Here is a 57671-nt window from a genome sequence, read left to right on the forward strand (position 1 = left end):
ATGAAGCAATAAGTAGTATAGATGAGCTAACACGCGCTAATGTAGTAGTAGCTGATAATACTAATAAAATATCAGATGAAGTAGATTTAATGGCTAGCATTGCTGTTGAAGCTGTTATGAAGAATAAATTCTAATACTAATTATTCTTAAGAACTTTTATTTATTAAGTTCTTAAGAACTTATCTAAAGCTAGAAAGTAAAACTTTTTAGCTTTATTGTTTTTATGAGTTTTTGTCTTTTTACTTAGAGATTGTTTTTTAAAGCTTATTATTTTTTACCTTAAATCTAAAAGTTTTTAATATTTTTAATTTTTATAATTTTTCTTAGTGATTATTATCCTAAAGCTTTTATGTTTTTATAATCTTTACCTATCACTCAAAAAACTTGTAATTTTAATAATCATTACTTATGACCCAAAAAGCTTTTTATATTTTTAATTTTCTTTTATATTTTTTATCTATTCACTCTCATTATTATTTATAACTAGCAATTCATTTGCTAGTTATAAATAATAGTCTCAAGAGTGGCTAAAACCAAAGAATTTGAAACAGGAATTTTAATTTTAAAACTAAAACTACAAGCAAAATTTTTAATTTAAATTCCATAATTTTTAATGTTAAACACTCAAAATCTTACTAATTTTTACTAACTTAACTAGCGTTGGTTTTTTTTGGAGTTAAAATCAAATTCTTAGTTTAAATTCTTTATTTTTAAAATTATTACAAATACACCTAAAAATACAATGAGTTATCTTAAAACTTTTTCAATTCATAAATATTACAAATTCTAATTTCACTCTTATTATTATTTATAACTAGCAATTCATTTGCTAGTTATAAATAATAGTCTCAAGAGTGGCTAAAACACACTGAAAAAAAGAATTTGAAAAAAGAATTTTAATTTTTTAAATCCAAAAACCAAAGTAAATTCCTAATCTAAATTCTTTTCTCTTTTTATTTTTTTGTTTTATTTTTTAAGATTTTTTATAATAAAAATATTTCTTTAAATTTAAAATCTTTCAAGGGGAAGGGAAGAAGACTTAAATTGTAAAGTCAAACCTTGCCTTCCCCTTAAACCCCTTCCCATCACAGACCACGCTCTGTAGGGAAAAACTGCCTAAAATCCATAACCTGCTTTGATAACGCTTCGTAGCTTGATGGATTTTTAACGGCAGTTTTCCGTAATTTAATTGTAATTTTGTTCATTTCACTCATAAAATTACTTGTGATTCCACTAATATTGATTTATTTTGAGCATAAAGAATTTGGATTAAAAATTTAGCTTTTAAAAATCTAAAATTTGTATTTTAATTCCATATTTTAATGTTAAATTTTTTATTTTTATCTAATTTGTAACTAATTTAAATTTTAAAAAGACTTAGAATTTAGCGTAATTTTATGAGCGTTAACAAATAAAATTACTTGTAGCTCAAGTTATTTGCTTTATTTTAAGAATATTGAAGTTTTATGGTTTTAAAATTTAAATTAGAAATTTCATTTTTCAAATCCACAGCAAACTTGCAAATGATTTAACACCAATTTTCACTATCTTTTAATTATAAATTTTTAAAAACTAAATTAAAATTAAATCTTTTTCTTTATATTAATAATTAATCAAAAAATCTAATTTATCAATAATTTTAGTTCTTTTTAGTAGCCTTAGATTTCATATAAAAATAAATTAAAATCGTAGATATTAAAGCAATAGCAAGAGTTAAAGTGCTATTGTGAATATCTCCTAATTTTAAAAAGCAAAATTTAAAAAACGCATTTAGAATACTAAATAAGGTAAAATAAAATAAAAAGCCTAAATCTTTCTTATCTTTATAAAAATTAATAATATTTTTACAATAGATTTTAGTCGCAGATATACTAAAATAACTCCATATCATAAGCAACAAAAAACCTAACAAAAAACCTCGAGCATAAGCATCATCGTCATCTATAAAAAACCATGGCAATAAGTATCTTAATGGTATTAAAGTAAGTATAAAAGTATCCATATATAACATTAAAAAAGACCAAGATATTACATATAATAAAACAATAAATATTAAAACTTTAAAGCAAGTTGCAACAAAAACTTTTATTAATTTATTATATATCCATTCTATCACATTAGCCCTTATAAAATATGCAAATTAATATAGTGAAATTATAAGAATTTTAATCTTAAAACTCAAAATATAAAGCACAAAATTACTAGATACTTTTAATTATTTTAGATTAATTTAAAAAATTGATAAATCTAAAGCTTTAGATAAACCCTCTAATATCCTAACACCACCTATTGAATTACCCTTGCTATCAAGTGCTGGTCCATAAACCCCTATCCCAAATTCTCTAGGGACAAGCGATACCATACCACCGCCCACACCACTTTTACATGGAAGTCCTACCCTTACAGCTATTTCTCCTGATAAATCGTAAGTTCCACAAGTTAGCATTAAACTCTTAATCGTTCTAGCTATTTTTTTACTAACTACTTGCTTACCATCTTTAAGCCCATCATTAGCTAAAAATAATCCTAATTTAGCTAGGCTTTTTGTGTTAGCTAGTATTGAGCATTGTTTAAAATAAACTTCTAAAGCCACCTCAACATCATCACTAATAATCCCATCATTTTTCATAAAATATGCTAAGGCTCTATTTTTATTGCCTGTTTTATTTTCGCTTTCGTATATTTTAGTGCTTAATGACGCTTCATTATCATCAGTAATCAAACGAAAAAACTCAAGCACTCTATTAAATCTCTCTTCAGCATTTTTACCTTTAATCATAGAAGCAACAGCAATAGCACCTGCGTTTATCATTGGATTAAATGGCTTTTTATTGTTTGATGTTTCAAGTTTCATAATTGAATTAAAAGCATCTCCTGTAGGCTCAACACCTACTTTTGAGAATACATACTCATAGTCATTATCTAATAAAGCTAACATTAAAGTAACTATTTTAGAAACACTTTGAATACTAAACCTTAGCTCACTATCACCCGAGCAAAAAACATTATAATCCTTATCAATCACGCAAACTCCCAAAGCGTCTAATTTAGCCTTGCTAAGCTCTGGGATATAATTTGCCAATCTTCCTAATTTTGTATATTTAATATTATCTTTTACTAATCTATCTAACAACTCTTGCATATTTAAATCCTATAATTAAAATATAATTTTATAATTATTATAATATATCAAATTAAGGGGCAAAATTGCTTGATAGCATAAAATCATTTTTTATAAATCCTGATTTATTTATTAGACATTTAGCACTTAGCATTACTTTATTTGTAATTATTGTAATATATGGTTGCTTTATAATGTTTTTAAGAATTTTAGCAAATGATAAAGAGTATATAAATCAAGAAGCAAATGAAAAAATCAATCAAATAAAATCAACAAGCAAAATCAGTATAAATGCGACTTTTATGAAAAATAATTTTACAATATATTATGAATATTCAAAGATTTTTTGTAATTTCATCAAATTTTTATTTTTAATATTACTCACCTATATAGGTTTAGATTATTTTTATTATGCAAAATATGTTTATTCATATACTAGATATTGGAATTTACACGGGAGTTTTTTGGCATATTTTTTACCATTTTTAGCTTATTGCTTTACTATTTTATTAACTTCAAATATAAGAAAAAAACTTAAATTTATTAAAGAAAATAATTTTTTTATAATAGAAGATGAGAATAAATTTTTTATAGATGTGTTAGTTGTTATCAAACAAAATATAGCACAAGATAATAATTTTTATAAAGCTAGAATTGAAATTGATAAAAATGATATTTTGTTTAAATACAAAAGCTTTCAGCCTATTTTTAGCACTAGTGTAGCATTTTATACAGATAAAGTCATACAAGCTAACGAGCAAAATAAAGATATGTTAATAGAATTCATCTTAGGAATTTTAAAAAATACTTTTAGAGTAGCTACAAATCTAATAATCTATATTATGCAAGATTTTAAAATATATACTATTTATCAAACCAAAAATATGGTATTTTCAGTTCCATATAATGATCAAAAAGCAAAATTTAGCTTAAAAGTATTTTTTAGAAAAAACATTAACGAAACTTTAGAATACATTGTAGATAAAAATAAGCATTATGAATTAGATAAAGACTATATAAAAAAGCAACAAAACAAATAGTTTTACCACGCAATCAACTCTAATGCTTTTAAATCCTTTGAAATATACTTCCTTTATTTTTATTTTCATTTTTATTGATTAATTTTTCTAAATCGCTTTTATTAAATTTATTAAAGGAAAGCTCATAAGATTTATAAAAAATCTTAAATCTTTTTTGCTTTAAAAAAATTCTTATAGTATTTTTAAAATTTGTTTTAAAAAAATAATATTCCTTAATATCATCATATTTTATTTTGCTAACTCCTAAGCCTTTTACAAACACCAAGCAATCTTCATAGCAAATCACTCTTTTAACACCACAAAATATAATTAAAGTGCATAATATAATTACTACGCCGATTATTTTATAAATAATTAATTCATCTTTTAAAAAGCTTACAATACTAATAAATGAAAGCAGCATTAAAAATCCAAAAGTTATATGAACTAAATCAAATCTTTTTGGATTAATCACATAAATCGCATTACTTGTATCAACTTCTCTTAATATATAAATTACAAGGATATAAATAGCGATAAAAATCATAAAATATAGCCAATTTTCTACTACAAAAATAAGTGAAATTAAACTAAATAAAACAATGGCAAAAAGTTTTGATTTATCATAAAAATACTTCATTGATAAAACAAAATAATGAACAAACATATAAACAAACATTAAAAACAAATAATTTTCAACAAAACAAGATTTAATTGCAAGATATATAAAAACAGCATTTATAGGAGTTAAAGCAAATATAATTATGAATTTTAAAATTTCTTTAATCATTTAATATTTTTTATCTAATAATGTGTATTTTATTTGTTTATCTTGATTATAAATATCTAAGATTTCTTTTAATAAATAAACCACTTCTTCTTCGCTAAGTAAATTATTACCCGCAATATCTATGATTACAAATATAGCAGTATCAGTTGATAAACGCTTTTTATGCACAAGAAGTATTTTAATAATATCTGTTTTATATTTTAAAATCCAAAATATTCTATTTGAATTTAAATCACAATCAATAAAAAAGCAATCAAGCTCTTTATTAAGTAGTATGGTTTTTGTGTTGAATATGGTATCTTGTGTATTATATTTAGCAAGTGCTTCATTTATTTTATATTTTTCATAAATTTCGTTATCAATTTGTATAGTTTTAAAATCTAATTTAAACTGCGTATTGCCTATAAAACTTGATTTACTTTTAAAGAATTTCTTATATAACATTACTAATAAATAATAATACATAAATGGCAAAATCAAAGCTATTATTCCGCCTATTGATAAGGTCAAAACAGGAATAAAAGAAAGACAAAATACAATAGATAAAAACGCTTTACATAATTCTTTTGATACAACGCTATATATTATATGAGTTAAAAAACATAAAGGTATAATAAATATTGAGCCTAATAAACTTCCATAAGGTGCTTGTAAAATTGATAAATTATACATATCATTAGCAGAATATCCAAAAATAACCATCATAAATAAAAAATAATAAAAAGGCAATATTGCTATTAAAATTAAAATTTTTATAACAATTTTTTCCATTATAAAATCTCCTTTTGTTTATATGTATTCTCCTAGCACTTCATCTATTATATATGCTTTAAATTCTTTATCATTATTTAAGCTTCCATTCCATTTATAAACAGCTAATATTTCTCTTAATAAGGCTATTATTTCTTTTTCACTTAATGTTTTATTATCTCTTATAGAAAGGATTTTATAAACTCTATTATAAACTACATTATCAATCTCTTGTTTGATATAATAATCTAAAATTATCCTTATATGCTCGCCTTTATAATATAAAATCCACAAAGATTTATTAAGTTTTGCATGGTCTAGTTCTGGGTCATCAAAATACATACAATTCATAAACCAGCAGTCTAATTCTTCATCTATTACAATGCGTTCTTCATAAGGAAATTTATGATGTTGTCTGAGATACCAATCATTAGTATGCTTAATACAAATATCTACAAAAGAATATTTCTTCTCTAATCTATCATCAATAATTGCGTTTTTAAAAGCCATTTGCTTACCTTTTTTTAAACCAAATTCCTACTTAAAATTCCACAATTTTTAAAGAATTTGAATTAGGATTTAAAATATTTATTCTTTTATTATTTCATCTCTTACATATACTTTATAGCCGTCAATTGTTTCCCAAGCACCAGAAAGATTATAAACATCTAATATTTCTTTAAGAAGATTTATAACTTCTTTTTCACTTAATAATTCATTGTTTTTAATATCAAAAATACTCCAAACTTTATCGTATAAAACACCATCTATTGTTATATCAAAATCATAATCAAGTATAACTTCAATCAAATTACCTTTATAATATAAAACCCACAAGCCTTTACTAAGTCTTGCATGCTCTAATTCAGGATCTAAAAAATTATAACCTAGCATTATAAAACAATCTAATTCTTCATCTATTACTATTCTTTTCTCATCAGGCATCATACGATTTTGTTTATAGTATAAGCTATCTGTATAATTGCAAAAAATATCTGTCATTTTGTATTTTTCATCAAGTTCTTTTGTAACTACTGCGTTCTTAAAAGCCATTATTTCTCCTTAATTTTAACTATTAAGTAAATATTATAAAAATTATTTTTTATAAAGTAAAGAAGGTTTGAAGATATTCAAATTCCAAAATCGGAATTTGAAATTAAAATTATTTTATTCTTGAGCGTCACGCCATTCGTTTAGAACTTTTACTTCTTCATCGCTTAAAAATCCACTAAATGCAGAAAATCCACTAAGCGAATAAGCAGGGCAATCAATACTCTCATAATTTTTCTTAGCTTGATTTAATTCATAGCTAAATATTGAAAACACACCTTTTACATCTAATCCGTGAGACCTAGCAGCACCAACAGCAGCAATACTTGAACCGCCACTTGAGATTAAATCTTCTAGCACAACGCAAGTGCTTCCGTGCTTAAAGCTTCCTTCAATCATCTTTGCTCTTCCATGGGTTTTGTTTTTTGATAATATATATACTAATGGTTTGTTTAATATATCAGCCACCCAAGCTCCGTGAGCAATAGCTCCAGTAGCAGTTGCTGCTATGTAATCAACATCTCCTGCTTTTTCTTTAATCAAATTCGCTAAATGATTTGCTATGATTTTACGCTCTTTTGGATAGCTAATTAACACTCGATTATCACAATATATAGGGCTTTTAATACCACTTGAATATGTGAAAAATTCTTTAGTATTAATAAATATTGCTTCACAATCTTTTAATATTTTTACAACTTCACTTGCAACTTCTTTATTCATTTTCTTCTCCTTTTATACATTGAAAATAAGCTCTAATAGGATTAGAACTCTTTGTAATCATTCTACCAGCTACAATATAATCAATATTGTTTTCTATAGCAAATTTTGGCGTAGCAACCCTTGCTTGGTCATTTGCATCATTGCCTAAAAATCTAATGCCAGGCGTAAGAGCCTTAAGTCCTAAATCTTTAGCAAATTTTGCTTCATAAGCACTACTTACTATGCCATCAAGACCTGCTTTTTTGCTGATTAAACAGCGTTGTTTTACGCAATCATTAATGCTTCCATTAAAGCCTAAATCATTTTTAAATTCTTCTTCTTCAAACGAAGTTAATACAGAAATTCCAAATAATTCACACTTGCTACCTAATTCATTTTTAGCATTAACAGCAGCCTTTAAAGCTTGCTCGCCTGCAAAAGAATGAAGGCTTAAAATATCAATATCATTTTTTAAAAGTGTCTTAGTAGCATTATAAATAGTATTTGGGATATCAATTAATTTTAAATCTAAAAATATATTAAAACCTAAGTCTTTTAGCTCTTTTAAAAAGTCATTTCCAGCTGTGTAGTATTGCCACATACCGACTTTTAAATAAGGCATAATTAATTTTAAATTATGCTCTTTTGCATAGTTTTCAAGATTTTTTGCTGATAGTTTTGATACAAATTCACGGCTTTGCTCTAAGGTGTCAAAATCTAATGCGATTATGGTTTTCAAATTCTCTCCTTTGATTTAATAAAATTATCTCTTTTTAACTCTTTACGACTTAGCATTATGCAAAAATTTATTAAATAAAACATATTGAATTTATATTTTTAAAAGTTATTTATTACATTATTTAAATAATATAATACAAAAATCAAAAGGAGAAAAAATGGACTTTTTAGACTCATTAAAACAAATCAAAACAGATATAAAAGAAAATGAAAAGAAAAAAGAGCAAGAATTAGAACTAGCAAAAATCAAACAAAAAGAAGAAGAATTAAGACAAGATTTCATAAATTATATGAATGAAAGCGGAGTTAAAAAAATCTAATTAAGATTTAGAAAATCTAAATCTTAATTAATTAATTGAATTAAGTTTGTCTAATTCAAAAGGTGTAGTTTGATATACATAATAATTTAGCCAGTTGATATAAACGCAATTTGCGTGAGCTCTCCAAGTAAGTTTTGGAGGATTGTTTGGATTATCATCTTTATAATAGTTATAAGGAATATCAACATCTAAGCCGTTTTTAATATCTCTTTTATACTCATTATCTAAAGTAGTGCGAGAGTATTCAGGATGACCTAGGACAAAAACTTGTCTTCTATCAGCACTTCTTATCAAATAGCTTCCTGCTAAATCGCTTTTAGCTAAAATCACTAAAGATTTATGATTTGCTAAGGCTAATTCATCAATTCCTGAATGCCTTGAATGTGGAGCTAAAAACACATCATCAATTCCCCTTAAAATCTCATCTTTACTATCAATTACATCGTGATAAAACACTCCGCTTAATTTCTTTTTTAAAGGAATTTTTGCAATATTGTAATGATAATTTAGCCCAAACATCGCACCATAGCATATATGAAGAGTGCTAAAAACATTGCTTTTGCTCCATTCTAAAATACTAACTAATTCATCATAATAAGTTATTTCGCTAAATTCATATTGTTCTAGCGGAGCTCCTGTTATTATCATTCCATCAAATTTTTTATGCTTTATCTCATCAAATACCAAATAATGCTCGTTTAAGTGGCTTTGACAAGTGTTTTTGCTCTCGTGACTTGCTATTCTTAAAAGCGTGATTTTTACTTGTAAAGGCGTATTAGAAAGCATTCTAAGTAATTCTAATTCAGTTTCTTCTTTTATTGGCATAAGGTTTAAAATCACAAGCTCTAATGGACGAATATCTTGAGAATTTGCTCTTGCTTCATCCATTACGAAAATATTTTCATTTTCTAGTAAAACTTTTGCTGGAAGGTTAGTTTTTATATTAACGGGCATTTTTTCTCCTTTTTTAACTAATTTTGCCATTTTTTACTTGCTAAATACTTAAAATAAAGTTAAACTAATATTTTTTTAAAGGAGAGAAAATGTTAAAACAAGATACTTTATGTATTCACGCAGGTTATGAGCCAAAAAATGGCGAAAGTAGGCAAGTGCCAATCATTCAATCAACTACTTACAAATACGATTCTTGTGAATTTATGGGAAAATTATTTGACTTAGAAGAAAGTGGATATTTTTACTCAAGAGTAGCAAATCCTACAAATGATTATGTAGCTAGTAAAATTGCTAAATTAGAAGGAGCAATTGCTGGGGTGCTAACTTCTAGCGGACAAGCAGCTATATTTTTTGCAATTACAAATATTTGTAAAGCAGGAGATCATTTAGTTTGCGTAAATGAGATTTATGGTGGAAGTATAAATCTAATAGGCGTAACGCTTAAAAAATTTGGAATTGATTGCACCTTTATTAGTGCAAATAGCACAGATGATGAAATAAGAGCAGCTATTAAAGAAAACACAAAATTAATTTACGCTGAAAGCGTATCAAATCCTGCTTTAGTAGTGCTTGATATTAAAAGATTTGCAAATATTGCTCACGAAAATGAAATTCCATTAGTAATTGATAATACTTTTGCAACTCCTATTAATTGCCAGCCTATAAAACACGGAGCTGATATTGTTATTCATTCAGCTACTAAATATCTTGATGGGCATTCAAGTGTGATTGCTGGGGTTGTGCTTGATAGTGGTAATTTTGATTGGAGTAAGTATCCTAAAAAATTTGCAGATTTTAATACCCCTGATGAGTCATATCACGGATTAATCTATACGCAAAAATTTGGCAAATTAGCGTATATTGTAAAAATGATTGTTCAATTAATGAGAGATATAGGTGCTTGCTTACCTGCAACTAGTGCATATATGCTATCAACTCATATTGAAAGCCTACCTTTAAGAATGGCAAAACACTGCGAAAATGCGAAAAAAATTGCAGAATTTTTAGAAAATAATGAATATATTGAAAGCGTAAATTGCCCTATGCTAAAAAGCAGTCCTTATTATAATCTAGCTTTAGAATATATGCCTAATGGGGTTTGTGGGGTTATTAGCTTTACATTAAAAGCAAATAAAGCTAAGGCAGTTAAGTTTTTAGATAGCTTAAAATTAATAATGATAGCAACTCATGTAGCTGATGCAAGAAGCTGTATTTTACACCCTGCAAGTCATACTCATAGACAATTAAATGAAGCTGAATTAATAAAAGCTGGAGTTAGCGAAGGTCTTGTAAGGCTTTCTGTTGGTATTGAAAATGCTGATGATTTAATAGCTGATATTAAACAAGCATTAGAAGTTACTTTTAAGTAATTCGTATTTGAAATTCTTATAAAATTATAAGAATTTCAATCTATATTATTTATCTTTTAAGTCCATTTACGATTGATAGCATTTCATCACTTGTAGTGATTGCTTTAGAGTTTGCTTCATAAGCTCTTTGACCTGTGATTAAATCAGTCATTTCTTCTACTAATTGCACGTTACTCATCTCTACGAAGTTTTGCTTAATTTGACCAAAACCATTAGTCCCGCCAGTGCCAACTACAACTGCTCCACTAGCACTAGTTTCAAGGAAATTATTATCCCCTAATGCGTGTAAGCCACTAGGATTTATGAAGTTTGCTAATTCAATTTGACCTAGTTGCACTGCTTCAGGATTACCCGCTTGAATTACACTTACAACCCCATCAGTTCCTATCCCAATAGCAACTGCATCTTCAGGAATTGTAATTTCAGGGATTAATCTATATCCATCACTATTTACGATAGTTCCTTCGCTATCTAGCTTAAAAGCACCATTTCTTGTATATGCCGTAGTGCCATCAGGTAGCTGAACTTGGAAAAAACCATTACCTGCTATTACCATATCTAATTGATTGCCTGTTTCTTTAAAATAACCTTGTGTAAATTGTTTTGTAATTGCTGTTGGGCGAACTCCAAGACCTACTTCAATACCTGTTGGACTTTGAGTTGTTGTGCTTGTGCTAGTGCCTGCGTATTCCATTACTTGATACATTAAATCAGCAAATTCTGCTCTATTTTTTTTGTACCCCATAGTATTTACATTGGCAATATTATGAGATGTTGTATCAATTTGTGTTTGCTGTGCTATCATTCCTGTTGCTGCTGTATATAAAGACCTAAGCATTTTTACTCCTATTTAACATTTGCTAATTTATTTATTGCGTCGCTATTTAGCTCATCCATATGGCTAGTCATTACTTTTTGATACATTTCAACTAAACGATGAGTTTCTATAAGACCTACCATTTCATTAACGGCATTTACATTACTCATTTCTAAAAACCCACTCGCAAGTGCATTTGAGCCCTCAAAATCTTGCATTTTAGTTAAATCATCTAATTTATAAAGATTATCTCCTATCTTTTCTAAATCCCTTGTATCATCCATCCTAGCTACAAAAATCCTATTTGCTACTTCACCATCTAAATAAACATTTCCATCTGAATCAATAGTTAATCTTTGATTATCTCCTACTTGAATGCCATCATTTGCTGGGTCTTCAAAATAATTTGAGCTTAATAATCTATCTCCATTTTTTGTAACTATAAAGCCATCTTCATCTAGGCTAAATGCTCCATTTTTGCTAAATTTCACACTACCATCTGATGAGCGAACCATAAAAAAACAATCACTTCTTTTGATTGCAATATCTAAAGGATTGTTGGTCGGACGGATTGCACCTACGCTAAAATCTGTGTATTCTATATCAATATTAGGAACTCTATTTATGGTTTGATTTATGTATTTTGCAGCTTGTTTTGTATGATTATCAATTGGCATATTTTGCATTTCTTCATCATAAAGCCTTTTAAAATCAGCAATTACTACATTATCTCTTTTATAACCTGCTGTATTTACATTAGCTAAATTATTAGAGATAACATTTAAGCGATTTAGTTGAGTAACCATTGCTCCTGTAGCTTGATAAAATCCGTTTTGCATAACTTTCCTTAAATATTTTATATTTTGATAAAAGCAAAACTTATTCCAAAATAAGATAAACTTCTAAAAATTTTTAGAGTTTATCTTAAAATCAAATTCTTTATTTTTTATTTTTCATAATTTTGTCAAAAAATACAGAATTTAAAAAAGCCATTAAGCATATGAAAATAATGTAATATCCACTACCAATATCAAATTTTCCGTGTGATTGAACTACGATAATTGGAGTTAAAAATCCTGCTATTGCATAAGCTAAATTATAAGAAAATCCTATGCCTGTATATCTAATACTAGCCTTATAAAGCCTACACATAAATAATGATGTAAAATTAACAATACCACCAAAAAACGCCGAAGCAAAATAAAATATACAAGTTGAAGCAAAATCCTTTAAAACATATAAAGAATAAAAATACATAGTGCTAGTAAAAACTAATAAAATAGCAAAAAATTTGCAAATTAAACTAGCTTTAAATCTATCAGCCAATGCCCCGCAAACAACAAGTCCAATCATCATACTAACACTAGCAATAATTTGCAAGCTAGTATTTAAAGCAGGATTGATATTTAAAATACCTTTCATAAAATTAGGCATCATTATTAAAAATACTAAAACACAAGCAGTAAGAACAATAGTTAAAAACATTGATAAAATTATTTCCATTTTATAATCTTTAATGACTGATTTTATAGGAAAATCGCTTAATTGCTTTTCAGCTTGAAGTTGCTTAAAAATAGGAGTTTCTTGCAAAAATCTTCTAAGATAAATGCTAATTAGACCAAAAATACCACCGATTAAGAAAGGAATTCTATACGCATAATCTTTTATTTCATCTTCTGTGAAATTTAGTTGAAGCAATAACGCACTTAAAGCTCCTAAAGTAATACCACCACAAACCCCACTAGTTAAAACTCCTAAAAATAATGCCTTTTTATTATCAGGACTATGCTCATATATAAAAGCCCAAGCACCAGGTAACTCTCCACCAATCGCAACGCCTTGAACTAATCTAATAGCTAATAAAATAGCAATAGCAAAATAGCCAATTTGCTCATAAGTAGGCATAATCGCAAAAATAAATGTAGGAATTACCATTAAAATAATGCTTAATAAAAACATATTTTTCCTACCAAACTTATCGCCAAAATGTGCCATTATAACTCCACCTAATGGACGAGCTAAATACCCTGCAGCAAAAGCTCCATAAGTATTTAATAATTTTATACTCTCATCAAGCTCTTTTGGAAAAAAATGATGTGTAAAATACGGAGTAAATAATGCAAATATAATAAAATCATAAAATTCTAATGTCCCACCTAATGCACTTAATGCTAAGGTTTTTGTATCTTTTTTTGTAATAGTTTTCATCAAATTCCTTTAAATTTCTTTGTTTTTTTTATTTCTAATTTTGATTTTGTTAATGATTATTAATTTGAGTAAGAGTATATAGGTAAGGCTTTGCCTTACCAATAGATATAAGTTTTTGTAGATTTAATATCTGCGTAGTTTAAAATTGTGCCATCTTCTAAAGTGATTTTTTCATCATCAGCACTAAGTAATTTTGAGATAATTTCTTCTTTTTCTTTAGTTTTAATTTTTAGTATCTCACCTATACTAAGTTTAAAATGCTCTATTTTAGTAAGCTTTCTTTCAAGTCCAGGAGAGCTTACTTCTAAAAAGTATTTTTCATCTGTAGGTGGATTTAAATCAAGTATAGGAGAAATCAATCTACTAAATTGCTCGCAATCATCAAGGCTAACTGATTTATTTTCTCCATCTTTTAAGATGAAAATTCTATAAATAAAGTTATTGCCTTCTTTTGCTAATTCAGTATCATAAATCACTAAATTAAGCTGTTTAGCTAAATTCTCTAGCTCCATTTATTTCTTTTCCTTATTAATTTGCTTAAATAATTCTTCTATTCTATTAATTTTATCTAAACTATCGTCAAACCTAAAATGAAAATTTGGACATCTATACATACCAAGCGCTCCTAAGCAATGAGCTTGCAATACTTTACTAACTCTTTTTAGCTTAGAAAGAACTAAATTTTGTTCATCTTTTGTAAGTGACATTTTATCTAAATATATAAAAGCGTCATAACGACCCTTTTTGCAATCTACATCATTTACCAATAGACCGCTTAATAAAGGATCATCTAAGTTTGCTAAAGCTTCTCCTACTAATTCCTTTAGCAAACTTTGTGTTCTTAGGCGTTTTATTTGTGCTTTATCATTCATTATAAACTAGCCTTACTTTGAACTTCTTTATAACTTTCTATAAAATCGCCTTCTCTCATATCGTTAAATCCAACGATACCAACACCACATTCATAACCTTTGCTAACTTCTCTAGCGTCGTCTTTAAAGCGTTTAAGTGAGCTAATCTCTCCTTCAAACACTACAACACCTTCACGAATAACACGGATTTTAGCCCCTCTTACTATGCTTCCATCAGTTACCATACATCCTGCTATTTGTCCTACTTTTGGCACATTGATTACTTGTCTAATTTCAGCTTGTCCAAGTTGCTCTTCGCTAATAATAGGACTCATTAAACCACCTAAAATAGCCTTAATTTCATCAATTAGATTGTAAATTACATTATATGTTTTAATCTCAACCTTAGCTTCTTTTGCTTTTTCCTTAATATCCCCTGTTGGACGAACATTAAAGCCAACTATAACACCACCGCTAGCTTGTGCTAAAGCAATATCTCCTTGAGATATTCCACCAACACCACCTAAAACAATATCAACTTTTACCTCATCATTTGAAAGCTTTTCAAGACTTCCTCTAATAGCTTCTAATGTTCCACCTACATCGGCTTTTAAAATAACAGGTAATGATTTTAAATTCCCTTCTTTAATTTTTGCACTTAATTCATCAAGGCTTACTTTTGTTGATTTGCTTAATTCTTTTTGTCTTAAATATTCGTGGCGTTTTTGTGCGTAATCTCTTGCTTCTTTATCAGTCGCAACACTAATTAATGTCTCACCTGCATCAGGAATTTCATTAAGACCCATAATTACACCGCACTCGCCTGGTAAAATCTCTTTTAATGCGTTACCTTTGCTATCTGTAATGCTTTTTACCCTACCATAAGCAATGCCTGCTACAACGGTATCTCCTACTCTTAGCGTTCCATTTTCCATAATCACAGTAGTTACTACACCACGACCTTTTTGTAAAGAACTTTCAACTATATTTGCTTTTGCAGCTGTATTCTTATTTGCTTTAAGCTCTAAAATTTCAGCTTGTAATAAGATAATTTCAAGTAAATCTTCAATTCCAGTTCCCTTTAAAGCACTAATATGAACGAATTCATAACTTCCACCCCACTCAGTTGGCATAATATCAAGCTCTGCTAATTGAGTTTTAACTCTATCAGGGTTTGCTGCTTCTTTATCTATTTTATTAACAGCGATGATGATTGGAACACCCGCTGCTTTTGCATGCGAAATTGCTTCTTTTGTTTGTGGTTTTACACCATCATCAGCTGCAACAACAATAATTACTATATCAGTAACACTAGCACCCCTAGCTCTCATCGCCGAAAATGCTTCGTGACCTGGAGTATCAATAAAGGTTATATTTTTACCATTTTTATTAACCATATAAGCACCAACGTGCTGAGTAATTCCACCTGCTTCGCCACTTGCTACACGACTATTTCTAATATAATCAAGCAAACTTGTCTTACCATGATCAACATGACCCATAATTGTTACAACAGGAACTTTAATATCTTTTAATTCTTCTTGATTTTCTTCATAATCAGCAACATAATCAAATTGTGCAGTCTCATCAAAAAAGCTTATTTCAATTCCAAACTCAAGTCCTAAAATCTCAATAGTTTCTTCATCTAAGAAATCATTTTTAGTAGTCATCATTCCTTGCATAAATAATTTTGAGATTAATTCGCTATCTTTTTTACCTAACTTCTCTGCTAATTCATAAAGTCTTATTTCTTTAGGAATTTTAATACTTGTAATTTCTTCGCTACTTTGTTCTTTTTTATATGCTTTTGATTTTTTACGGCGAGACCTTGCTATTGAAGTATTTGTAAATTGATTGATTTGGTTATTAAATGCACTTCTTAATGAAGTTTGTGCCTTTGCAGGCTTTTCAATATCTTCTTTTCTTTCATTAAATGAAAAATCAGGCATAACCACAACATCATCTTCATCATCATTAATCTCTGCAAAATTAGTATCAAAATCCATCTTAGATGAACTTTCTTTTCTTGCTGCTGGAACTATTTTTTTAGCTTTTTTCTTTTTTAAGCTTTCATCTGTGCTAAATATTGAAGCAAACGATACGGGCTCTTTTGATTGAGCTTTAGGCTTAACCTCTTCTTTAACTTCTTCTTTTGCTGCATTTTTCTTCTTAATGATTACTAAGCCACGGCGTTTTTCAAGCCCACTTCTTGCAAGACTTACAGGTTCTTCTTGCACTAATTCTTCTTTTGCTATTTCTTTGCTTTTCATTTCTTCTTTAACTTCTACCTTAGTGATTTTTTCTTCTACTATTTTTTCTTCTTTAGTTTCTTGTTTATCTTCTTTGGTTTCTTCTTTAAGAATTTCTTTTTGTTTGCTTTCAGCTTTTTTTGTTTTTTCAATCTTTTCAGTCTTTGTACTTTTTTCAGCTTTTTCAGTTTTACTTTTTGTTGTTTTAGAAGTAGTTGATTTTGTACTAGATTTTTTGGCACTTTTACTTGATTTTGCAACTTCATCTTTTAAAATTTGTTGAATTGTTCCATTTTTTAAATACTCATATATTGCTGCTGCTACATCTTCACTTACAGCTTTTTGAGGTGATTTATAATCAAATCCTAATTCATTAATTTTTTCTAAAGTTTCTTTATTTTGATAACCTAATTCCGCTGCTATTTCACTAATTTTTATATTCGCCATTTAAAAACCTTTCTTTTAATTTACTAGCAAGTTCTTTTTTATCTATATTAATTTTTATAACTTTTTGCAAAGACTTTAAAAAATCACTATCATCTTTTTTAAGGCATTCATCACATAAATACATACTTCTACCGCTATTAAATTGAAATAAAACTTCATTTAAAGACACTTGAAAACGCTTTAAATCAGTTTGATTTTTTCTAATCTTGCAAATAATACACATTCTAATAGGTTTTGCTTTTTTCATAATCTTTTAATTTTAATTGTTTTTGCTTAACAGAAGTCTTAAAAGCTTTATTTTCAAACATTTTAATTTTCTATTCTAAATTCTTTAAAAGATTTAGAATAGAAAGAATAAAAATTAAGATTTAGATTTTTCCATACGGCGTCTTAGAGTTGGGTCTAAATAACGCTTTCTAATACGAATATTAATTGGAGTTACTTCTACTAATTCATCTTCTTCAATCCACTCCATAGCACGCTCTAAAGTAGGTTTTCTAGGTGGAACTAATTTAATAGCATCATCACTACCACTAGCACGAACATTGGTTAGGTTTTTACCTTTTATAGGATTTACATCAAGGTCATTCGGACGGCTATGCTCGCCTATAATCATACCAACATAAGTTTTTGCTTGAGGGTCTATAAATAAAACACCTCTATCTTGAAGATTCCATAATGAATAAGCTAATGCAACACCATTTTCCATACTCACTAATGCTCCGTTTTGGCGTTTTTCAACACTACCAACAAAAGGTCTAAATTCCATAAAACTATGATTCATTATACCTTCACCTTTTGTATCTGTTAAAAACTGACTTCTAAATCCAATTAGCCCACGAGCAGGAATTTCAAACTCAAGTCTAGTTTGTCCATCTCCTGTTGGAACCATACTTTTCATCTCAGCTCTTCTTCTTCCAAGCTTTTCAATAACCGTTCCACTAAACTCATCAGGAACATCAATAACTAGATTTTCAAAAGGCTCTGTTTTAACTCCATTTTCAATTTTTACGATAACTTCAGGGCGTCCAAGACAAAACTCAAAACCTTCTCTTCTCATATTTTCAGCTAAAATCGTAATTTGTAATTCACCACGACCGCTTACTTTAAACTTACCTTCGCCAATATTTTCATATTTCATAGCGATATTTGTCTTCATTTCGCTTTCTAATCTTTCAGCGATTTTATTACTTGTAACATGCTTTCCTTCAGTTCCTGCTAAAGGTCCATCATTTACGCTAAATACAACGCTTAAAGTAGGTTCTTCTATATGCAGTGGGTCAAGTGGCATAGGATTGCTAGGATCAACTACGCTATCTCCAACATCTAAAGCATCAAAACCTGCAATTGCTACGATATCTCCTGTGCTAGCACTATCAATATCCATTTTTTCTAAACCTAAAAATCCAATTAGTTTTGAAATTCTTCCTGTGTGTTTTGTCCCATCAGCCTTAGCTAACATTACATTTTGATTTTTTGAAATTGTTCCATTGAAAATTCTAGCAATTCCAATTTTACCAACGAAGTTATCATAACCTAATGTAAATACTTGTAATTGTAAAGGATTTTCATTACTACCACTTGGTGCTGGAACATGCTCAATTATCTTGTCAAATAAAGGTTGCATATCCTTACTATCATCATCTAATTCATTTTTTGCAATACCTTCTTTTCCAATTGCATAAATTACAGGGAAATCTAATTGCTCATCAGTTGCATCAAGTGCAGCAAAAAGGTCAAATACTTCATTAATTACCCTATCAGGTTCAGCTGCAGCTTTGTCTATTTTATTTACCACAACTATTGGTCTAAGACCTAATGCTAATGCTTTTTTAACAACGAATTTAGTTTGTGGCATAACACCTTCTTGAGCATCAACAATTAATAAAACCCCATCAATCATCTTTAAAACACGCTCAACTTCTCCACCAAAATCTGCGTGGCCTGGAGTATCAATTATGTTAATTTTTGTGCCTTTATAATTAATTGCTGTGTTTTTTGAAAGAATTGTAATTCCACGCTCTTTTTCAATATCATTACTATCCATAACGCGTTCATCAACTTGGTCTCTTTCGCTAAATGTTCCTGATTGTTTTAATAACTGATCAACCATTGTAGTCTTACCATGATCAACGTGTGCGATTACTGCTATATTTCTAATACTCAATGTTTTCTCCTTGATTTTAAAGTAAAAGTTTAATTAATTTAGGTTAATTTTTAAATATGAAATCACAAAAACTTGGAACGAATTTTGCTAAATCCCATTAAGTTTTAAACAAGGATTATTATGAAAGATTTATTAATTTTACAAGATGTAAAAAATCTAAATTCTAAAAAAGGTAAAGGCTCTAAAAAGTCTGGCGGAGAAGGTTTTGCTGATTTATTATTTAATCAAACCGATGTAAAAGATACTAAAAATTTATTGGTAATGCAAAATGTATTTAAAGCAAAAAATGAAATAAAAAATAAAGATGTAAAACAATTTAGTAATATAAATCTAGCTTCAACTTTATTAAATGAAAAAACAAGCAAACAAGAGCCAAATTTATTAGCAAGTCTTTTACAAAATCCAAAAACTCTACAAGATAAAGTATCAAAAATAGTGCAAAATGCAAAAGAAATGAATGAATTTTTACCTAAAAGATTGCAAATAAGTGATGCTGAAATTATGCAAGATATTAAGACTTCTATGGAAGATGTTGAATATGGAAAAGAACTTTTAGATGATTTGAATTTCGTTCAGATTTTAGATTTTTTAGACATATTAAAGCAAGATAAAAAAAATGTAAAATTAAATGATTTTTTTAACTTAAAAAATATTGTTAATAATAAAGCTAGTTTAGAAAGTTTTGCAAATACAAATAGCGTTCATTCATTAGTAGAACTTGCAAAAGAGCATAAATTAGGGCTTAGCAATATAACTTATGAAAAAATTAAAAATAATGAATATAACGAGCAAATTTTTGCTAAACCATATCCTAAATTATATGAGCAAAATTTCTTCTCACACGCATTAAACAAAAATACAAAAATTGAAGAGAATTTAAAAAATACTGAAATTAAAAAACCAAATTTAGAAAGTTTATTATCAGTAAAAAGTGAAAAAATTGTATCTAATAATACAAACGAACCTATTATAAACGCTGAAAAAACTCTAAAAACTGGAGCTTTAAATGAGTTATTAAGCAAAATTGCAAATGATGATAAAAAACAAACTAAAGATATAAAAGAAGAAGCATTTAAAATCGTTTCAAAAGATATAGAAACACAAAGTCCTAAAATCACTCCAAACACAATTAAAAATGATATAAAAGATATACAAATTCAAGCAAATAAAACTCAAATTCAAACCCAAGAAACAAAAGAAAATGAAAATAAAATTCTACCTGAAATAAATATAGTAGAAGAAAATTTGCAAGATAATTTAGATGAAAACTCAAGCCAAACTCAAGATAATAAAGAAAAGCTAAATCTACCACAAAATCTTAAAGTTGATTTTTTAAATCCTAATAAAGAACTTAGTAAAGAACAAACTAAATTAGTAATTGATAATTTTACAAGAGATTTTAAGGAAGAAATAGAAAAATTCAAAGCTCCAAGCCATAAAGTTAGCATTAATTTAAATCCTAAAGAATTAGGAGAAGTTAATGTTACTATGATTGCAAGGGGTAATAACTTACATATAAATCTTAATTCAAACAATGCAAATACTTTAAATCTTTTCATAGCAAATCAGCAAGAATTTAAAAATAGCCTTGTAAATATGGGCTTTACGGGTCTTGCTATGAATTTTGGAGATAAAAAAGAAGGTTCAAATCATCAAGAGCAGCAAAAAGCTCGTAAAAAATATGAAGAAATTGAAGAATTAGAAAGCACAAGCGATATGCCAAGCGGAATTAATGCTGTGCTTTATAGATATTTTTAAAGGGGTAAAAAATGTTGGTTTCAATTTTATTAATAAGTTCAATGATAATTTTAGCAGTAAGCTTTGCTGCTAAAATATATTTTAAAGATAGTTAAAATAATTAAAGCCTTTATTATTTAGGCTTTAATTAAATTCTTAAAATTATTTACAAATAAACATATCTATTTTTTGATTGTTAGTATTATCTATAAATACTGAAGTTCCGTTGTTAAATCCGTGAGTTTTGATATTGATTTTTATACCTTGACAATCTAAATCCTTACCTGAATTATAAATATTTAAAATCTCTTGCTTTAAAGCTCCACTTGAATTATCTAGGCTAGTGTATATAAAACCAACTATAAAAGTAACAACTATTAATGAAATAACAGCCACATAAAGCTTAGAATTAAAATGATTTTTATAATAAATGCAAACACCAATTAATGCAAAAAACAATATTAAAAATATTGCAAATCTAATCATTTTAAGCCCCTTAATTTATAGGTCAAATCACCTGCGTTAAATCCAACCACTACGCCTTTATCTAAAGTAATTTCTCCTAAATTACTAAATAATTTTAAAGAATTATCAACTCTTTTTATATCGTCTATGAAACAAGCATTAGGAAAATGCTTAGCTAAATCAATTTTAATTTCATCTTCATTAGCACTATAAACAGGCAAAATAAATAACTTTGAAAAACCTTCAAAACAAGTTTTAAAACCTTCTAAATTATCAAGCAATCTTGTGTATTTATGCGGTTGCCAAATCGCTATAGTATCATCTAAATTTAGTGCTTTTGCATAAGAAAATATGCCTTTTTTAGTCTCTCTTACTTCGGTTGGATGATGAGCGTAATCATCAATTATTACAAAATCCTTACTAGCATATAAAACATCAAAACGCTTTTTAATACCACAAAAATCTTTTAAATTTTGCTTAATCTCACTTAGGCTTAGCCCAACACACCTAGCAGCAAGTATTGCTAAAGCAGTATCAATAGCTATACATTCGCTATGACCTTGCACGCTAAAACGACCAAAATCTCTTAAATCAAAAGATATAAAAGGCAAATAATCCTTAACTTCAAATTCTAAGTTTTTAATATCTTCGCTAGGCACTAGTCTTTCACAATCTAAATCAATTGTAGCTAAAAACTCATCTTCAGCATTAATTACTCTAATTTTGCTTTGTTTTAAAAAGTCTGTATAAGCTTTATAAAAAGCGTTTAAATCGTGGTTATAATGCTCTAAATGTTCAGGTTCAGCATTAGTTACTATACTTAAAGCAGGATTTAAATTCAAAAACGAACTATCACTCTCATCAGCTTCAAAAACTAATTTTTCACTAGTTTTATACACCATATTTTTACCAGCTCTTTTATCCACTGCACCGATTATAAAAGAGCTTTGCAAAATATTTGCTAGGATACTACTTGTAGTGCTTTTACCGTGTGCACCTGCAACTGCAAAAAGCATTTTGTTTTCTAAAATAAGTGGCAAGGCTTCTTTTCTTGATAGAACTTTTATGCCTAGTTCTTTTGCTTTTTTTATTTCAGGATTGTTTTCACGAATTACTGCTGAATGCACTACTAAATCAATATCGTTGCTTAAATTTGATGCACTATGACCTATAAAAACCGCAATTCCTTCTGCTCTTAATTCTTTTACTAATTCACTCTCATAAACATCGCTTCCTAAAACACTAATTCCACGCTCATTTAAAAATCTAGCCAACGCACTAAGACCAATGCCACCAATACCGATAAAAAATATTTTTTTCATAAAAATCCTTTAAGAAAATGCTAGAGCAATCAAAATTAACCCTGCTCCTAATAATTGTAAAATTGTAAATACTTCTCCATAAAAACTTCCTAAAATTCCAGCCGAAATTGGCTCAAGTAGTAAAATCAATGCGACTTTACTTGGATGAAGGTGCTTTTGAGCATAATTTTGAGCAAAAAAGCAAAATATTGTAAATATCAATGCTGATACTAAAATAAGTATAAAAATCTTAGAATTTGAAATAGGAATTAGACTTAAATCAGCAAAAATTAAAGCCGATAATAAATACATTATCGTGCTACCTATAAATTGAAAAAATATAAAGGTATTTAAATCATTTGATTTTAAAAATTTATCATTTAAAGCCACTAAAAGTGCAAAAAACACAGCACAAATTATCGCTAAATATTCGCCTTTTCCAAAATTATCAAAATTCGCATCACTAAATAAAAACATACCAAAACAAGCAAGTAAAGCTAGGAAAAATATCTTAAAACTAAGCTTTGCTTTGCTTATAAAAAAGCATAAAAATGGAGCAATAATTCCTTCTAAACCAGTTAGAAAAGCCACATTAGAGCTTTGAGTAAAGCTTAGTGCTTGGGTTTGAAAAATAAAGGCAAACGCCATACAAAAACCAGTGATTAATCCGTATAAATAAGTATTTTTGTAATGCTTTAAAATATCATTTTTCACCAAGAAAAAAAACACAATAGAAGCTAATAAAAATCTATAAAATAATAATTCATAGCTATTTATATAGTTTAATACCCACTTAGTAGGTAAAAACGATGCTCCCCAGATAACTACAGCAAATATTAATAAAAAAAATGATTTTTCTTGATGGTTCATAAATTAAACTTATTAAGATTTAAAATATCTTTTGAAAAATCAAAATAATATAAATAATCAAGTTTTACTTCATAACCTGCTAGATATTTTAATGCCAAAATACTTGCAAAAGTAGCACTAAACATAACAAATGGAGTTGCTTGGGGTTTTATCCTTTTTATTTCATTTTTGAATGCTATTTTTTTATTTTTTACAATACTAGCACTTATGAAAAACTCTTCAACACTAGCAAAAATCCAAGGAATATTATTAGCTTTAGCGTAATTATCAATTTCAGCTCTAACTGATAAATTATCAGTCGCATCCATAATCAAATCAGCACTAGGTTTAGTAGCAAAAAATTCTGCCGCACTCATTTTATAAGTTTTTATATCACAAAATGAACGCTCTTTTAATTTATTAAAACAATCAACCTTAGCTTTACCTTCATCGTTAAAATTAAACATAATTTGCCTTTGAATATTGCTAAAGCTAACTATATCAAAATCAACTACACTAATACTCTTTATACCACTACTAGCAAGTGCGTATGCTATACTTGAGCCAAGACCGCCTGCACCTATTATTATGATTTCTTTGTTTTCTAAATTCTTTTGCTTATCTTTTAATAATAAAGTTTGTCTTTCATAAAAGTCGCTTGTTGATTTCATTTCTTACTTCCTTAAATTGCCAAAATTTAGCAGCTTCACTAGGTTTGCTAATTTCAGAAATTAATACTTCTTCAGCGTCGCTTAATTCTTGAACTATATCTCCATAAGCATTGCATAAAAAACTATTACCATAAAAATTCCACTCTAATTCATCTACTTCGCTAACACCAATACGATTTATTCTTAAAATATTAGTATTATTTAAAAATGCTCTCATTTTAATAAGTTCGCACCATCTAGAATTTGAATTATAAGTATTTGCCGTAGGAATTATCAATAAATCTAATTCATTTGCCTTTTTAAAAAACTCATCAAAATGTATTTCATAGCCAAATAAAACGCCTATTTTAAAATTATCACATTTAAAAGTATGTAATTTAATAGCTTTTGTTGAATTTATAAAAAAATCCTTTTCATTCCAATGTGAATACGGCATAAAAACTTGCTGATTTATATATTTGATTTTACCTTTATTTGCTACTAAGCAAGTTTTATTAAAACCTTTATTAGTGCTAAGAATTATAGGAGCAACTATACATAAATTATATTTAGCACTATATTCTTTTAAGGCTTCTAGTTTTACCTTGCTTTGCTCTTTTACTAAATCAACTGGCATTTGCTTTAATTCAGTAAAAAAATTATTTAAAACATACTCGCCTAACGCTACTAACCTAACATCTTTTTGCTCGCAAATCCTTAAATAATAATCAAGCCTTGCATTGCTTAAAGCCTGAGTGCTTAGTTGAAGTGCTGCTATTTTCAAAATGGCAATCTTTCTGTATCAATACTTAAAGAATTATTTTGTTTAGTTTGTTCAAATTCTTCAATATCTTTACTAGCCTTATCTAATAATTCTCTAGCTTCGTTTATTAGTTTCATACCATCTTTATACGCATCTACTAAATCAAATAAAGGCGTTTGCTCATCTTCAATTATTTTTAATTTTTCATCTAAAATTTCACAGATTTGTTCGTAAGTTTTTTTCATTGATTTACCTTATAATTTGGTGCTTCTGCAGTGATTGTTACATCATGAACATGGCTTTCTTTAAGCCCTGCACTAGTAATTTCTACAAATTCAGCTTTTTCTTGAAAATCTTTTATATTTATAGCTCCGTTATAACCCATTGAGCTTCTAAGACCACCAAGTAATTGAAACACTACATTTTTAATACTTCCAGTATGTGGAACTCTTCCTTCAATTCCTTCTGGCACTAGCTTTTCTTTTGCTGTTCCTTCTTGAAAATATCTATCAGAACTACCCTTTGCCATAGCCCCTAAGCTACCCATACCACGATACGATTTATATTGTCTTCCTTGATATGTGATAAATTCTCCTGGACTTTCATCAGTCCCTGCTAAAAGCGAGCCTATCATTACACTACTTGCACCTGCTGCAAGAGCCTTTGCAATATCTCCTGAATACTTTATCCCACCATCAGCAATTATAGGCACATTAAACTCTTTAGCAGCTTCAGCACAATCACTAATAGCAGTAATTTGCGGCACTCCAACTCCACTTACTATACGAGTAGTGCAAATACTACCTGGTCCAATACCAACCTTTATAGCATCTGCTCCTGCTAATGCTAAATCCCTAACCGCCTTAGGATTAGCGATATTGCCTACTATTACATCTATATTTAATTCTTTTTTGATTTCTTTTAAAGTATCAATTATGCCTTTACTATGTCCGTGAGCACTATCCATAACCAAGACATCAACACCTGCATTTACTAAAGCTCTAGCCCTATCAAGTTGCCCTACTCCAATAGCAGCACCTACTACTAATCTTCCTAATTTATCCTTATTTGCATTTGGATATTCTTTACGCTTTTTTAAATCCTTTATAGTAATAAGACCACAAAGAGTATTACTCTCATCTACTAAAGGTAATTTTTCTATTTTATTTTTACTAAAAATTACTTCAGCTTCATCTAAGGTGCAACCTTTTTTAGCAGTAATTAAAGGCATTTTTGTCATTACTTCATCAACTATTTTTGAAAAATCAGTCTCAAATCTCAAATCACGATTAGTTAAAATTCCTAATAATTTTTTATCATTATCTACAACAGGAACACCTGAAATACTATATTCATTCATAATAGCTAAAGCATCACTTACCTTTGCTTTAGTATTAACATAAACAGGGTCATATATAATACCACTTTCACTTTTTTTAACCCTGATTATTTCTCTTACTTGGCTTTCAATATCCATATTTTTATGAATTATTCCAATTCCACCAAGCCTTGCCATCATTATTGCAGCCTTGTGCTCTGTAACCGTATCCATAGCAGCCGAAATTAAAGGCATATTTAAATTAATATTTTTAGTAAGCTTTGTGCTAATATCAACTTCTTTTGGTAAAACTTCTGAATATTGCGGAACCAATAATACATCTTCAAATGTTAGAGCTTTTTTAATAATATTCACTGGATTTTCCTTTCGTAGTTTATTTTATTATAAGGGCTATTGATTAATTAAAGCCCATTTTAATTTCTTTAGAAAAATCGCTATTTAGTTCTTTTTGAATACTTTCTTTAAAATCATCTAATCTAAAAATTCCATCGCCTTGAGCAACTTTTATAGCAGTATTTTTAACAACCATTTTAATCTGTGCTCCACTTAATTCATAACTTTTTAAATCTTCTACTTTAAATCCTGATTCAAATTCCGCATTTTTTGGTAAGTGTAATTTCCAAATCTTCTCACGCTCTATTTCTGTTGGATTTGAGAATTTGATTTTATACTCAAATCTCCTTGAAAATGCTGGGTCTAAACTATCTAAAAAGTTAGTTGTAGCTATTACAATGCCATCAAATTTTTCTAGTTGTTCTAAGAAAATATTTTGCATTTGATTATGCATTAATTCACTTCCGTGACTTGCTACACTTCTAGTGCTTAAAAATTGATCGGCCTCGTTTAATAATAAAATAGGTGGAGTTTTAACGCTTTTGCTAATTATTTTATAATTATCAAAAATAGCACGAACATTTTTCTCACTCTCTCCTACATACTTATCTAATACTTTAGAGCAATCTAGTGTGATAATTTCTCTTTTTAAAGTTTTTGCTAAATAACTAGCACTCATAGTCTTACCCGTGCCTGGAGGTCCATAAAAAATTATATTAGCTCTTAAAATATCATCTTTTACTATGCCCCAATCTTTCAATCTTTTTGCCACACTTTTGGTTGAGCGTTTTTTAAGACTTGTTGCTAAATCGCTAATATCTTTACTAACTATTAAATCTATTTCATTTATTTCTAAATATTCAAAGAAATTTAATTCTTCTACAATAGCTTTAATATTTTCACCTTTATTTGGGAAAAAGTATTTTAAAGCATTATCACTTATAATAAATCTATTATCATTACCAACATATTCAATTAATTCATTGCTAAGCAACTTAGAATCATCACTTAATAATTCATAATTTCTAATCTTTTCTAATTGATACGGATTGATTATGCTTAATAATTCTTCATAATGAAGTGGTTTTTTAGAGCCTGTTAATTCTTCTTTTAATAAAGCCATTAATATAAGAGTTTCTTCGGCACTCAAATCATAATCTTTCATAATTTCATTAAAAGGATTATGAAATTTTGGGCTATTTTTAAGCCTTGTATTAATCAAATCAAGTCTTAAATCCGATGTTAAAAACTCTAATTTAATCCTAGCATCAATCATATCAAAGCAATCATTTAAATAAACGCTTAAATCAGTATAAGGCTTATGTTTATATTCTTCTAATTCATTATCACTAATTAATCTTGCTCCATCAAATTCATTAGCAAGGTTAAAAAATACATGAGCATATCTTGTAAGTGCTATTGACTGAAATAAAATAAGCCCTGCATTATCTTTATAATTAAACTGCTTTCCGCTTGCTTCTTGAATAAATTTTTTCTCATATAGCTCAACGAAATTTGGTAAATACGAAACCATTTGAGCAGTAGTATTAGCATTAAACGCATCTTCTACAATGCTATGAAACTTTATCCCAAAACGAGATTTTATAGTTTTATTTAGCATTGTTCTTAATATAATGCACGCTTCTTTAGATAGACCTTGATTTAATAACTTTAAATATAAAAAACTCTCTTCGTAATTATTACTTAAAAACTCTTTAATTTTTTCCAATTTCTAACTCTTTTTTTAATTCTTTTTTCAATACTTTTCCAGCAGCATTTTTTGGTAATTCGCACTTAAAAATTATAGTTTTAGGAACTTTATAATTTGCTAAATACTTTTTAAGATACTTTTGAATTTCTTGAGCGTTTAGTGTAGCACCTTCTTTTAAACAAACATAAGCAACAACGCTTTCATCTAACTCACTATCCTTAACACCTATAACAGCACAAGAATCAACTTCATCTAATTGCATAATAATATCTTCAATTTCTCTTGGATATATATTCATTCCTTTTGCAATTATTATGTCTTTTTTCCTATCTACTATATAAATAAATCCATCTTCATCAAGTCTTGCAATATCACCTGTTTTAAGCCACTCGCCTTCTATTACTTCATTGGTTAATTCAGGTTTATTGTAATAGCCTTGCATTACACAATCACCCTTTACGATTAACTCCCCTACTTCTCCGATAGGTAATTCTTTTAAATCATCATCTACTACTTTTACTTGATACCCGTGTAATGGCAAACCTACTGAATTAACCTTTTGCTTATCTAGGCGATTTACCGCAACTACTGGAGAACATTCGCTTAATCCATAGCCTTCTAAAACTGCGGTTCTTTTAAATTTTTCCTTATAGGCTTTAAGAGTTCCTTCACTTAAGGCACTAGAGCCTGATACTATAATTCTAATTTTATGAAACCACATAAAATACCAAGGTAACTTTGCCTTTAATAAAGCATTTAGTATCACAGGAACTGAAAATAATATCGTAACTCTTTTTAATAGAATTTGTTTTATAACATTTGAAAAAGGTAAAACAGAACGCTCAATTACAAGCGAACAACCCGAAAGTAAAGGTAATAAACAAACTGCTGTTAAAGTAAAACTATGAAACATAGGCAAATACGCTATGGCTCTATCTGATGATTTTATTTTAAAATCATGTTGAGCTGATTTGATATTTGATAAAATATTTTTATAGCTTAATAAAACTCCTTTAGGAAGACCTGTTGTTCCTGAAGTATAAATTATATGAACGCTATCATCAATACTAGCTTCACACTTAAAATTATAAACAGGTGCATAATCTAAATAACTCGCTAAATATCCATCTTTTAAATTATCATCAAAAGAATGGTATATTAAAATATCTTTAAATTCATTAGCTAATTCAGCAGCTTCTTTAATATCTTTTGAAACTATTAATAATTTTGCATCGCAGTCTTTAATAATATACTCATATTCTTCACATTTTAGCATAGTATTAATAGGAACTGCGACTGCTTTTAAAGATGCTATTGCAAAATATAAAATCATAAATTCTTTACAATTACTCATAATAAAAGCTACATTGTCACCACTTTTAACGCCTTGATTTTGCAAAAAAGCTATCATTTTATCTACATGAGTTTTTAACTCTTTAAAGCTTATTTTTCCATTTGCATCAAAAATAGCAACTCTACTTAAATTAGAATAATGTTCTAAGTATTCATAATAATTTTGCATTTACATCCTTTAATTAAAACTCATAATTGATACCAACATTTACAATCTGATTTGATTGATTTGAAAACTTACCTTTAGTCTGTATCAAAATATTATCAGTAACATTATTTACTTTAACATCAGCATAGTGTTGATATGCTCCCGCTCCTGTTACTTTTAAGTTTTTGTTTAATCTATATTCAAGTCCTAAAGAATACATATACATTCTACTATCTTTTGCTAAAAAGCTTATTTTCTCGCGTCTTACTGGACTATCTTCTGTAGAAAAACCTAGCATAAGCGATAATTCTTTATCATAGTTATATCTATAACCAAAGCTAAGTAATGTTGTATCTCTCCAACCTTGTTCTAAACTACTTTGTAAAAATGATGATAAAAAATACTCTTCAATAGCTTGCTTATCTTTAGGGTCTAAAGTAGCACCTATACTCATAGCAACTTTTTGAAAACCTTCAATAGTATTACAATCATTACCAGGTACTGCACACTTTTGCATAAATTGCATTGTTGCGAGCTTTAATGATTGTGGAATTTCTGGTGAATTTATTTTTAAATCCAATGTTTTTGCTTTACTCCAAAATGTTCTTCCCATATTAAACATAAACTCGTGTTTACCATATTCATAGGCAATACCAAAATTAGCATTAGCAGGATATAAGAAATTAGCACTCACATAACCATTATAACCAACTTTACTATCTTGAGTAGGTAAAGTTCCAACTATAGAACCAGTGTTAGGGTCTATTTTATATACTTCACTCATAAGACCAGCCAATCCAATACTCATAGCTGCTAACTCTTGAATAGACATTTGCATGGAATTAAATTGTTCTTGATTTTTTGGAGATAAATTATTTGCAAAATCAAACATTCCAAACTTTGACATTTTAAAATCAATATTACCTTCAAACTTATTTTTATAAGAAGAATTGTAAAGTAATGAAAATCTTAATTTATCATCAAAATATTTAGGAACATAAGTTAAAGATAATTTGTATCCAAATTTATAACCATTATCTACCCTAGCATCTCCTTCATATACCCAAGAATAAGGATGTGCATTACCTTTTTCATCAACCCAAACTCTATTTACACTACTAATATCTGTTGGAATATATCTAGGATTTTTTGCATTATCTTTTAAAATATTAAATTTGATTCTAGTATGATTTAATGTTAAACTTGCACCCAAACTTAATTCATCAATAGGCTTATAAGCATAGGAAATAGCTGCAGTTCCACCACGAATATCCATATTATTAGCAAGTGCTTTTGCATAATCACTATTCCATCCATAAACAGCAGCAAAATCAGTATAACCTGCAAATCCAACAAAATGTTGCTCGTTAATAGGATAAACAAATGCAAGTGTTGGTATAAAGAACGAAAACTCTTTTCCGTGTGCATCAGTGGCGTTATAATATGGTTCGCCATCTAAACCATTTACCAATTCATTTGTAAATCTTGAGCCAGCAGCATTGTAAAAATTTGAACTAAAATGCAATTGTGGATTTTGTCCTAAAAATCCCATATTTGCTGGATTTATAAAAGCCGCATCGGCACTAAAACTCTTTGCTAAATTTGAGCTAGATAAAGCTACTCCATCAGCACTCAATGGAACTAGCTTATAATTTGATGCTAGTAAGCTACCACTAACAACAAATGATAAGAAAACCTTATTCATTGACTCAATTTGTCCTTAATTTTTAAATAAAGTTTCGATTATATATTTTTAAAATTAATTTTTCTTTACAAAGGATAATTTTTACCTTATTAAGCTAATTATACAAATAAATGTAGATTAAAAATATTTTGAGTAAAAATAAAGATTAAAAAGTGATGTTAAATTACTATTCAACACCACTTAACATAGGAACAAAAGTGCAAGAATCAAGAATGATTTCTTCTATTCTATCTTTATGCTTAATATACTTAGTAATATATTGTTTATTTTCATTTCCAACAGGAGCTACTAAAATTCCACCAACTTCAAGTTGAGTAAATAATACATCAGGAACTTTATTTGTATATGCAGATAGTAAAATTCTCTCATAAGGTGCATAATTTTTAAGCCCATTATTTCCATCGGCGTGGCGAACATATACATTTGCCTTGATTGTATCAAGATTTTTTATTGCTTTATTTGATAATTCCTTTATTCTCTCAAGAGAAAAAACTCTTCTAATAAGATTACTCAAAAGTGCAGCTTGATACCCGCTACCACAACCAATCTCAAGCACACTATCAGCACCAACAGGCTCTAGTGCTGCTGTCATCTTTGCTACTGTTATTGGTGAGCTAATCCATTGATTTGAGCTAAGCGGCATTGCGTGAAGCTCATAAGCAAAATTACTCATAGGCATAAAAATTTCTCTTGGTGTATTAGCAAATGCTTGTTTAATCTCATTGCTAATATTAACTTCATTTGCAATATTTTCAGCAAGTCTAGCACATTTTTGCTGTTCGTAAATATCCTTAAAAATCATCAAAACTCAAGCTTCCTTTACTATAATTTGTAACTTTACTTTCAAAAAAGTTACTCTTTTGGTCGTTAAATTTAGAAAAGTCATCAACCCATTTAATAGGATGTTTTGCATTATATTTTTTATCAAGTCCGATTGAGCTAAGTCTTAAATCTACTAAATAATGAATATATTCAGTAATTATATCATCAGTAAAGCCCATAATTTGATTTTGAGTAATGTATTTACCCCATTCAATTTCAAGCTCTGCAGCTCTTTCAAACATTTCATAAATTTTAGCAATTGTTTTTTCGTTAAATAAATCAGGTCTTTCTTTTCTAACTGAATTAATCATATTTTGAAACAACAATAAGTGAGTGATTTCATCTCTTTGAATAAATCTTACCATTTGAGCAGAACCTAGCATTTTACCTGCACGAGCTAGTGCGTAAATTGCAGTAAAGCCACTATAAAAATAAATTCCTTCTAGAATTTGATTCGCAACCATTGCATATAGTAACTTTTCATCAGTTACATCTCCTGCAAGTTCTTCATATAAACTTGAAATAAAATCATTTTTCTTTCTTAAAGTAGCGTCGTGCTTTTCCATTTCATATATTAAATCAGTATCATCACAAATAGCTTCAACCATTACCGCATAACTTTTTGAATGATTTGCTTCTTCGTAAGCTTGTCTTGCTAATACTGCATTAATCTCTGGAGCTGTTATATAAGGGTTGATATTGTCAGCAAGGTTATTGGTTTGAAAACTATCCATAGAAATTAGTTGGCTCCATACTAAATCATACATTCTTTTTTCACTTGAAGTTAAATTACATTTATAATCAAGTGCATCTTTTGTAGTATCAACTTCTCTAGGAAACCAAGTATTAGCTTCCATTAAATCCCATAATTTTAAAGCCCACTCATATTTTGCTTTTGTAAAATTTAATATACCTTGTGGATTTCCACCAAATACTCTTCTTGATGTTAAATCTTCATTACTTTGTGGATTATAAATTCTTTTTCTATCCATCATTTGTTCTCCTTAAGGACTATTGTGTTTGAAAATAAATCGTGTATATATTGCCTATCTTTTCTAAAAAATGGAAATAAAATACCAAATAATAAAGAAAATGTAAGCACAAACAATACCAATCTAATAAAAACTTGAAATAAACTTGCTTTTTTACCATTTTTATTTCTTAAATGCAAACCTAAATATTTATACCCTAAACTCTGACCTTTAAAAAATAAAAGTAAAAATAAAACTAAAAGATAAGTAATGGTTGCAAATAATATAAAAGATTGATTTTGTCTATACTCACTAGCACTACCTACTAAGATATAGGTAGTGAAGTATTGTATTGGCATCATTATCATAAACATATCAACAATGCCAGCTTTTAATTTATCATAAAGGCTAGCTAAACTTACCTTAGCCTTTGCCATTTTTAAACTTTAAGTAATTGTGTTTCTTTTTCTTTAACTAATTCATCAGTCTTAGCTATTGCCGCATCTGTTAATTTTTGAACTTCATCGTAAGCTTTTTTAGCTTCATCTTCGCTTACTGCTTTATCTTTTTCTAATTTTTTTACAGCATCATTAGCGTCTTTTCTAATATTTCTAATAGCTACTTTGCATTTTTCTCCCATTGCTTTTGCAGCTTTAGCATTTTCTTCTCTTTGCTCTTTAGTCATTGGTGGGAAAAATAATTTAACTCCATCAGCATCAGCATTAGGATTTACACCGATATTTGCTGCTTTTATAGCAGTATCTATAGCCTTAATCATAGATTTTTCCCAAGGACTAATAGTAATTGTCGTTGCATCAGTTGCTAACACGGTTGCAACTTGATTTAATGGAGTTGGAGTTCCATAATAATCTACAAAAACATTATCTAATATAGAAATATTTACTTTACCTGTTCTTAAAGTCATAAAATCTTTTTTTAAAGAATTGTGAGCTTTTTCGTTTTGTTCTTTTTGTTTTGAATAAATATCATTTAACATTAGTATTCCTTTTATTTAATTGATTCTGGTAATGCTTTAGGCTGATTAGTGTCATTAAGTTGTTTGCTAGCATTTTCTAGTTTATTTACTAGACTTTCACCAGTTTTAGTGTTATAACTATAGCTTAAATAAATAGTATTAGCTACTAGCAAAACTCCTATAATAAAAGTAAATTTTGCTAAAAAACCAGCAGGACCTTTAGCTCCAAATAAGCTCTCATTAGAACCACTATAAGCACCTAAGCCTATACTTGAGCTTTTTTGCATAAGAACGCAAGCACAAATAATAACTACTAAAATAAATTGAATTGCGATAAAAATTGTGTTCATATTACTTCTTTCGTTTAAAAATAAAGTTTGTATTATATGTTATAAAATTTAAAATAAGTTAAAGCCTTCAAAATTGAAGGCTTAAAAATTAGTCTCTAATGCTTCTTAAGATATTTAATAAAGATATAAATAAATTAATAAAGTCAAGGTATAAAGCAATTGCACCTTGAATTGGTGTTTGATAAGCTCCACGAATTATCATTTGAGTATCATAAATGATAAAGAAGCTAAATACTATTGCTCCAACACAAGAAACTATTAAATGTAAAAGGTGGCTTTGGAAAAATAGATTTAATAAAGACGCACCTATCATAATTAATAAAACTATAAAAAATCCTTTAGCAAAAACGCTAAAATCTCTTTTGGTTGTAAATGCAAAAACACTAAGACCTGCAAAAGCTAAAGTTGTTAAGAATAAAGCTTGAGCAATAATTGTAGCACCTGCTTGACTTTGTAAAGTAATATAAATAATTCCAGTAAGGCTTAATCCACTAATAAATGCAAATGCAAATAGCATAGCAATAGCACCATTAGTTACCTCACTTTTTCTATTTAATATCATAATTAAGGCAATTTCTACTATAAGCGTTCCTATACTAGCCCAAATATTGCCAACTAAAAAACTAGCTAAATAAGTAGCACCTAAATAAGCTCCTAAAGTAGCTGCAACTAGTGAAAGTGCAAAATACATATATGTATCTCTTACAAAAATAGCAGCATCTGAGCGAATTGCTGAACTAGCACGAGTTCTTTCGTATAAACTCATAATTGTCTCCTTGTTATTATTAAATGCACTTGATTATAACTAAGTTAGTTAATATCTCATTGAAATTTTTTTATATAATTTCGCTTTTTAACAAGGATAAAAAATGGATAAATTAATAAAAGGCGCATTGCAATTTATGCAAGAAGGGTTTTTAGAACATAAAGACTTATTTAAAGATTTAAAAGAAGAGCAAAATCCACATACATTATTTATAGGTTGTGCTGATTCAAGAGTAATTCCTAATCTAATAACTTCAACAGTTCCAGGAGAATTATTTGTTGTAAGAAATATAGCAAATATTATCCCACCATATCGTGTAAAAGATGAATATTTAGCAACAACTTCAGCTATTGAATATGCTTTATATGCGTTAAATGTTGAAAATGTAATAATATGTGGGCATAGCAACTGCGGTGGATGTAAAGATATTCCTAGTAAAAAAGCAGAACTTTTACCTAACGTAAAAAAATGGGTTTCTTTAATTGATGATATTAAACAACAAGTTGATTTTACATTAGAACTAAACCACTACGAAGGCCAATACGCATTAAGGTCTTGGATGATAGAAAAAGCAAATATTTTAAATAGCTATGAGAATTTATTAGGCTATCCTGAAGTTCAAAAAAGAATTGATGAGAATAAATTAAAAATTAGAGCTTGGTATTTTTTAATAGAAACAGGAGAAATCTATGAATACTGCCCTAATGACGGGCACTTTAAGCCATTAAAGGATATTAAATGAGAATTTTATTTATACTATTATTTGGGGTTTTTTTATATTCTAATGAGCTATTAAATAATATTGATAATTTTTCTACTAAAAACATAAAAATAGAAGAATTAAATAAATTTTTAGCTGATGAAAAAGATGAAAACAGCCAAAATAAACTCAAAATAAATTCTGAAATCAAAGAATTAAAAAATGAAAAAAATCAAATCTTAGCAATATTTCCAACCCTAATTACACCAGAGAATTTAGACAAAAACATATTAAAAGATATTAAAAAAACTAATAATGATAAAATTTTACAAGCAGTAGAACAAAATTTTTATGAATGTTTATTAGAAATTATTTCTTATCTAAATTCTAAAGAAGAGCATAAAACAGATTTAAAAAATCTAATAGATGAACGCATAAAAACGATTAGTAATTATACAAGTGATAACCAAGAGGTAAAAATTAAAATCAATTCTTATACAGAACTTTTAACATATCTTAGACTAAATACAGATATATTTACCACTAATGATATTTTTAAGCAACTAGATACTAATAAATTTTTAAGCAAATTTAATTCATATTTTCCAGAAGAAGTAAATAATTATATAAATCCTGGTAAAGTGATAATATGCACTCTTATAATGCTATTTATATTTTTATTAAAAAAATTAGTTCTTAAAATAATTTTTACAATAATTTTAAGAGTATTTAAGAAAAACCATGATGATCATTCATTGCAATTATTGCAAAAATCAACAAAACCATTAATTGCTTTATTTTATATATATGGTTTATGGTTATGTTTTCTAATAGCGTTCTATCCTGCTCCAATTATGACACTTATACTAACGCTATTTGGCATTATTAATACTATGGCATTTACTTGGTTATTAATAACTATCTTAGATGGATACGGAGTAATAATTATTTCAAAAATTGCTAAAAGAAGCGGTAAAAAAGAAATAATAAATCTTATGCTAAAAATACTATATTTTATAATAGTCTTCATAGCTATATTAATCATACTTGCTAAATTAGGTTTTGATATTTCAGCAATTATTGCTTCATTAGGTATTGGTGGTTTAGCAGTTGCACTTGCTGCAAAAGATATTATCGCTAACTTTTTTGCTTCTGTTTTAATGTTATTTGATAATTCATTTTCTCAAAGTGATTGGGTAGAAATTAACGGAATAGAAGGAACAATAGTTGAAACAGGTCTTAGGAAAACAACCATAAGAACTTTTGATAACTGCTTAGTATTTATCCCAAATTCTACGATATTAAATGGAAACATAAAAAATTATTCAAAAAGAAAATATGGTAGAAGAGTAAGAATGAGCGTTGGCTTGACATACGACGCAAGCACAGAGCAAATACAAAATTTTATAAACGATATAAAAGAATTGCTGACAAGCAATAATATAATTGCTAACGAAAACGATGATGTATTTCAACACAAAAACAAAAATTATTACAAACAAAATTTAATTTCTGTCAATGATTTAGAAGGCTTTAAATCATCAATTTATGTTTGGCTAGATGATTTTGCTGCAAGTAGTATCAATGTAGAGCTATACTTTTATATAAAAAGCGTTAGTGCTAAACAATATTATGATGAAAAAAGCAAAATATTAATGGAAATTATGAAAATAGTTGAGAAAAATGGTCTAAGTTTTGCTTTCCCTTCAACTAGCCTTTATATTGAAAAACTTCCAGATACAACAAAATAATTCAAATATCCTATTTTAAATTCAAGAATTTAAAATAGGAATTTTAATTTTATTTTTAAATTATTAAATAATAAAAATTATTATTTTTTATAAACTTTTATTTATTTTTTTTAATTATTATCAGAGTAAATATCGCTTTTAAAACCTTTACAATTCTTTAAATCAAGCATTTTTTACTAAGAATGTTTTATTTAATTTATTTAAAAGGAGAGAAATGTTATCAAAAATAAAAAACAACGAACTTTTACCTGCATTTTTATTATTATTTATGACATTTTTAGCAATATTTTTAAAAAATTCTTCATTTAGTGAATTTTACAATGCTTGTTTAGAAGCTAGAGCATCTATTAGCTTTTTAGATTATTCTTTAAGCAAACCATTGTTTTTATGGGTAAATGATGGATTGGTTGCTATATTTTTCTTTTGGATTGGACTTGAAGTAAAAAAAGAAATTCTATGCGGAGAACTAAATACAAATAGCAAAAGATTATTACCGCTTGCTGGTGCTTTAGGTGGAATTATGGTTCCTGCTTTAATATATTCTATATTTAATTTTTTTGATACTTATAGATTAAGTGGATTTGCAATTCCAACAGGAACTGATACAGCGTTTGCTATTGCTATTTTATTAATGCTAAAGAACTATGTTCCAAATAGTGTAAGAGTATTTTTATTAAGCCTTGCAATATTTGATGATATTGCTGCAATTATTATAATTGCGATATTTTATACAAATGACCTTTTATATATTTCTCTTGTTTTAGGCTCTATTGGTGTTGGGTTATTATTTATATTAAATATTTTCCATTGTACTTACAAAATGTTTTATTTAATAGTAGGTGCTTTTATTTGGGTTTGTGTTTTAGAAAGTGGGGTTCATACTACTTTAGCTGGAATGCTTTGTGCATTTTTTATCCCTTTACATACTAAAGACAATAAAGAATTTTTAGAGCAAATTATGCACGATTTAACCCCTTATGTAAATTATGCAATATTGCCTATATTTGCTTTATTTAATGCTGGGGTATTGCTTGAGTTTAATTTAGACAATTTAAATAGTGTATTTTTTGGAATATTTTTTGGTTTATTTATTGGAAAACAATTAGGAGTATTTAGTTTTTGCTTACTTGCTAATAAACTAGGTGCAACCTTACCATCTAGCAAAAAGATTTTATACGGAGCTAGTATATTAACAGGAATTGGCTTTACAATGAGCTTTTTTATAAATACATTAGTTTTTGAAGGAAATGAAGCAATTTTTAATAGTGCAAAATTAGCAGTTTTAAGTGCTAGTTGTTGTTCTGCTGTGCTTGGATTTTTATGGTTAAGATTTAAGATTTGAATTCAGAAAAATCTGAATTCAAATTCTTACTTGCATTTATAGCCTTTAACTGCAAAGAATAAAATATATAAATAGCAAATCGCAGGAATAATGAAAGATATATGTAAATTAACAATATCAGCAAGCATTCCTTGAATAGGAGGGATAATAGCTCCACCAACGATTGCTATACAAATAATTCCTGAAGCTTGAGAAGTGCAGCGACCAAGTCCATTTGTAGCAAGTGAAAAAATAGTTGGAAACATAATAGAGTTAAAAAATCCAACACCTAAAACTGCGTAAGCACCCAATTCTCCACCAATTAAAATAGCACACAATAAAAGCGTCATAGCAATAACTGCATTGAATGCTAAACAATAAGCAGGTTTAATATAATTCATTATATAACTTCCAATAAAGCGACCTACCATAGCTCCACCCCAATAATAAGCTATCATACTAGCACCTTCTACTTGAGTGATATTTAAAATAGGCATTAAATAAAGAATTAAAAATGAGCCGATAGCAACTTCAGCACCAACATAGCAAAAAATCCCAATAGCACCTAAAACTAAGTGTTTATATTGCCAAGCACTTGTTCTTGTATCGTGTGCGTTTTCGCTGATTTCTTCTGCTGTAATTCTTACATCAGGTAATTTTATGAAAAACTTCACAAAAATTCCTAAAACAATTAGTGCAACTGCAATTCCTAAATAAGGTAATTGAACCGAGCTTATTTTTTCTTCTAAGCTTAGATTTGCAGTTGAACTTAAGATAAATAAGCTACCAAAAAATGGTCCAACGGTTGTTCCAAGTGAATTAAATGCTTGAACTAAAGCTAAATTTCTTGCTTCTTTACCACTAGGTGATAATAAAGTAACGAAAGGATTTCCTGTAACTTGAAGTAACACTACCCCACTAGCTAAAACAAATAAAGCACCTAAAAATATAGCATAACTATGAGTTCCTGCTGCAGGATAGAATAAAATAGCACCTAATGCGGCTAATAAAAATCCACCTACAACACCATTTTGATAGCCAATTTTTTGAATTAGCTTACCAAAAAATGCAGAAGTTATAAAATACGCTCCAAAAAAGCAAAATTGAACTAAAGACGATTGAAAATAAGTTAATTCAAAAAGTTCTTTAAGATGTGGGATTAAAATATCGTTTAAAACGGTTAAAAAGCCCATCATAAAAAATAACGCTGTTAAAATAACAAGCGAAAATGAGTTGTTTTGCGTTCTCATAATAATCCTTTGATTAATTTTAAAAAGCTCATTTTAAAATAATTTTTAACATTTTTAATAACTTTTTGTAAAAAAATTCAAAAAGTGTGTAGTTTATACACATTTTAATGTTAAAACTGAAGATTTAAAAGCATTCACATCAGCTAAATCGTGAGTTACCATAATGCAAGTTAAGTTTAAATTGTTCAAAAAATCCAAAACAAATGTCCTAACACTAGAGCGTAAATTAGCATCTAATGCACAAAAAGGCTCATCTAAAAGCAATAATTTAGGCTTTTGAGCAATACATCTTGCAAGTGCAACGCGTTGTTGTTGACCACCGCTTAAAGTCTTAGGATAAGAATTAAAAAGATTTTTTATATCTAAAGAATTTAAAATATCTAAGGCAATTTGTTTTTTATCTTTACCTTTTATACCAAACATAACATTTTCTAATACATTTAAATGCGGGAATAAAGCATAATCTTGGAATAAAAATCCTATATTTCTTTTATAAGCTGGAATTTTGCTAATATTTTCATTATCTAAAAAGATTTCTCCTTGTTTTAGCTCGTTAAATCCTGCAATTAGCTTTAAAATTGTGCTTTTACCACTGCCGCTTTCTCCTAGTATGGCTAATTTTTCTCCTTGTTTTAGACTAAAGCTAAGATTTGTAAAAAGTGGCTTTTCGTATCCAAAACTCACATTTTTAAACTCAAAATAATTCATTTTCTTTCCTTAATCAAATTAAATATAACTAATAATATAAAGCAAGTTAATACAACCACAAGTGCAGGAGCACTAACCATAGCAAGCTGCTCATCACTTGCATATCTATCCATCTCAAACGAAAGGGTTTTAAAATCACTCGTAGCAAGCAAACTTGCTAAAGGCAATTCTTTAATTACTTCAATAAAAATCAATATAAATGAACTAAGCAAACTAGGAATTATCAAAACAAACTCAACCTTAAAAAAGCCTTTAAAAGGATTTATCCCCAAGCTATGCCTTGCATTAGTTAGTGAGCTAGGCAGTCTATTAAGCCCTGAATTAATTGAATTAAAACCTAATGATAAAAATCTAACAACATAAGCAAATATCAAAATCACAGGACTTAAGGTTAAAAACAAACTCTTATTAATTCCTAAGTAAGCATAAAAAGAAGCCAAACTTCTATCTATGAAAATAAACATTACAAGCATACAAACAGCCACAACAGAACCAGGAATGCTATAGCCCATATTTGCTAAAGAGCTTATTATTAATTTTGATTTATTGTTTTTAAAGCGTTGATTTGCCGCTAAAAATAAAGCAATTATCAAAATAATCACACTAGAAGCTATACTTAAAAAAAAGCTATTTTTACTAAGTGCAAATAAATTAGCATAATCAACATCAAAATAACTTCTCTTAAACCATATTAAAATGTGAATAACAGGCAAAATAAAGCTAATAAATAAAATTATAAAAAACAAGCTAAGCACAATTATTTCGGCTTTTTTGCTAAGTTGTGTCCTTGTTAGTGCATATTGTTTTGAGCCTAATTCATAAGGTCTTTGAGTGATTTTCTCAATAAATAAGATAAAAAATACTATTAATAATAAAATCACAGCTAATTTAATAGCAGCATTTAAATCCCCATATCCAATCCAAGCTTTATAAATACCTGTGCTAAATACATGCAGACCATAATAATTCGGCGCTCCATAAGCATTAAGTGTCTCCATAGCACACAAACTTGCACCAGCTACAATAACAGGTCTTGATAAAGGCAAAATGACTTTAAAAAATATCTCAAATTCATTTTTACCTAGACTTCTTGCACTATAAATTAAACTAGAAGCAAATCTAGCTAAAAATCCCCTTGCAAGTATGTAAGTATAAGGAAAAAACGATATTGAAAATACAAAAATAACTCCATAAATATTCATCATATCAAAATGGATTTTAATATTAAATGTATCTCTTAAAAATATATTAAACCAAGAAAAATAAGAGAAAAAATCAGCATAAACATAGGCAAACAAATAGCTAGGAATTGCAAAAGGTAAAACCAAGCAAAACTTAAAAAATTTCCTAAATCTAAACTCATAAAAACTCTCAAAATAAGCTAAAAATACCCCAATAATCGTAGAAAAAATCAGGGTAAATAACAAAATAATTCCTGTATTTTTTAGATATTCTACTAAGTAGCTATCAAATAACACAGCCGTATTTTCTTTAATCGGCTGTGTTATAAAAAATATAATATAAAAAATAGGAATTAATATTATAAATAATATCAAATAAGCTAAAAAATCGCTTAATCTTCTCACTTCCATAAAGCCTTATCAGCTACTACTTGAGCGGTTTCAAGATTTTTTGCTATTTCGTTAAAATCAATTTCACTTGCTTTAAACTCACCCCATGATTTAACCACATCAGCAGGACTTGCTTCGCTATTTACTGGGAATTCATAATTTGTTTGAGCTAAAATCTCTTGAGCTTCTTTACTTACTAAAAACTCCATTAAAGCGGTTGCTTCTTTTACATTTTTAGCATATTTTGTAATACCTGCTCCACTTATATTTATATGCGTTCCACCATCGTTTTGATTTGGGAAGAATATTTTAAGATTTTTGAATACTTCTTGTTCAATCGGGTCTTTTGATACAGACATTCTACCTAGATAATAGCTATTCATAATAGCAATTGCCCCTGTGCCACTTACAATTGCTTTTGCTTGGTCTCTATCATTGCCTTTTGGCTCTCTTGCAAAATTAGCAACTAATTTTTTAGCCCAATCTTGAGTTTTATCAAGCCCATCTTTTGCTATCATAAATGCTATTAAATGGCGGTTATATGAAGCTGTTGAAGAGCGAGTTAAAACCTTACCCTTAAACTTCTCATCAGCTAATGCTTCATAAGTGCTAAGGTCTTTTTCACTAATTTGTTTTGGGTCATACACAAATACTCTAGCTCTATAGGTTACTCCTGCCCAAGTTTTGTCTTTATCACTAAATTTTGCAGGAACTTTTTCATCAACTATTTTTGATGAGTAAGGTTGTAATAAGCCTTTTGATTTTGCTTTGTATAAATCCCCAGCTCCAACTGTCATAAACAAATCAGCTTGAGTATCTTTGCCTTCTTGCTCTAATTTAGTTATAAGTGGGTCAATTTTATCCTGAACTAAATTAACCTTGATACCTGTTTTTGCTGTAAATGCGTCAAATACGATTTTATCCGAATCATAATGCCTTGAAGTATAAACATTCACCACACCATTTGCCAAAAGCACACTACTTGCTAGAATTGTTAAAGCTAACTTTTTCAATTTTTCTCCTTAAATAATATTTTAAAGTATTGAAATATTAGCAAGAAATTTATAACAATTATTATTTTTATTTTTAAATAAATTAAAAATTACTATCAATAATACTAAATTGCTAAATGATATTTAATTATAATAAAATAAGATACTTGAAAAAAAGGAGAAAAAATGAAAAAAATATTATTAATCGCATTAATTAGTGTGATTGCTTTTTCACAAGATTATTATAAAGAAGCTTTAAAATATCACAAATGTTTAGGCGTTGAATGTGATTTAGAAAAAGCAAAAGAACTATACATAATCTCTTGTAATGAAAAATCATATAAAGCTTGTAATAATTTAGCAACTATTTATAATGAAGAAAACAATCCAGATAGCTTACAAAAGGCTGAATATTATTATAAATTATCTTGTGAGTATAATAACAATGATGGAATTTCTTGTGGGAATTTAGGTATATTTTATTCTAATACTTTAAAAGATGATATTAAAGCAGAACCATATTTATTTAAAGGTTGTAAAGCAAACATAAAAGACGCTTGTATGCAATTAGCCTTCGTATATATAAATACAAATACTAACTTAGATAGAACCGCTAAAATATTTGAACATTATTGCAAGTTAAATGACCAAAATTCTTGCTTTAATTTAGGGCAATTATATTTATATAATGATAAGATGAAAAACGAAAAATTAGGTTTTGAAAATCATTTAAAAGCTTGTAATATGGATAATGCGATTTCTTGTAAAAATATAGCTATTTTGTATGTAAAACATAATAATTTATTTAAAGCGTTTAAATATTTTAAAAAATCTTGCGGCTTAGGAGAGCAAGAAGATTGCAAAAAAGCCTTAGGTATTGTTATATATTTTATTAAGAATTTAAAGAACTAGAAATAATTCTAGTTCTTTTTTACTTATTTACTAAGTGCTTTGCCTAAATCAAACGGCCACGCTTGATAGCCTGTTGTATCTTTTAATTGGATTTCAACGCTAGGAGTAGTTGAGCCATATTTAAATTCCATAATGTATGGATTTGGTGCTGAAGTGAATGCTCCATTTGCTAAATCAAAATTAGCCCCCGCAGTAGCCGAATATGCAAAAATTGAGTTTTTATCTGCATTATATTGAGCTAGAGAAGTTACAGGGCTATACCATTCATGACCTCTTTGTTTGCCGTATTCCCAAACTTGTTCAACGCTCATTTTTTTCTCATCTATTTTATAAACAACTGCACGAGAGTATTTATCAGTTGGAAACGCAGGTTGTTCCATACCACGACTATCTCCGTTATCAAATACGGTTATATAAGTAACACCTTTTTTACTTAATTCATGAATTCTATAAGCTGTGTGTTGAGTCCAAGTGAAGTCAAATCCACCTTCAGGATTTTCATATCCTGGACATTTACTATATTCATCATCACACTCAATTTTTTTACCTTTATTATCTACAGGTTGTAATAAGTATTTTTTAAACTCATCTTTCCAACCTTTGTGAGCACCTAAAATCCACTTGATTTTTTTATCACGACCAATTTTTACAACCGCATTTTGATGGCGAGATGAAATGATAATACTATCATCACTTGGGTCATAACTAACGCTATTTACATGAGCCCAGTTGCGACCTGCTCCAGTTCCAACAATATCTCCAAACTTATCACTACTATCAAGTTTTGCTAATTCTTCAGCACTTAAAGTTTGACCTGCTTTATTTGCATCAATATTTAAACATACCGCACCTTGGTCAAGAACTTTTAATGCTATATCTCTATATGGGTCAAGTATTTCGTATAATCTCCAATCATCAACCACATTACCATCTCTATCAATTTCTACAATAACATCTCTTACCGTTCTTACATTTTTACCATCAGGGCGAAGTGTATTTGCACTAGCAACTCTTAAAAAATAATTTCCATTAGCTGCAACATCAAGTTGGTGTGAATAGTCAATATAGTTTGCAGGTAAGCGACGATTGAAAATCTCTCTTCCCATTATGTCATATTTTGCATATCTTTGACCATATCCCCAAACTAAAGCACCATCAGTATCTTGTTTAAAGCCCATCATAACACCAGCCATAGTTGAGCTATCAAGGTCATAAATTGGAGTAGCTAACATATACCATCTAACTTCTCCTGTTGTATCAATGATAAAGTTTTGTGGATAGTAATTCCACTCTAATGCCCCACCTGTTGGGTTATTCCATACTACTTTAGTTCCTGCTCCACTTTTTTCTTCAATATTATTTACAAAATAAAGTCTATCTTTAAATTCTGGGTCAATTTTATTTACTTTAGCTTCACTAAATAATGCAGCTTTTTGGAATTTAATTCCACTAGCTTCTACATAAATAGCACTAGCATACATTTCATAAACTTCGTTTTCTACTCTTTCTTTTTTGCCATTTGCTTCTTTTGTATAACTAACCTTAACCGTATTGTAATAATTAGGATATAGTCCAAAAACTGGAATTCCGCCGTGAGTTAATAAAAATTTATTAGCAACATTATATTTTAAAGGAACTCCGTTTTCCTTAGGAACAATTTCAACACTAACATCACTTAATTTATAACCACCATTTTTAATAACTGCAGTAAGGGGAGCGATTTTATAAGGATTCATTACTAATTCACCGATTTTGCCTTGTTTGTGATAATCAGTCTTAGCACCACTAGCACCACCTATAGCATAAGCACTTGTTGAAAGAATTGCAGCTGCTGCAAATAAACTCAATACCTTTTTCATTTTAATCTCCTTTAAAAAATTAATACATTAACAATTACATTACTTAAATGCTTCATCTATATGAATAGGATAAGCACGATAACCTATAGTTCCACCCATATTTTTAAATCTTAATTCAAATAGCACTTCTTTTGTCTTATAATCAACTTCATTTAAAATTGGCTCAGTTACACCTGTTTTTGTAAGTAATTTTCCTAAACCTGCAGTAGCTGAATACATAAATACTGAATTTGTTTTTGGAAAATACTCAGTTATAGAAGTTATAGGGCTATACCAATCAAATCCCCTTTCTTTACCATATTCCCATACTTGCTCAACTGTCATTTTTTTCTCATTAATTTTATATATTACGCCACGAGAATATTTATCTGTTGGAAATGCAGGTTGTTCCATACCTCTAGTATCTCCATTATCAAATACACTAACATAAACTTCATCTTTATTTGACATACTTGGAATTACATATGCAGTATGTTGTGTCCAAGACCAATCAAAACCACCTTCAGTATTTTCATATCCAGGACATTTACTATAACCATCATCGCATTCAATTTTTCTACCCTTACTATCAACTGGCTGTAGTAAATATTTTTTAAATTCATCACCCCAACCTTTATGAGCACTCAATATCCATTTTATTTTCTTATCTCTACCTAGTTTTACAACTGCACTTTGATGGCGAATTGATAAAACAACACTATCATCTCTTTTATCATAATTTGCACTATTAATATGAGCCCAATTACGACCAACTCCAACGCCTGTAACATCACCAAATGGAGAATTTTTATCTTCTAAATCTTCCTTAGATGCAACCTTTCCAGCTTTTTCTAAATCCACATTTAAACACACTGCACCTTGATCAAGTACTAACAAATTTGTATCTCTATAAGGATCTAAAATATCATAAGTCTTCCATTCATCTAATACATTGCCATTAGAGTCTAGCTCTATAATAACATCACGAACACTTCTTACATTTTTACCATCTTTTCGTTTTTGATCACCACTTGCAACTCTAAGTATATATGTGCCTTTATCTGTTTCTTCTATGTGATGAGAAAAATCAACATAACCTAATGGTAAGCGACGATTAAAGATTTCTCTACCCATTAAATCATATTTCATATATCTTTGTCCCATTCCCCAAAGTAAATTACCATCTTTGGTTTGAACAAAACCCATCATATTACCTTTTTTATAAATATTATTTGGATCTCTAATTTCATCAGTTTTTAAATACCATCTAATATCCCCATTTGTATCTACCATCCATACATAAGGTTCTAAGTCCCACTCCATAGCACCGCCTGATGGATGATTCCAAACAGCTTCACCGCTATTTGGCAGTGATGCACGGATTATGTGATTAATTAAATAAAGATTATTTTTAAACTTATCATCAGATTTTTTAACAACTTCAGCATTTGGTAATATACCAGCTTGATTTGTGCCTGTTCCTAAATTATAAACTGGTGGAGCATAAATTTTATATTCTTCATTAATTTTTTCTGCATTTTCTTTACCTACACTTCTAGTATAACTTACCTTCACAGTATTTACATAATCAGGATAAAGTCCAAAAACAGGTATTCCACCATGAGTTAAAATATCTTTATTGCTAGGATTATATGAAATTGTTATACCACCATTTTCTTTACCAACAACACTAACACTAACATCTTTTATATCATAACCACCATTTTTAATAACAGCTGTAAGTGGAGCGATTTTATAAGGATTCATCATAACAGCACCAATTTGCCCAACCGCTTTATAACTAACTGGACCACTAGCACCACCTATAGCATAGGCTTGAGTTGAAAATATAGCTGCACCTAAAGCTAAACTCATTAATAATTTACTTTTCATAATAACTCCTAAATTCCAGCTGCCATTGAAGCAATTTTTGCTGCTTTAATAGCATTTCCACTAAAAAATAAAATCAAAGTAATAGCTATTACAATAATAGCACCAATTTTTGCACATTTGCAAGGTTTTGATATAAAGCCTATAAACATTGCTAAAAGTGCAACAAAACAACATACAAAGCATAATAAACATGCAATTGCCATATTCATAAAATGCAAACTAGGTATTAAATACCAACCTTGCGAATAAAATCCATCTTCAAAATCGCCCGCTTCAGTTCCTACAAAAAATTGTTGAAAAGAACTTAAAGTAGCATAAGCATCTTCAGGCACGATAGGATTATCAAGACCACATTCTCCAGTAGGTAAAAACCAACCTGGTGCTAATTCGTGTAAAGGCAATGCAAAAGGATATATTGGAATTTCTCTACAACCTTGCACTCCACCAAAAGCATTTGCATTATGCACTGCTTCGTGAATTTCATTTAAAGTTATACAAAATCCAAAACCTATTAAACAACCATAAAAACCTAAAGTATATCCAATAATTCTAGTTAGTTGATGTGGATAAATAGCTGCTATTATGCCACCTATTGCCATTACTATCATTGCATATCTAATATATACGCATTGTTCGCAAGGCTGCATATATAAATAATCTTGAAAGAAATAATGTGCTACACAAGTAAGACCTAATGTAACAATAACCATTAATATCCATAAAAGCCTACCTTCTTGTAGGCTTGTTAATTTATTAAGAAGCTTCATAGCAAAACTCCTTACATACTAAGTAATTCTTTAATAACCTCAACTAAAGCTTCAGGCGAGCCAATTTTTGAAATATTTACTTCATATTTTCCATTAACTACAAAACCTGGAGTTCCGAAATTCTTTGAAATAGGGTCAGCGATTTCATAAGAAGCAATGATTTCTTGAGCCTTAGGGGTAGCTAAAAACTCATCTAATTTTGCTTTATCAATTCCTAAAGCTTTTAGACCTGTTTCATAAAATTTATCTGGCTCAGCACCATTTCCCCATCTTTGATTTTTCTTAAAATAAGCTGAAAAATAAGCATCACTTACTTTATGGTGTAAGCTATGTGCGTCAGCAACTTTTCTTCCTGCTTTTTCATCTTCATTTTGTGCATAAGCTAAAACTTCAGCAGCTTGCTTGCCATAATCTCCCATAGTTTTTACTAATAAATATCCAACTTTTACATCAGGGAATGCAGCTTGGATTTTTTCCATAGTTTTTGCTTTATGATGCGAATAACAATGTGTGCATCTATAAGACCATACTTCATAAACTGAATTTTGAGCATTTGGGATAGGAGTGCTTAATGTAATGTATTCATTACCTTCGCTTAAAGCAAATAAATTACCCCCCCCCATTAGCATAGTAGCTAAAACCAATGAACTTGAAACTTTTTTTAAGACTTTCATCTTAATCTCCTTAAATTAAAATTATATTTTTATTTTAATTATTTAATTTTAAAATAAACTGAAAAATTATTTTAAATTCTAATAATTATTATTATAAAATCCATACTATTTATTTAATTTATAATCACTTTAAGTGTTTAGTAAAATAAATTAATTAATCTAAAAAATTAAGCAAATAAAATAGCATTTAAACTATAATTGCCTAAAGGATTAATATGAGTAAAAATTATGGGGTAATTTTAGTTTTTTTAGGTGGAATTTGCTGGGGATTTAGTGGTGTTTGTGGAGAATTTATATTCTTAAAAAAAGGCTTAAATGCTGATTTTTTAGTGCCATTAAGATTATTATTTGCTGGAATATTAATGCTTTTATTTTGTTTAGTAAGAAAAATCAAAATTAATTTTTTAATTTTTAAAAACACAAAACACCTATTTACATTATTAATATTTTCATTTTTCGGCATTTTTATGTGTCAATATACATACTTTTACGGAATTGAATTAAGCAATGCTGCAATTGCTACCGTAATTCAATATACAGCCCCTGTTTTTATAGTGCTAATCGTATGTTTTGAACAAAAAAGATTTCCTAACATATATGAAATTCTAGCTTTAATTTGTGTATTATGTGGAGCTTTTTTGCTATCAACTAATGGTGATTTTAATAAATTTGTAATATCTACTAAGGCTTTAATTGTATGCTTTTTATCATCAATTGGAGCAGTTTGTTATGCAATTATTCCTAGAAAAATTAATATGATTTATTCTCCTTTGCCTAATTTAGGTTTTGCTATGCTTATTGCAGGAATTGCTTTTTGTGTATATCAAAAGATTTGGGAATTTGAAGTGCAAATTGATTTAGAATTAATACTTGCTATGTTAGGAGTAATTGTAGTTGGAACTACTATGGCTTTTGGTTTTTTTATGGTTGGTTTGCAAGAAATAGGAGCAAGTAAAGCTAGTCTAATATCATCAAACGAACCATTAGCTGCTGCAATTATTGGATATTTATGGTTAGGGACAAGCTTATTAATCGTTCAAATAATTGGATTTGCTTTAATTATGATTGGTATTTTAATAACAATGTTAAAAAAGGAAAAATCTTGAAAAAATTATTAATTCTTATGAGTTTAATCTCTTTTACTTACGCACAAGATTGCAGCGCTTATTTTGCTAGCCAACAAATACAAATGGATAGAAAGATAGAAGAATTAGACGAAGCAAAACAAGCATTAGAAAGCTATAAGGCTGCTTTTTTAGCTATTCAAAAAGAAAAAGAAGAAAAAAACTTAGCAATGTTAGAAGAGATAAAAAAAGAACAAGATAAATTAGATGAAATTAGAAACAATAATGCAAAAATTTTAGCCGAAATTAGACAATTAAAAAATGAAATTACAGAAAATAAAATAAATAAAGTATCAAATGCCTATGCTAAGATGAAAGATGCGGCGGCGGCGGCTATTTTAGAAACAATGGATGAAAAAGAAGTTATAAAAATATTTTTAAGTCTTGAAGCTAAAAAAATATCATCAATACTAGCAAAAATGACCCCAGCAAAAGCAGGAGAATTAACAAGATTATTAAGTGAAAATAAATTACAAAATTAATTTATTTTCTTATAAATTCGGTTTATCTAATATTTTTTTGTTTAATAATTAAATATGATATTAGATTTAGCCTATAGGTTTTAATTAAGATTATTTTTAAAAGTTAATTTAAAACTTCGTTGTATTAGAGTTATAAAAAGTTTTTATAAAATAGTTTTTTAAGTTTATTTAGTTAAAACCTTAAATTACTTTCAACGCTAATTTAATTTCGTGCGTTTTATGAAGTTTTATAAAAATTATATGTGTTATTTATATATTAGTTTTTATACTTTTAAAAATTATTTAAAGTCCCATACATAAAGCTTTAATCTATTTTATAATCAAGTAAATTTTTAAAAAATTGCTACTTATATGCAATATATCTACTTCTTAAAATATTTGATTTTAAATTCTTTAGCAAGATTATGAGTGATATGTAATAAGAAAAATTAAAATAGGAAATAAAAATATTTCCTATTTTGTAATCACACTGGAATTACTCTAATGTTTGGACTAAGATTTTCTTGAAGAATATTTTCAATAGCATATAATGTCCCAGTGCTTCCACTAGAACAGCCACTACATGCGCCTAGATATCTAATATATAAATCGCACATTCCATCGCTACTTTTTTGAATATCAATTACTTCTAAATCTCCACCATCCATATGTAGCATTGGGCGAATTTCAGTATCTAATAATTCTTCAACTGCTTTAATTTGTTTTACAACGGTTAAATCATCAAAATTATCACTTAAATTAGCTTTTTTCAAGCGTTCTTTATCCATTTCAGCTCTAGTTTCAGCCAATATATCAACCAAATAATACTCTCTTTTTTCATGACCACCAGGTCTTACACAAGATTTGCAAAAGCCACCTGCTTTAGTATATTGAGTAATTTGCTCAACTGATTTTAAATCATTTAATTTTATTACTTCTTTAATAGTTTTTAGGCTTACTCTAGCACATTCACAAACTATAATCTCATCTTCAAAATCTTCAGGGTTAATACCTTTATATTGAGCTGCTGCAGCTTTTATAACATCATACGCCATTACACTGCAGTGCATTTTTTGAGGTGGAACTGCAGGAGTATCAGGGTTATCACGCATTGCAAATTCCACATCTATATTTGTAATTTTTACAGCTTCATCAACACTTTTACCTATGCAAAGTCCTGCCATTGTATCACTACTAGCAATTGCAGTCCCACAGCCAAAGCTTTTAAATTTTGCGTCCTTAATAATATTAGTAGCTTCATCTACTAACCAATAAAGCCTAACAGCATCGCCACAACTTTCAGCTCCAAAATCAGCAACTATTAATCTTGTATTAGTAGCTTTTGCGTCTTCTTCTGTAAGCTCACCCATATGAATTGGATTATTCATTAAATCTTGAACTTTTTGTGAATATTCATCCCAAATTGAACCACTTATTAAATTATTTTTTGCCATTATTTATCCTTTTTAAGCCAGCTTGGAGAATAAGCGTAAGTGCTAGAAATTGCTCTTAAACGCTTAGCTGCTGCTTTAATTTGTTCTGCTGCGTAATCAATTTCACTTTCTGTATTAAAACGACTAAGGCTTAATCTTAAAGCCGTATGAGCTAAATCAGCTTCAGCTCCTATTGCTTCCATAATAGGATTACTCTCAAGAGTTTCAGAAGCACAAGCACTTCCTGTACTTGCTGCAATTCCAGCCTTATTTAAATCCCATAGCATCGCTTCACCTTCAACACCCTTAATACTTGCTAAAATAGTATTAGGAACTCTATTTGCCCTACTTCCTACTACACTAACATCAGGAATTGTTAAAATCTCATCTTCTAATTTATCTCTTAATCTTCTTATATGAGAGTTTTCGTAATCAAGCATTAAATTAGCAAGTCTTAACGCTTCTGCCATTCCAACTATTCCAGCTACATTTAATGTCCCACTTCTACGACCACCCATATGCTCTCCGCCGTGAAGTAATGAAGTAAGTTTTAAACCTTGTTTTATATAAAGACCACCAACGCCTTTTGGCCCGTGGAATTTGTGTGCTGAAAATGACGCAAAATCAACTCCTGCACTTCTAAAATCAACTTTTATTTTACCAACCGCTTGGGTTGCGTCAGTGTGAAATAAAGCTCCGTGCTCGTGTGCAACTTGAGCTAATTCTTTAATAGGGAAAATCATTCCTGTTTCATTATTTGCCCACATAACATTCACAAGTGCTGTTTTATCGCTTATCATTGCTTTTAAATCATCAACATTGCAAGTTCCTTCGCTATTTACAGGTAAAGTTTTAACCTTAACACCTAATCTAGCTTCTAAAAAAGCACAGGCTGCACCAACTGCTGGGTGTTCAACCCCACTTATAATGATTTCGTTTTTATCTTTATTTAAAATCTCATCAAAATAAATTCCTTTTAAAACCCAGTTTATGCTTTCAGTAGCACAAGATGTAATAATCACATCATCTAAATCACTCGCTCCTAATCCGCTATATAATTTATTTAAAGCATCATTTAATGCTTTATGAGTAGCTTGACCATAGCGATGAAGTGAATTTGGATTACCATATATATTTTCTAAATACGGCTTCATTAATTCAAAAACGCTTGGGTCTATCATAGTAGTAGCGTTATTGTCTAAATAAATTTCTTTCATAACCTTTCCTTTTCCTAAAGCTTTTTTATCCGTTTTTTAAAATGGGATAAAAATTATCTTTTATAAATAATATTCCAAATTATTAAATGAATTACTATTCTTCTATTCTTATTAAATTAATTTCATCTTTTACAAATTCTTGAACTTGTAATTCTTGCAATAATTTATTGATTTTTGCTTCATTTGCAAGATGAGTTGTAATAAAAATTGTCCTTGATTGATTTTTTGATGGGCGTTGCATTAGACTATCTATGCTAATTTCATTATTACTCATTAAACTTGTAATTTTGTTTAAAACACCTATCTTATCATCTACACTTAATCTTAAATAATATTTAGAAGTTATATCGCAAGTTGATACTAAAGATACCACTGGTAATTCATTATATCCTAGCATTTTACGAGTTTTATTATCAGCTATTTGCATTAAATCGCTTAAAACAGCACTAGCAGTCTCAAGACTTCCTGCACCTGCTCCATAATACAAACTCTCTCCTAAAGCATTATCATTAAGTAAAATAGCATTCATAGAATTATTTACACTAGCTAAGATATGATTTTTATCTATTAATGTTGGATGAACTCTAATTTCTACCTTATCATTATTTTGTTTTGCAATTGCTAAAAGCTTAATTCCAAATTCAAATTCTTTAGCAAAATAAAAATCATCATTGCTAATCTTATCAATTCCTTGAACCAAAATATCTTCAGGTTTTATATTAACTCCATAAGCAAGACTTGCTAAAATGGTTAGTTTATGTGCTGCGTCCATTCCGTTAATATCTAATGTAGGATCAGCCTCTGCATAGCCTAATTCTTGAGCTTGTTTTAAGGCTATTTCATAACTTAAGCCTTCATTTTGCATTTTTGTAAGAATGTAATTTGAAGTGCCATTTAATATACCTTTAATACAATTAAATTTATTAGCACTTAAACCTTCTTTGATAATTTTAATAATAGGCACACCGCCAGCAACACTTGCTTCATAGCCAAAATATTGATTAGGCTTTAGCATATTTTCAATATCATAACGATAATAAGCAAGTAAAGCTTTATTAGCTGTTATTACATGTTTTCCTTTTTCAAGAGCTTTTTTAATGCACTCATAAGCAAATGTAGTCCCACCCATTAATTCACAAACTACATCACAATCGCTATTTAAAATATCTTCAAAATTACTTGTTTGAGTATAAGGACAATTTGCCTTATGCTCTCTTGTATAAACTAAAGAAATTTCTAATTTTTTGCCTAGTCTTTTTTGAATTAATTCAGAATTTGTTTTGATTAATTTTGCTACACCACTAGCAACCGTTCCATACCCTAATAAAGCTATTTTCATTACATTCCCTTTATATTTAATCCTAATCTAATATTTTCTAGCGTAAACGCATCTCCTACTATCATATAAGCACACATTTTAGGAACTGCTACATTTAATTCTTTAAAATTATTTTCACTTTTATAAGTTGAAATAAGATTTAAATTCTTATCCAAAAATTCAATCTTTGGATACCAAATATTATTTAAATTTCTATCAATTACGAGCTTAGAAATATTATTCACTTTTATAAAATACGCATCAAGTGGTTTAGTAAGCTCTAATAAATCACCTTTATTTAATTCAAAATCAGCTTGTATATTTGCTCTGCTAAAATCAAGTTCATAACTAAATTCATTCTGATTTCTTCTAGCATCTATTATATATACCCCTGTCTTTTTTAAAGCTTCGTATAAAGCACCTGGATCTATACTAAATTTTGAATTAATCGTAAAAGCAACACTAATTTCATCATTATTTTTTACATATTCACTAACTAAATAATAATTAATTCCTATTTGCTCATAAGCTTTTGTAATAGCCTTTAAAAATATCCCTGCTTTTGCCTTTGCGCTAAATTTAATTTGCATATTTGTAGCGTTTGAATAAGCATAAGTTAATAAAGAATTCATTTTTAAAACTTGAGTAATTGCTTTAATATTTGGCATATTTCCTTGCATATAAGACCCACTAGGAAATAATAATCTAAGCTTTGCATCTTTGCTATCATCATTTACTAATTTTGAAGCTATTTCATAAGAAGAAGTAGCATAAGAAAAACTAGCTAATACAAATAAACATATTAATTTTTTCATTATTTTGCCTTATCTAATTTTGTATATTCTTTTTGACTTAAAAAAGTAACTTTTCCATCTTTAAATAAAATATATCTAGCATCATTTGTGCTAGGTAATTCTATCTTAGAACCATCTAACTCAAGAGTGAATAAGTTATTACCAACAAAAATTAAAGAGTCTTGAGTAAAACTAGCACTTTTTACTATCATATAATTTTTAGTTTCTTTTGTTTTTAAATTCTTAACACTAACCCAAACCTTAGAATTTGGACTTAATAATAATTTATTATCTTTTTTAATCTCTACTTTAGGCTCTATAATCTCTGCTTTTTCTTCTTTAATTTCATTAGATTTTACTTCTTGAACTTTAACTTCTTGAGTTTTAATCTCTTGTGGTTTTATTTCAGGAATAAGCTCTACTTGTGCTGGAATTTGAATTGTTTCTTCTTTTGTATTTATCTTACTCTCTTCTAAATTTTCAGGCTTTTTATCTTCTTTTACTTCTTCAAGCTTTTTCTCTACTAAAGGAGTAGCTGGTTTTATTTCTTCTTTTACTTCTTTAATAGGTTCTATTTGAGTTTTGGTTTGTGTAGAATTTTCTTGCTGATTTACTTGCAATTCTTCTATTGGTTTTTCTTGAGTTGTGGTATTTTCTACTACTTCTTGAGAATTTTCATCATAATAATTAAAATAATAAAAAACCCCAGCTATTACAATAATAGTAGCTAAACTAAGATATATAAAATAAGCTAAATTACTATTTGATTCCTTATCAGAGTTATAACCCATTACTTTAGGTTTTACTTTTAAAGAATTTTTTTTGTCCTTAAAATGATTGTTTTTATATTCATTATATTCATTTAACCATTCGCTAAAATCAATATTATATTCACGCTCTAAAATCTTTATATTCATTGCAATATTAACACTACTTAAATTCTCATAATCTTTATTAATTATCGCTTTAATTCTAGCTTCATCTAAGTGAGTTTTTAAAGCTATTTCTTTAACAGAAAAACTTTTTAAATAATCTACTTCATTCATTTATCATCCTATCGCCTAAAATAGCAAAAGCATTACTAACATTTAGGCTATCAAAATTATTTTTCATAGTAATTTTTACTTCTTCATTACAAGATTTAATAATCTTAGA

56 protein-coding genes and 2 pseudogenes (1 of these 58 running past the window's edge) are annotated in these 57671 nt (G+C 28.5%); 11 read left to right on the top strand and 47 right to left on the bottom strand.

The window, feature by feature from the left end; genetic code table 11:
* Positions 1 to 1639: 1639 nt before the first annotated feature.
* A complete protein-coding gene (locus tag KJR01_RS02630) occupies positions 1640 to 2116 on the bottom strand; it encodes a hypothetical protein (RefSeq protein WP_214116791.1) in 477 nt (158 codons plus the stop codon).
* Positions 2117 to 2230: 114 nt separating this feature from the next.
* Positions 2231 to 3142 carry a glutaminase A gene (gene glsA, locus KJR01_RS02635; RefSeq protein ID WP_214116793.1) on the bottom strand — a complete coding sequence of 304 codons (912 nt, stop codon included), beginning with the start codon at positions 3140 to 3142 and terminating at the stop codon, positions 2231 to 2233.
* 65 nt (positions 3143 to 3207) lie between these two features.
* Between glsA and KJR01_RS02640 the strand changes: the two genes are divergently transcribed.
* Positions 3208 to 4161 (top strand): hypothetical protein, encoded by a 954-nt coding sequence (locus KJR01_RS02640; protein WP_214116795.1) that lies wholly within the window; start codon positions 3208 to 3210, stop codon positions 4159 to 4161.
* A 28-nt stretch (positions 4162 to 4189) separates the two neighbouring features.
* On the opposite strand, the gene KJR01_RS02645 is transcribed toward KJR01_RS02640, so the two are convergent.
* From KJR01_RS02645 to pyrF, 6 genes are all read right to left on the bottom strand, one after another.
* Positions 4190 to 4930, bottom strand: coding sequence for a hypothetical protein (locus tag KJR01_RS02645; protein ID WP_214116797.1), 741 nt, complete (start codon positions 4928 to 4930; stop codon positions 4190 to 4192).
* Entirely contained in the window at positions 4931 to 5701 is a 771-nt protein-coding gene (locus KJR01_RS02650) for a hypothetical protein (RefSeq protein WP_214116799.1), read from the bottom strand.
* Between the two features lie 18 nt (positions 5702 to 5719).
* Positions 5720 to 6190 carry a hypothetical protein gene (locus KJR01_RS02655; protein ID WP_214116801.1) on the bottom strand — a complete coding sequence of 157 codons (471 nt, stop codon included), beginning with the start codon at positions 6188 to 6190 and terminating at the stop codon, positions 5720 to 5722.
* A gap of 78 nt (positions 6191 to 6268) precedes the next feature.
* Positions 6269 to 6733 (bottom strand): hypothetical protein, encoded by a 465-nt coding sequence (locus tag KJR01_RS02660; protein WP_214116803.1) that lies wholly within the window; start codon positions 6731 to 6733, stop codon positions 6269 to 6271.
* Between the two features lie 114 nt (positions 6734 to 6847).
* Positions 6848 to 7453: an orotate phosphoribosyltransferase gene (gene pyrE / locus KJR01_RS02665; protein ID WP_214116805.1), complete on the bottom strand. Its 606-nt coding sequence runs from the start codon at positions 7451 to 7453 to the stop codon at positions 6848 to 6850.
* Positions 7446 to 8171, bottom strand: coding sequence for an orotidine-5'-phosphate decarboxylase (gene pyrF / locus KJR01_RS02670; RefSeq protein WP_214116806.1), 726 nt, complete (start codon positions 8169 to 8171; stop codon positions 7446 to 7448). Before pyrF ends, pyrE begins: the two co-directional genes overlap by 8 nt.
* A 157-nt stretch (positions 8172 to 8328) precedes the next feature.
* Here pyrF and KJR01_RS02675 point away from each other — a divergent pair, with 157 nt between their 5' ends.
* Positions 8329 to 8490, top strand: coding sequence for a hypothetical protein (locus KJR01_RS02675; RefSeq protein ID WP_214116808.1), 162 nt, complete (start codon positions 8329 to 8331; stop codon positions 8488 to 8490).
* A 27-nt stretch (positions 8491 to 8517) separates the two neighbouring features.
* On the opposite strand, the gene KJR01_RS02680 is transcribed toward KJR01_RS02675, so the two are convergent.
* Complete coding sequence (locus KJR01_RS02680) at positions 8518 to 9444, bottom strand: homoserine O-succinyltransferase (RefSeq protein ID WP_214116810.1); 927 nt, start codon at positions 9442 to 9444, stop codon at positions 8518 to 8520.
* An 89-nt stretch (positions 9445 to 9533) separates the two neighbouring features.
* Between KJR01_RS02680 and KJR01_RS02685 the strand changes: the two genes are divergently transcribed.
* Positions 9534 to 10814 carry an O-acetylhomoserine aminocarboxypropyltransferase/cysteine synthase family protein gene (locus tag KJR01_RS02685; RefSeq protein WP_214116812.1) on the top strand — a complete coding sequence of 427 codons (1281 nt, stop codon included), beginning with the start codon at positions 9534 to 9536 and terminating at the stop codon, positions 10812 to 10814.
* Positions 10815 to 10863: 49 nt separating this feature from the next.
* On the opposite strand, the gene flgG is transcribed toward KJR01_RS02685, so the two are convergent.
* From flgG to typA, 8 genes are all read right to left on the bottom strand, one after another.
* Positions 10864 to 11652, bottom strand: coding sequence for a flagellar basal-body rod protein FlgG (gene flgG / locus KJR01_RS02690; protein ID WP_214116814.1), 789 nt, complete (start codon positions 11650 to 11652; stop codon positions 10864 to 10866).
* 8 nt (positions 11653 to 11660) lie between these two features.
* The gene (locus KJR01_RS02695; protein ID WP_214116815.1) at positions 11661 to 12470 is read right to left on the bottom strand and encodes a flagellar hook-basal body protein; all 810 of its coding nucleotides are present in this window, start codon (positions 12468 to 12470) and stop codon (positions 11661 to 11663) included.
* A gap of 100 nt (positions 12471 to 12570) precedes the next feature.
* Positions 12571 to 13839 carry an MFS transporter gene (locus tag KJR01_RS02700; protein ID WP_214116817.1) on the bottom strand — a complete coding sequence of 423 codons (1269 nt, stop codon included), beginning with the start codon at positions 13837 to 13839 and terminating at the stop codon, positions 12571 to 12573.
* Between the two features lie 95 nt (positions 13840 to 13934).
* Positions 13935 to 14351 (bottom strand): LSm family protein, encoded by a 417-nt coding sequence (locus KJR01_RS02705; RefSeq protein ID WP_214116819.1) that lies wholly within the window; start codon positions 14349 to 14351, stop codon positions 13935 to 13937.
* On the bottom strand, positions 14352 to 14711 hold the full coding sequence (gene rbfA / locus KJR01_RS02710; RefSeq protein ID WP_214116821.1) for a 30S ribosome-binding factor RbfA: 360 nt from the start codon (positions 14709 to 14711) through the stop codon (positions 14352 to 14354).
* Positions 14711 to 17386 (bottom strand): translation initiation factor IF-2, encoded by a 2676-nt coding sequence (infB, locus tag KJR01_RS02715; RefSeq protein WP_214116823.1) that lies wholly within the window; start codon positions 17384 to 17386, stop codon positions 14711 to 14713. The genes rbfA and infB overlap by 1 nt, the downstream gene beginning before the upstream one ends.
* Positions 17367 to 17633 (bottom strand): DUF448 domain-containing protein, encoded by a 267-nt coding sequence (locus tag KJR01_RS02720; RefSeq protein WP_214116825.1) that lies wholly within the window; start codon positions 17631 to 17633, stop codon positions 17367 to 17369. Before KJR01_RS02720 ends, infB begins: the two co-directional genes overlap by 20 nt.
* Positions 17634 to 17747: 114 nt before the next feature.
* The gene (gene typA, locus KJR01_RS02725; protein ID WP_214116827.1) at positions 17748 to 19553 is read right to left on the bottom strand and encodes a translational GTPase TypA; all 1806 of its coding nucleotides are present in this window, start codon (positions 19551 to 19553) and stop codon (positions 17748 to 17750) included.
* A 120-nt stretch (positions 19554 to 19673) separates the two neighbouring features.
* On the opposite strand from typA, the gene fliK reads away from it, so the two are divergent.
* A complete protein-coding gene (fliK, locus tag KJR01_RS02730; RefSeq protein ID WP_214116829.1) occupies positions 19674 to 21311 on the top strand; it encodes a flagellar hook-length control protein FliK in 1638 nt (545 codons plus the stop codon).
* A 141-nt stretch (positions 21312 to 21452) separates the two neighbouring features.
* Here the strand turns inward: fliK and KJR01_RS02735 are convergent, their stop codons facing one another.
* The 16 genes from KJR01_RS02735 to KJR01_RS02810 all read right to left on the bottom strand — a co-directional run bounded on the left by KJR01_RS02735 (position 21453) and on the right by KJR01_RS02810 (position 35792).
* Positions 21453 to 21776, bottom strand: a complete 324-nt coding sequence (locus tag KJR01_RS02735) for a hypothetical protein (protein ID WP_214116831.1) — start codon at positions 21774 to 21776, stop codon at positions 21453 to 21455.
* The gene (murC, locus tag KJR01_RS02740; RefSeq protein ID WP_214116833.1) at positions 21773 to 23077 is read right to left on the bottom strand and encodes a UDP-N-acetylmuramate--L-alanine ligase; all 1305 of its coding nucleotides are present in this window, start codon (positions 23075 to 23077) and stop codon (positions 21773 to 21775) included. Before murC ends, KJR01_RS02735 begins: the two co-directional genes overlap by 4 nt.
* A gap of 9 nt (positions 23078 to 23086) precedes the next feature.
* Positions 23087 to 23926: a DMT family transporter gene (locus tag KJR01_RS02745; RefSeq protein ID WP_214116835.1), complete on the bottom strand. Its 840-nt coding sequence runs from the start codon at positions 23924 to 23926 to the stop codon at positions 23087 to 23089.
* Entirely contained in the window at positions 23923 to 24576 is a 654-nt protein-coding gene (locus KJR01_RS02750; protein ID WP_214116838.1) for a HesA/MoeB/ThiF family protein, read from the bottom strand. The genes KJR01_RS02745 and KJR01_RS02750 overlap by 4 nt, the downstream gene beginning before the upstream one ends.
* A complete protein-coding gene (locus tag KJR01_RS02755; RefSeq protein ID WP_250325112.1) occupies positions 24551 to 25339 on the bottom strand; it encodes a carbon-nitrogen hydrolase family protein in 789 nt (262 codons plus the stop codon). Before KJR01_RS02755 ends, KJR01_RS02750 begins: the two co-directional genes overlap by 26 nt.
* Entirely contained in the window at positions 25336 to 25563 is a 228-nt protein-coding gene (locus KJR01_RS02760) for an exodeoxyribonuclease VII small subunit (protein WP_214116840.1), read from the bottom strand. The genes KJR01_RS02755 and KJR01_RS02760 overlap by 4 nt, the downstream gene beginning before the upstream one ends.
* The gene (gene guaB, locus KJR01_RS02765; RefSeq protein WP_214116842.1) at positions 25560 to 27011 is read right to left on the bottom strand and encodes an IMP dehydrogenase; all 1452 of its coding nucleotides are present in this window, start codon (positions 27009 to 27011) and stop codon (positions 25560 to 25562) included. Before guaB ends, KJR01_RS02760 begins: the two co-directional genes overlap by 4 nt.
* Positions 27012 to 27054: 43 nt before the next feature.
* A complete protein-coding gene (locus KJR01_RS02770; RefSeq protein WP_214116843.1) occupies positions 27055 to 28719 on the bottom strand; it encodes an AAA family ATPase in 1665 nt (554 codons plus the stop codon).
* Complete coding sequence (locus KJR01_RS02775; protein WP_214116845.1) at positions 28706 to 30223, bottom strand: long-chain-fatty-acid--CoA ligase; 1518 nt, start codon at positions 30221 to 30223, stop codon at positions 28706 to 28708. Before KJR01_RS02775 ends, KJR01_RS02770 begins: the two co-directional genes overlap by 14 nt.
* A gap of 13 nt (positions 30224 to 30236) precedes the next feature.
* Positions 30237 to 31907, bottom strand: a complete 1671-nt coding sequence (locus tag KJR01_RS02780) for an OmpP1/FadL family transporter (protein ID WP_214116847.1) — start codon at positions 31905 to 31907, stop codon at positions 30237 to 30239.
* Positions 31908 to 32073: 166 nt separating this feature from the next.
* A complete protein-coding gene (locus KJR01_RS02785; RefSeq protein ID WP_214116849.1) occupies positions 32074 to 32709 on the bottom strand; it encodes a protein-L-isoaspartate(D-aspartate) O-methyltransferase in 636 nt (211 codons plus the stop codon).
* Positions 32699 to 33721 carry a ribonucleotide-diphosphate reductase subunit beta gene (locus tag KJR01_RS02790; protein WP_214117055.1) on the bottom strand — a complete coding sequence of 341 codons (1023 nt, stop codon included), beginning with the start codon at positions 33719 to 33721 and terminating at the stop codon, positions 32699 to 32701. The genes KJR01_RS02785 and KJR01_RS02790 overlap by 11 nt, the downstream gene beginning before the upstream one ends.
* Positions 33721 to 34137: an RDD family protein gene (locus KJR01_RS02795; protein WP_214116851.1), complete on the bottom strand. Its 417-nt coding sequence runs from the start codon at positions 34135 to 34137 to the stop codon at positions 33721 to 33723. Before KJR01_RS02795 ends, KJR01_RS02790 begins: the two co-directional genes overlap by 1 nt.
* Positions 34138 to 34139: 2 nt before the next feature.
* Positions 34140 to 34697, bottom strand: coding sequence for a ribosome recycling factor (gene frr, locus KJR01_RS02800; RefSeq protein WP_214116854.1), 558 nt, complete (start codon positions 34695 to 34697; stop codon positions 34140 to 34142).
* Between the two features lie 11 nt (positions 34698 to 34708).
* Positions 34709 to 35026: a preprotein translocase subunit SecG gene (gene secG / locus KJR01_RS02805; protein WP_214116856.1), complete on the bottom strand. Its 318-nt coding sequence runs from the start codon at positions 35024 to 35026 to the stop codon at positions 34709 to 34711.
* An 88-nt stretch (positions 35027 to 35114) separates the two neighbouring features.
* Positions 35115 to 35792, bottom strand: a complete 678-nt coding sequence (locus KJR01_RS02810; protein ID WP_214116858.1) for a Bax inhibitor-1/YccA family protein — start codon at positions 35790 to 35792, stop codon at positions 35115 to 35117.
* 103 nt (positions 35793 to 35895) lie between these two features.
* On the opposite strand from KJR01_RS02810, the gene KJR01_RS02815 reads away from it, so the two are divergent.
* From KJR01_RS02815 to nhaA, 4 genes and pseudogenes are all read left to right on the top strand, one after another.
* Positions 35896 to 36534, top strand: coding sequence for a carbonic anhydrase (locus tag KJR01_RS02815; protein WP_214116860.1), 639 nt, complete (start codon positions 35896 to 35898; stop codon positions 36532 to 36534).
* 914 nt (positions 36535 to 37448) lie between these two features.
* Positions 37449 to 37884: pseudogene (locus tag KJR01_RS10515) on the top strand (mechanosensitive ion channel family protein); the annotation flags it as partial.
* Positions 37885 to 37901: 17 nt separating this feature from the next.
* Positions 37902 to 38243, top strand: a pseudogene (locus tag KJR01_RS10520) (mechanosensitive ion channel family protein); the annotation flags it as partial.
* Between the two features lie 214 nt (positions 38244 to 38457).
* A complete protein-coding gene (gene nhaA / locus KJR01_RS02825) occupies positions 38458 to 39585 on the top strand; it encodes a Na+/H+ antiporter NhaA (protein WP_214116864.1) in 1128 nt (375 codons plus the stop codon).
* Positions 39586 to 39611: 26 nt separating this feature from the next.
* Here the strand turns inward: nhaA and KJR01_RS02830 are convergent, their stop codons facing one another.
* From KJR01_RS02830 to KJR01_RS02845, 4 genes are all read right to left on the bottom strand, one after another.
* A complete protein-coding gene (locus KJR01_RS02830; protein ID WP_214116866.1) occupies positions 39612 to 40814 on the bottom strand; it encodes a sugar MFS transporter in 1203 nt (400 codons plus the stop codon).
* Positions 40815 to 40907: 93 nt separating this feature from the next.
* A complete protein-coding gene (locus tag KJR01_RS02835; RefSeq protein ID WP_214116868.1) occupies positions 40908 to 41522 on the bottom strand; it encodes an ABC transporter ATP-binding protein in 615 nt (204 codons plus the stop codon).
* Entirely contained in the window at positions 41519 to 43108 is a 1590-nt protein-coding gene (locus tag KJR01_RS02840) for an ABC transporter permease (RefSeq protein ID WP_350028238.1), read from the bottom strand. The genes KJR01_RS02835 and KJR01_RS02840 overlap by 4 nt, the downstream gene beginning before the upstream one ends.
* Complete coding sequence (locus KJR01_RS02845) at positions 43105 to 44106, bottom strand: Fe(3+) ABC transporter substrate-binding protein (RefSeq protein ID WP_214116872.1); 1002 nt, start codon at positions 44104 to 44106, stop codon at positions 43105 to 43107. Before KJR01_RS02845 ends, KJR01_RS02840 begins: the two co-directional genes overlap by 4 nt.
* Before the next feature lie 165 nt (positions 44107 to 44271).
* Between KJR01_RS02845 and KJR01_RS02850 the strand changes: the two genes are divergently transcribed.
* Complete coding sequence (locus KJR01_RS02850) at positions 44272 to 44997, top strand: tetratricopeptide repeat protein (protein ID WP_214116874.1); 726 nt, start codon at positions 44272 to 44274, stop codon at positions 44995 to 44997.
* 23 nt (positions 44998 to 45020) lie between these two features.
* Here the strand turns inward: KJR01_RS02850 and KJR01_RS02855 are convergent, their stop codons facing one another.
* Genes KJR01_RS02855 through KJR01_RS02870 form a run of 4 tightly spaced genes read right to left on the bottom strand, consistent with a single transcriptional unit; the run spans position 45021 to position 50169 of the window.
* Positions 45021 to 46856, bottom strand: coding sequence for an aryl-sulfate sulfotransferase (locus tag KJR01_RS02855; RefSeq protein WP_214116876.1), 1836 nt, complete (start codon positions 46854 to 46856; stop codon positions 45021 to 45023).
* A gap of 39 nt (positions 46857 to 46895) precedes the next feature.
* A complete protein-coding gene (locus tag KJR01_RS02860) occupies positions 46896 to 48728 on the bottom strand; it encodes an aryl-sulfate sulfotransferase (RefSeq protein ID WP_214116878.1) in 1833 nt (610 codons plus the stop codon).
* A gap of 8 nt (positions 48729 to 48736) precedes the next feature.
* Entirely contained in the window at positions 48737 to 49495 is a 759-nt protein-coding gene (gene dsbI, locus KJR01_RS02865) for a protein-disulfide oxidoreductase DsbI (protein WP_214116880.1), read from the bottom strand.
* A gap of 11 nt (positions 49496 to 49506) precedes the next feature.
* A complete protein-coding gene (locus KJR01_RS02870; RefSeq protein WP_214116882.1) occupies positions 49507 to 50169 on the bottom strand; it encodes a thiol:disulfide interchange protein DsbA/DsbL in 663 nt (220 codons plus the stop codon).
* Positions 50170 to 50384: 215 nt separating this feature from the next.
* Between KJR01_RS02870 and KJR01_RS02875 the strand changes: the two genes are divergently transcribed.
* Positions 50385 to 51275 (top strand): DMT family transporter, encoded by an 891-nt coding sequence (locus KJR01_RS02875; protein ID WP_214116885.1) that lies wholly within the window; start codon positions 50385 to 50387, stop codon positions 51273 to 51275.
* Entirely contained in the window at positions 51272 to 51775 is a 504-nt protein-coding gene (locus tag KJR01_RS02880; protein ID WP_214116887.1) for a MotE family protein, read from the top strand. Before KJR01_RS02875 ends, KJR01_RS02880 begins: the two co-directional genes overlap by 4 nt.
* Positions 51776 to 52239: 464 nt before the next feature.
* Here the strand turns inward: KJR01_RS02880 and KJR01_RS02885 are convergent, their stop codons facing one another.
* From KJR01_RS02885 to KJR01_RS02910, 6 genes are all read right to left on the bottom strand, one after another.
* On the bottom strand, positions 52240 to 53208 hold the full coding sequence (locus KJR01_RS02885) for an iron-sulfur cluster assembly scaffold protein (protein WP_214116889.1): 969 nt from the start codon (positions 53206 to 53208) through the stop codon (positions 52240 to 52242).
* Positions 53208 to 54404, bottom strand: coding sequence for a NifS family cysteine desulfurase (locus KJR01_RS02890; RefSeq protein ID WP_214116891.1), 1197 nt, complete (start codon positions 54402 to 54404; stop codon positions 53208 to 53210). The genes KJR01_RS02885 and KJR01_RS02890 overlap by 1 nt, the downstream gene beginning before the upstream one ends.
* 94 nt (positions 54405 to 54498) lie before the next feature.
* A complete protein-coding gene (locus tag KJR01_RS02895; protein ID WP_214116893.1) occupies positions 54499 to 55743 on the bottom strand; it encodes a homoserine dehydrogenase in 1245 nt (414 codons plus the stop codon).
* Positions 55743 to 56537, bottom strand: a complete 795-nt coding sequence (locus KJR01_RS02900; protein WP_214116895.1) for a hypothetical protein — start codon at positions 56535 to 56537, stop codon at positions 55743 to 55745. Before KJR01_RS02900 ends, KJR01_RS02895 begins: the two co-directional genes overlap by 1 nt.
* Positions 56537 to 57562 carry an MICOS complex subunit MIC60 gene (locus KJR01_RS02905; RefSeq protein ID WP_214116897.1) on the bottom strand — a complete coding sequence of 342 codons (1026 nt, stop codon included), beginning with the start codon at positions 57560 to 57562 and terminating at the stop codon, positions 56537 to 56539. The genes KJR01_RS02900 and KJR01_RS02905 overlap by 1 nt, the downstream gene beginning before the upstream one ends.
* Positions 57555 to 57671, bottom strand: the 3' end of a protein-coding gene (locus tag KJR01_RS02910) for a TrmH family RNA methyltransferase (RefSeq protein ID WP_214116899.1). The gene runs 570 nt beyond the window's last position; the window shows 117 of its 687 coding nt (coding positions 571-687); the start codon falls outside the window, past its right edge; its stop codon occupies positions 57555 to 57557. Before KJR01_RS02910 ends, KJR01_RS02905 begins: the two co-directional genes overlap by 8 nt.

The sequence above is a fragment of the Campylobacter sp. 2018MI10 genome, assembly GCF_018501175.1.
Lineage (GTDB): Bacteria > Campylobacterota > Campylobacteria > Campylobacterales > Campylobacteraceae > Campylobacter_E.

Coding starts and splice junctions, on each gene's coding strand:
- nhaA (WP_214116864.1), top strand. CDS start 38,458: ATGTTATCAAAAATAAAAAACAACGAACTTTTACCTGCATTTTTATTA.
- KJR01_RS02855 (WP_214116876.1), bottom strand. CDS start 46,856: ATGAAAAAGGTATTGAGTTTATTTGCAGCAGCTGCAATTCTTTCAACA.
- KJR01_RS02700 (WP_214116817.1), bottom strand. CDS start 13,839: ATGAAAACTATTACAAAAAAAGATACAAAAACCTTAGCATTAAGTGCA.
- KJR01_RS02675 (WP_214116808.1), top strand. CDS start 8,329: ATGGACTTTTTAGACTCATTAAAACAAATCAAAACAGATATAAAAGAA.
- KJR01_RS02705 (WP_214116819.1), bottom strand. CDS start 14,351: ATGGAGCTAGAGAATTTAGCTAAACAGCTTAATTTAGTGATTTATGAT.
- KJR01_RS02780 (WP_214116847.1), bottom strand. CDS start 31,907: ATGAATAAGGTTTTCTTATCATTTGTTGTTAGTGGTAGCTTACTAGCA.
- KJR01_RS02645 (WP_214116797.1), bottom strand. CDS start 4,930: ATGATTAAAGAAATTTTAAAATTCATAATTATATTTGCTTTAACTCCT.
- KJR01_RS02905 (WP_214116897.1), bottom strand. CDS start 57,562: ATGAATGAAGTAGATTATTTAAAAAGTTTTTCTGTTAAAGAAATAGCT.
- KJR01_RS02815 (WP_214116860.1), top strand. CDS start 35,896: ATGGATAAATTAATAAAAGGCGCATTGCAATTTATGCAAGAAGGGTTT.
- KJR01_RS02760 (WP_214116840.1), bottom strand. CDS start 25,563: ATGAAAAAAACTTACGAACAAATCTGTGAAATTTTAGATGAAAAATTA.
- flgG (WP_214116814.1), bottom strand. CDS start 11,652: ATGCTTAGGTCTTTATATACAGCAGCAACAGGAATGATAGCACAGCAA.
- dsbI (WP_214116880.1), bottom strand. CDS start 49,495: ATGAAGCTTCTTAATAAATTAACAAGCCTACAAGAAGGTAGGCTTTTA.
- KJR01_RS02680 (WP_214116810.1), bottom strand. CDS start 9,444: ATGCCCGTTAATATAAAAACTAACCTTCCAGCAAAAGTTTTACTAGAA.
- KJR01_RS02900 (WP_214116895.1), bottom strand. CDS start 56,537: ATGAAAAAATTAATATGTTTATTTGTATTAGCTAGTTTTTCTTATGCT.
- murC (WP_214116833.1), bottom strand. CDS start 23,077: ATGAAAAAAATATTTTTTATCGGTATTGGTGGCATTGGTCTTAGTGCG.
- KJR01_RS02810 (WP_214116858.1), bottom strand. CDS start 35,792: ATGAGTTTATACGAAAGAACTCGTGCTAGTTCAGCAATTCGCTCAGAT.
- KJR01_RS02895 (WP_214116893.1), bottom strand. CDS start 55,743: ATGAAAATAGCTTTATTAGGGTATGGAACGGTTGCTAGTGGTGTAGCA.
- KJR01_RS02830 (WP_214116866.1), bottom strand. CDS start 40,814: ATGAGAACGCAAAACAACTCATTTTCGCTTGTTATTTTAACAGCGTTA.
- KJR01_RS02650 (WP_214116799.1), bottom strand. CDS start 5,701: ATGGAAAAAATTGTTATAAAAATTTTAATTTTAATAGCAATATTGCCT.
- frr (WP_214116854.1), bottom strand. CDS start 34,697: ATGTTAAATGATATTTATTCAAAACAAAAAGAACAAAACGAAAAAGCT.
- pyrE (WP_214116805.1), bottom strand. CDS start 7,453: ATGAATAAAGAAGTTGCAAGTGAAGTTGTAAAAATATTAAAAGATTGT.
- KJR01_RS02695 (WP_214116815.1), bottom strand. CDS start 12,470: ATGCAAAACGGATTTTATCAAGCTACAGGAGCAATGGTTACTCAACTA.
- KJR01_RS02745 (WP_214116835.1), bottom strand. CDS start 23,926: ATGAACCATCAAGAAAAATCATTTTTTTTATTAATATTTGCTGTAGTT.
- KJR01_RS02850 (WP_214116874.1), top strand. CDS start 44,272: ATGAAAAAAATATTATTAATCGCATTAATTAGTGTGATTGCTTTTTCA.
- rbfA (WP_214116821.1), bottom strand. CDS start 14,711: ATGAATGATAAAGCACAAATAAAACGCCTAAGAACACAAAGTTTGCTA.
- KJR01_RS02890 (WP_214116891.1), bottom strand. CDS start 54,404: ATGAAAGAAATTTATTTAGACAATAACGCTACTACTATGATAGACCCA.
- KJR01_RS02835 (WP_214116868.1), bottom strand. CDS start 41,522: ATGAATTATTTTGAGTTTAAAAATGTGAGTTTTGGATACGAAAAGCCA.
- KJR01_RS02660 (WP_214116803.1), bottom strand. CDS start 6,733: ATGGCTTTTAAGAACGCAGTAGTTACAAAAGAACTTGATGAAAAATAC.
- KJR01_RS02875 (WP_214116885.1), top strand. CDS start 50,385: ATGAGTAAAAATTATGGGGTAATTTTAGTTTTTTTAGGTGGAATTTGC.
- KJR01_RS02750 (WP_214116838.1), bottom strand. CDS start 24,576: ATGAAATCAACAAGCGACTTTTATGAAAGACAAACTTTATTATTAAAA.
- secG (WP_214116856.1), bottom strand. CDS start 35,026: ATGAACACAATTTTTATCGCAATTCAATTTATTTTAGTAGTTATTATT.
- KJR01_RS02655 (WP_214116801.1), bottom strand. CDS start 6,190: ATGGCTTTTAAAAACGCAATTATTGATGATAGATTAGAGAAGAAATAT.
- infB (WP_214116823.1), bottom strand. CDS start 17,386: ATGGCGAATATAAAAATTAGTGAAATAGCAGCGGAATTAGGTTATCAA.
- KJR01_RS02870 (WP_214116882.1), bottom strand. CDS start 50,169: ATGAAAGTCTTAAAAAAAGTTTCAAGTTCATTGGTTTTAGCTACTATG.
- KJR01_RS02860 (WP_214116878.1), bottom strand. CDS start 48,728: ATGAAAAGTAAATTATTAATGAGTTTAGCTTTAGGTGCAGCTATATTT.
- KJR01_RS02720 (WP_214116825.1), bottom strand. CDS start 17,633: ATGAAAAAAGCAAAACCTATTAGAATGTGTATTATTTGCAAGATTAGA.
- KJR01_RS02795 (WP_214116851.1), bottom strand. CDS start 34,137: ATGGCAAAGGCTAAGGTAAGTTTAGCTAGCCTTTATGATAAATTAAAA.
- KJR01_RS02885 (WP_214116889.1), bottom strand. CDS start 53,208: ATGGCAAAAAATAATTTAATAAGTGGTTCAATTTGGGATGAATATTCA.
- KJR01_RS02790 (WP_214117055.1), bottom strand. CDS start 33,721: ATGGATAGAAAAAGAATTTATAATCCACAAAGTAATGAAGATTTAACA.
- KJR01_RS02735 (WP_214116831.1), bottom strand. CDS start 21,776: ATGATTAGATTTGCAATATTTTTAATATTGTTTTTTGCATTAATTGGT.
- KJR01_RS02775 (WP_214116845.1), bottom strand. CDS start 30,223: ATGCAAAATTATTATGAATACTTAGAACATTATTCTAATTTAAGTAGA.
- KJR01_RS02785 (WP_214116849.1), bottom strand. CDS start 32,709: ATGATTTTTAAGGATATTTACGAACAGCAAAAATGTGCTAGACTTGCT.
- KJR01_RS02685 (WP_214116812.1), top strand. CDS start 9,534: ATGTTAAAACAAGATACTTTATGTATTCACGCAGGTTATGAGCCAAAA.
- fliK (WP_214116829.1), top strand. CDS start 19,674: ATGAAAGATTTATTAATTTTACAAGATGTAAAAAATCTAAATTCTAAA.
- glsA (WP_214116793.1), bottom strand. CDS start 3,142: ATGCAAGAGTTGTTAGATAGATTAGTAAAAGATAATATTAAATATACA.